Here is a 55,233-nt window from a genome sequence, read left to right on the forward strand (position 1 = left end):
CTCCAGAGCGAGCCCTCGCTCGTCCACGAGGGGACCGCGCAGTACACCGCCTACGCGGGGAGCGAGGTCGGCGCGACCCAGTCGCTCGTCGACGGCACCAAGGTCTCTCTCGTCTTCCTCGAAGGCGACATCGACACCGCGACGAGCGAGGCGACCACCTTCGGCGTCGTCCCCCTGAGCGCCGGCACCGACTACATCACGGTCACCGACGCGGGCACGCCCATCACCATCTCGGTCCCCACTCGGCTCTCCGAAGACACGTGGCGCGACCTGCTGGCCGACGAACCCAACGTCCGCTCTATCGCCTACGCGACCGGCACCGACTACAACACGCTGACGGTCGAACTCGCGCCCGGCAAGACCTACGACCTGCGTCTCTCGCGGGTCGGCATCGACACCCCCGGCGCGCTCCAAGCGCCCGCCTACATCGTCGACGTCGAGGGCGACAACGCCGTCGTCCCGCCCGGTTCGAGCCACCGCGCCGTCGTCGAGGTCCGCGACGCGCAGAACAACCCCGTCCCCAACGCGGTCGTCAAGGCCAGCCCCGGCCTGACCGCCGAAAGCGGGCGGGTCGTCGCGCGCGACACCGACACCGTCTCGACCGTCACCGATTCGGACGGCCGCGCGACGTTCGTCTACACCGCGACCGGGAGCATCGACGGCGTCGTCAACGACGAGTTCGACGTGGTCGTCGAGGACGCCGCGGGCGCGACCGTCGACCGCGTGACCTTCGACGTACAGCTCCGCGAGGGCGGCGTCACCGACCCGCTCCGCGGGCTCGTGGCCGCCGTCGACGACCCCGGCTTCGTCTACGCCGACGTGGACGGCAACGGCGAGTTCGACGGCGCGGACTACCGCGTCAACGACACCGGCACGGGCGGCGACGTGAAATACGACGCCGGTACCGACCGGCTCGTCGTCCCGCCGAGCACCGGGACCATCGTCTCCGACCGCGACATCACCCTCGCGGGCGACGGGGTCTCGCTCCACGTCGACGTCGTCGCCACCGGATCGAACAGCCGGGTCGACGTCGACGCCGGAAGCGGCTCGCTGGCCGCGGTCGGCGTCAGCGTCACCTCGGTGTCGGGGAAGGACATCACCGTGACCGCGGGCGACGAAATCGACCTCTCGGGCGCGTCGGTCACGCAGGGAAGCAAAGCCGGCCTCTCCATCGAGGCCGGCGGCGACGTCGACCTCGACAACGCCGGGGTGACGGTCGCACAGGACAGCAACAGCCTCCGCATCGTCTCGACGGACGGCTTCGTCAGCGCCCGGAGCGCCGACATCAGCGGGAAGGGCGACATCCGCATCGACGGCACGGACGGCGTCGACCTCGCCGGGGCCGGCCTCTCGGGGGTCAAGGACAACGGCGCGCTCGACGTCGTCTCCGCGCGCGGCGGAGTCAACCTCAACGGCGTGGTCATGCTCGGCGACGGCGACATCGTCGTCGACGCCGAGGGCAACGTCTTCGTCGTCGGCGCGAACATCGCCTCGACCAAGACGGACGTGGTGATAACCTCCGACGGCGGGATGGTCAGCGGCCGCGAGGCCGCCATCTCCGCCGAGGACGACGTGACGATCACCGCGGCGGTCCGCATCTACCTGCCCGACTCCTCTATCGAAGACGAGGACACGCCCGAACTGAACGCGCCCGAGAAGGAGGTCTGAGCCGTGTCTCGCCTCTCTCTCGACTCCCGCGGCGTCTCGGAAATCCTCGGGTTGGTCTTCGCGTTCGGGCTGGTCGTGTCGGTCATCGCGGTGGTCCAACTCGCGGGCACGCCCGTCTGGACCGCCGGCGACGAGGCCGACCACAGCGCCAGCGTCTCGACCGACCTCGCGTCGCTCGACTCGCAGGTCTTCCGCGCCTCCGGCGCCGAGTCCGGCAGTCGCGTCGCGGTCGACTCGGACGTGTCGTACCCCGAGCGGTACCTCGTGGTCTCGCCGCCCGACAGCGCCGGGACCTTCCGGGTCGACGGCGCGGACGCCGTGACGGTCACGGGCGTCTCCGCGGTCGGTCCCGAAGCGGTGTTCTGGGACGGCACGACCCGCACCTACGAGACCGGTGCCATCGTCTACGAGGCCAACTACGCCGAGCGCGACCAGGCGCGGATGGTTCTCGAAAGCGGCGTCTCGTACCTCGAAACCGACGGGAACCCCGTCGTCCACCGCCAGTCGCTCGTCCGCGGCACGACCGTCACGCTCGTGTTCTTCGAGGGCGACCTCGACGGCCACACGACCGCCGGCGACACCGTGGCGCTCGCGCCCATCTCCGTGCGCTCGGAGTCGCTCCCGGTGTACAACGCCACCGACCCGGTTCGCATCTCGGTGCCGACCTACCTCTCGGAGGACGCGTGGGTCGGCCTCATGGCCGAGGAACCCCACGCGCGGGTCGTCTCCCACGTCGCCAGCGGCGACCACGCGGTCGTCACTATCGAACTCGACGCGGGCGTCCGCTACGACTTCCGCGTCGCCCGCCTCGGCGTCGGCGAGGCCGTCGAACCCGACCCCGCCGCCTACGCCATCGCGGTCGAAGGCGAGGACGCCGCGGTCCCCTCGGGCGGCCGCGAGACGCTCACTGTCCGCGCGTTCGACCGCTACGGCGCGCCCGCCGCGGGCGCGACGCTGACCGTCAGCCCGTCGACCCCGCTCGGCGGCACCGTCGCCCCGACCGCCGGGGCGACCGCCGTCACCGACGAGTCCGGCCGCGCGAGCTTCACGTACACCGCGCCCGACGACGTGACCGATATCGAACACGACTCGGTCACCGTCACCCTCGACGGGGCGTCCGGCCCCGGCGCGACGGTCACCCTCCCGCTGGAAGTCCGCGGGACGGGCGAGACCTACGAGGTCAGAAACACCACCCCGTCGACGCCGGAGCCCGAAGACGACTTCAGCATCGACGACGGCGAGGTCGTCCCGTCGGACGACTTCACGGGGGAGTTCAAACTGCTCGGGAGCGCCATCTCGGACGGGTGGCACGATGTCCCCGTCTCCGTCACCTTCGTCGTCGACGGCGAGTCGCACCACTCCGCGGACTGGGACAACGTGAACGACCGCCGGTCCCACTCGTTCAGCGTGACTGGCGACTCCGGTGACACGCTCTCCATCGTCGCCGCCACCGACGGCTACGTCACGGCCGACTCGTCGGTCGACCACCGACAGGTCGCAGTCCTCCGCGACGGCGACCGGGTCCCGAGGATACGGGGCTACAACGGACAGGACGACGCCGCCGAGTTCGTCGCCCCCTACATCAGCGACGACGGGCGCACCATGGACCTCGCCGACAACCAGGCCATCTTCCTGTTCGAACTCGGAACGACCGACACGGACAGTCCGGCCTTCGACATGCAGGACGTGGTCATCCTCGTGACCCTCTGGGAAGACGGGGGTGAGCGCTGAGGACGCCGACCCGCCGCCGCGCTCGTCAGGAGCGCCGACCCATTCTTTCGGTCTTTTTTCCCGTCGCGTCCGCGCGACCGCCGTATCGTTAACACCCGCGCCGCCGTAGGGCCGCGTATGTCGTTCGACCCCGACCGCGTCTCGACGGTCACGTTCGACTCGTACAGCACCCTCGTCGACGTCGACGCCGCCGAGAAGGCGCTCGCCGAGCGCGTCGCCGACCCCGAACCCGTCTCGAAGCTGTGGCGGTCGCGGTCGCTCGAATACACGTTCGTCGGCAACCAAATCGACGAGTACGAGCCCTTCTACGAGGTCAACCGCGCGGCGCTCCAGTACGCGCTGGACGCCCACGACGTGTCGGTCCCGGCGAGCGAGCGCGACGAGATCCTCTCGGTCTATCACGAACTCGACGTGTTCGACGACGTGCGCGACGCGGTCGGCCGCCTCCGCGACGCCGGCTACGACTGCTACGTCGTCTCCAACGGGAACCCCGAGATGCTCGATTCGATGGTCGACCACGCCGACATCCGCGACCTCCTCGACGGCGTCGTCAGCGCCGACGAGGTCGGGGTGTTCAAACCCGACGCGGAGCTCTACCGCCACGCGGCCGCCCGAACCGGGACGCCCATCGACGAAATCGCCCACTCGACCGCCGGCTGGTTCGACGTGATGGGGGCGCAACACGCCGGAATGCAGGGCGTCTGGGTCGACCGCAAGGACTCGCCGTGGGAACCGTTCGGGCCGGAACCCGACCTCACCGTCCCCGACCTCACGACGCTCGTTGACACGCTCGTCGGCGACGGACGCGAGGCGACGGACTGACGCGCCCCGGCATGATTCCCAGCACGCGGTGTGTTATCTGCTCACAATACTGATGTTACTGGCCGTCCATCTAGTGGGATGGAACGGCGGCGCGTGAAAGGTGGGATTCTGGCCGCCATCGGGTTCATTCTGTCTCCGCTTTCGTGGTGGAACGACCTCGTGGTCAACCTCCCGCTGGCCTACGCGTTCGGCGTCGCGGTGAGCCTCATCTCCCGAAGCTGGTTTCTCCCGGGGGTCGTCGCGGGCTACTGGCTGACGAACGTGGTCGGGTTCGTGTTGCTCCACAAGGGCGCGGTCGACGCGGTATCGGCCGAATCACACCCGTACACCCGCCGGCGATTCGCCAAGGACTTCGCCATCTCCATCGGGTACACCGCGCTCGTGGTGCTTTTGATATGGTTCGGCTTCCTCAGCGTTCCCGACGGCCTGCTCGCGGCGCTCGGTCGCTGAGTTCGGTCGGCCGGTCGGGCCGGCGCTCGCCGTCAAAAATAGCTCCGAGCCGACCCGGTGGTGGGTCCGAGTCGGCCGGTAGTCGGCGGCTCAGTTCTCCGTTTCGTTGTGGATGGGCGTCTCCGTCGGTGGCGGAGTCTCACTCATCGGTTCGTCAGTAGTCGTTTCGTCGTCAGTGGTCGTTGTCTCGTCGTCAGTGGTCGTTGTCTCCGGTTCGTCAGTAGTCGTGGTCTCTGGTTCGTCAGTAGTCGTGGTCTCTGGCTCGTCGGTCGTCGTTGTCTCCGGTTCGTCAGTAGTCGGTTCCTCCGTCGTCGGTTCCTCACCGACAGTCACGACTGCGTCGTCGGTGACGGGCGTGCCGTTCATCGTGTACGGACCGTCTTCGGTTCCGTTAGACGTGAGGAAGTCGAGCGTCTGGTTGTCGTTGGTGTCGAGATGCGCCTGCGCGGTCAGGTTGGCGCTCTCGTTCAGCGGTTCGAGAAGCGGCACGGTGACGTTCTCCTGCGGACCGGATTCGAGGTAGTCGGTTGCGCCGATGACCGAGCCGTTCTCGTCGAGGATGGCGATGTAGCCACCTTCGGAGAGGTTCGCGCTCGCGACGGTCACGTTACTGCCGTCGGACTCCTGGTCGTCGAACTGGAGCGTCGCGTTCGGCTCCTCGGGTTCGGGCTGTTCGCCCACGGTGAGCGTCGTCAGCTCGCCGAAGTCGCGCGTCTCGATACCGTGGATGTACGTCCCGTCTTCGAGACCCGTCGTGTTGACGTCGAACGCGATGGTCTCCGTCTCGTTCGGGTTCAGCGCCCAGCCGGTTCGGACGACCACGTCGCCTTCGAGCCGGAACTCGACGCACTGAATCATCGGCACGTCGTTCGGGTTGGTGATGTCCGCCGACACCGTCACTTCCTCGCCGGGTTCGACGTCGGACGGGGCGGAGAGGTTGCTCACCCCGAACGACTCGTAGGTCCCGTTGCTCGGATACGTACAGTACTGCGTCTGTGTCTGCGTCTGCGTTTGTGTCTGTGTCTGGGTCGGTTGTTCTACCTGTGCCTGCTGTGTGTCGACCGCCGCCAGTCCGGTCCCCGTCGCCGCCGCCGCGACGAGAGCGACGACGACGAGGACGCCGGCGATACGTGTTCGTGTGCTCATGTATCTGCAATGACAATCTACCGACGCCGCCGGCAAAAGGTGACGAGATAGTTTCAATAGTTTCGCGCGCGGGCTGTCAGTTTACCTGACGGTGTAGACGGTTATTCTGTCTCTGATTCCGATACTGGTGGCCTCTTGACCGATTTTCTCGCAACAGTTCACGACACACGACATTTCACGCGAGACGCTATTCCTTAACTGTCAGAAAAGCGAGTAAGTCGCCGAAGCTAACGGGGTAGTCTCTCGTTTATTCGAACGTCTTGACAGTTTGAGTGACGGGAGCGACTGAGCGTTTCGAAACCGGGACGGTGTCCCGTCGGCGACGGTCTCGGGAACCGCCCCGAACCCCCATTCCAGACTTCCCACTCGGGTATCGATTAGCTCCTGACGTTGAGTAGTGCGAATCACAATCGGTATTGGCGTGACATTCGGGCCCGAATATGAGGAATCACACTCACAATATCCAAAACTTCTTGTACCCGTGTCGTATTTGGTCGTGTATGAGCGAATCCAACGAGAATTCGCGGATTGCACCGTACACGGAGTACTCGCGCACCCGTTCTCGGTGCCCTCGATGCGGGACCACGGTCCCGACGGAGGCGGTCGGCGACGCGCTGTGTGCGAGTTGCAAGACGGACGTCTCCATCTGATGAGTACGGCCGCACCCCACAGTTCCGGCGAACTGGCGGACGCACCCGTGTTCGACCTCGAATGCATCTACGACGACCCGGAGAACCCGACCGAACTGACGGTCTTCTCCCCGAAGTCGGAGGAGTTGACCACCTCGTGGATTACGGTCGACCGCGGGAGCGCCGTCTCGCTGGACGATATCGCGTAGGGGGTCGGGGCGGAGTTGTTGGTTTTTGATGTTTGTCGAGTAAGTCGTCTAATCAGGGTGCTTGAGAGTTTCGTACCACGCTTCAAACGTCATTAGGAAACACTTCGTTGAGAACCTGATTTCTATAGTTCTGATTGACTGCCGCTTGATAGACAAGTGGTTGATGAGAACTTTGATGGATAGAGCCAGAGGCTCTTTGAGCCTCACATATTGCGGCTTTCATCCACTCTCGGCGGAAAGTTGGGGTCAACATACGCTCAGGAGTTCCTTCGTATTCCACCCAATGGGGTGTCTTCTCTTCATCTTCTCCAGTGTTAGCTGAAAAATCAAGGTATCCATCTGCTTTTTCAATCAACTCATCGAGGTTCTCGGTCTCCTCTCCGATAATGAATCCAGTCTTGGCTTTCCCTGTAAAGAAGGCACCTAATACCATACGTCGGTTAATAGAGATACTGATTCGTTTCTTTTGAGGGATTGCTGTGACCAACTCCGAATCATCCTCAGTTAGTCCCGTAGCGGCTATCAAGTCGCTCAGAAGATCGAAGAAGGAATCAGCCCACTCCCGGCTTGGAGCCAATTGAACGCGATTCACTAGCGCTCTGTGTCCGTCGTCATCCACTTCTATGCTTCCCGCTATTGGTGGTTCAGTATCTTGTACGAAACTCGCGTTTACCCTTGGAGCATCAGAAGTAAGGGATGTAGGCCGTGAGTGGGTTGAAGAGCCAGACGGCGATGTATGGATAAGTTCATCAAGTTCTTCGAGGTCAACAGGGCTACTTTCAGACCAAAGCCGAGTGAACCATTCACGAAGCTCCTTGATTTTTGCTTCTTCGTTGAACTCAACACCCATCTCCGTTCGACCGACTACGCCTTTCTCCGTGAGGTTCGCTGAGCCAAGGACTGCCGAATCATCTGAGAGAACTACTTTCGCGTGAATATGACGGAAATGGTGAACCCGGTCTTGATGCTCTTCGATGAACTTGCATATCTCTTCCCGTGATTCTCCGTGAAACGCCCCAACCCACGCCACTACATCGGTGATGATTCGCCAATTATCTACGTCCCTGAGGATGCTTTTCACGTAAGTCGGGCTAATGTACGGACAGACAATTTTCGCCTCTTCAGAATCTGCCGTCTCCCTGATTGCCCTATCAAACGGCGATTCTCCCCGATTGTAACCCTCTTCTGTGTGATAGAGTAATCTACTCATTGATCAACGACAGATACTGAGCCCTCAAAAATCACAGAGACAGGAAGAGACCACTCAAGTCTCTAAATGAAGCTGAATTCATGCAACGCTCCTACTACCATCTATGACGCACCAACTGCAGTCTGATTATTAGGAACCATAATAGATTAGAATAGGGGTTGGAGCGGATTCGAACCGCGGTCGCTCACGCCGTTCGCTCCCTGCTTTGAATCCGCCGTCACCACTTTCGATTCCACGGACTCCTCGCTGTCGCTCGTCGTTGCGAGGAATCAGAAAATGGGTTGGGGCGGATTCGAACCGCCGGCCTGCTCCGTGTGAAGGAGCCGTCATAACCTGGCTAGACCACCAACCCGGCTACGACTCTGATTTCCCGCGCCGCCAATTAAGACTTACGTTGTGCCCCGATTCGGGGGGCGCGAACACGCCTACTCGGGTCGCCGCACGCGACGGCGAACCCGCCCGGCGGCCCGGCGACTCCGCGTCGCCGCCCGGCGCGCGCCGTACTCGACGCGCTCCCGTCGCGTCTGCGGCGTCGGCTCCGGTTCGTCCTCGACCTCGCGCCCGAGCGCCGCCATGAGGCGGCGACGGAGCGGTGCCGTCTCCTCGTCGAGTCCCGCGTACAGGTGCTCGAACCCCCGTCGGAAGTAGTACCGCGCGTCGGTGAAATGTCGGTTCATACCTCCGGATAGTCCCGCGGACGAGAAAACGGTTATGTCGCGCGGTACCGAGTGTCACATGTCTGAGAAAGAGCGATACACTTTAGTAATTCTTAGGCATACCTAAAACTGGGAACGCAGGCCACACTTGGTGGTCGGTCCCAGCGTCTGGCCCCATCCGGGACGGCGATACCGTGGGCACGATTCGTCCGTCCTGGTCCCACTATCCTCGCGAGCGACCGCGTCGACCCCGGCGGGCGCTCGGAGTCAGTACGTCGGCGACTCCTCGGGCACGCCGTCGCGTTTGTTGACCAGTCGCGCGAAGACGAAAAGCGCGTCCGAGAGGCGGTTGAGATACGCGACGACCTCCTCGTTGACGGGTTCTTCCGCCGCGAGCGAGACGACGCGGCGCTCGGCCCGCCGGGACACCGCGCGGGCGTGGTGGAGTTTGGCCCCCGTCTCGCTCCCGCCGGGGAGGATAAACGACGTGAGCGGGTCGAGTTCCTCGTCGGCCTCGTCAATCCACGCTTCGAGTTCGTCCACGTGGTCGGCGGCTATCTGGGGGTCGTCCTCGTCGGGGCCGGGGTTGGCGAGGTCGGCCTGCACGATGTGGAGATGGTTCTGGACGGCTTCGAGCACGTCGTCCACGTCGTCGTGGCCGGTCGGGCGAACGGTTCCGATGAGCGCGTTCACCTCGTCGACCGTCCCGTAGGCCTCGATGCGGTGGCTCGTCTTCGACACGCGGGTCATGTCCCGCAGGTCGGTCATTCCCTCGTCGCCGCGGCCGGTGTATATCTTCATGCCAGCGTCTGGTCGACGTACCGGAGGATGTTCTCGCTCTCGGCCATCGTCACGCCGCGGTCGCCGTCGACGAGGACCGGAACGCCGCGCTGGCCGCTCACGCGCTTGACCTCGTTTCGGTCCGAGTGGAGCGCGTCGACCCACTGCGTCTCGTAGTCGACACCCGCCTCCGAGAGCGCGTCGTGGACCTTCTCGCAGTACGGACAACCGTCGAGCGCGTAGAGTTCGATTCCCATGTCGGGCCGTTGGGCGCGCCGGCCCAAAGAGATTTGCACGCCGGTGGGTCCGAGCGCCGCGCACTCCTGTTCAGCGGCATCGTCGTCGGTGCCCCGTGAGCCGTTGCGGCTCGCCACTTGTTTTAGACTCGTCTAATTTAAAACTTAGAGCAACAAATCTATATAATGCGTTGTCTCTATCTAGAATAGTAATGAACGCGAATCCAGATTCGGCCGGTACCAAACTCTCTCGGCGGTCGGTCGTCGCGGCCGGTTCCGGTCTGTTGACGGCCGGGCTCGCCGGTTGTCTCGGCGGTGGCGGCGGAGCGGGAGGCGGAACCGACGGCTCGAACACCGGCTCGAACGACGCCTCCGGCGGGTCCGAGTCGGAAGGCGGCCCCGTCGTGGTCGCCTCGTTCTTCAGTTTCTACGACTTCGCGCGGGAGGTCGCGGCCGACACCCCGGTGACCCTGAAGAACCTCATCCCGACCGGGCTTCACGGTCACGGCTGGGAACCCGATGCGAGCGTCACGCGGGACATCATCGAGGCCGACGCGTTCGTCCACGTCGGAGAGGACTTCCAGCCGTGGGCCGACCGCGCCATCCAGACGCTGAAGGACGACGGCGTGGACACCCAACTCATCAACGTCCGCGAGGGCGTCGAACTCGTGGAACTCGCCGCGAGCCTCGACCGCGACGAGGAGGGCGTCGGCGAGGGCCGCGGGAAGGACCCCCACTTCTGGCTCGACCCGCGGCGCGCCAAGACCGCCGTGGACAACATCACGGAGGGGCTGGTCGAACTCGCCCCCGGGCACGAGGAGACGTTCCGCGACAACGCCGACGCGTACAAAACCGACGTGCTCGACCGCATCGACCGGGACTATCAGGACATCTTCGACCGGGCGTCGCGCAAGGTCGTCCAGTTGGCGGCCCACAACGCCTTCCAGTACATCGGCGTCCGCTACGGCGTCGAGATGCGCCCGCTCGTCGTCAACCTCGCCGCCAGCGGCGACGTGAAGCCCTCGGACATCACCGAGGCCAAGCGCGTCATCGAGGACAACGACATCAGGTACATCGGCGCGGGCGTCTTCGAGACGCGCCGCCCCGCGAAACAGCTCATCGCCGAGACGCCCGTCGAGGCGTACTTCCCCGTCACCCCGTACGCGGGCGTCCGCGAGGACTGGGTGGAAAACGACTGGGGCTACGAGGAAATCGCCGACAACATCAACATGCCGACGTTCGAGGTCGTCCTCGGCAACAAGTCGCCCGAGGAAGTCGGCTACGACGGCTGGGCCGACGAATGGAGGAACTTCGAATGAGCGTCTTCCGTAATGGCCAGTCCGCCGAGTCAGCTGAGTCCGCCGACACCGGCGTCGCCGCCGCCGCCGCCGATGACGGCCGCGGCTCGTCCGACCCCCTCGTCGAACTCGCGGACGTCGAGTTCGGCTACACCGCGACGCCCGTCGTGGAGGACATCTCGCTCCGCATCGACCCCGGCGAGTACGTCGCCATCGTCGGGCCGAACGGCTCCGGCAAGTCGACGCTGATGAAGCTCATCCTCGGCCTGCTCCGTCCCGACGAGGGGTCTGCACGGCTGTTCGGCGAGCCCTCCCACGCCTTCGACGACGGGGCGCGCATCGGATACGTCGCCCAGCACGCCAGCGCCTCCAAGGAGATGCCCATCACCGTCCGCGAGGTCGTGAAGATGGGTCGGTTCCCCCACGTCGGCTTCGGCCGACTCTCCGCCGAGGACCACCGCATCGTCGACGAGGCGCTCGCCACGGTCGGGATGTCCGAGTTCGCCGACCGCCGGGTGACGAAGCTCTCGGGCGGCCAGCGCCAGCGCGCCTTCATCGCCCGCGCGCTCGCCGGCGAGGCCGACCTGCTCGTCTTGGACGAGCCGACCGTCGGCGTCGACGCCGAGTCGGTCGACGCCTTCTACGACCTGCTCGAAGCGCTCAACGACGAGGGCATCACGGTTCTCCTCATCGAACACGACCTCGGCGCGGTCACCGACCACGCCCGGCGCGTCGTCTGTCTCAACCGCGAGGTCTACTTCGACGGCCCGACCGACGAGTTCGTCGAGAGCGACGCGCTCGCGCGGGCGTTCGGCACGGCGGCCTCCTTCGCGGGCGGTTCGGGCGGTGGTCGCGCGTGATTCCCCTCGAACTGTTGGTCGCGCTCCAAGCGGGGCCGTTAGACGCCGTCCTCGCGCCGTTCTACTGGGTCCTCGCGCTGTGGTCCGACCTGCTTTTCGCCGTCGGCGACGCGACCGGGCTCGGCTTCCTCGACTACCGGTTCATGCACCGCGCCATCCTCGTCGGCCTCTGCATCGGCGTGATGGCCCCGCTCATCGGGACGTTCCTCGTCCACCGCCAGCTCGCGCTCATCGGCGACGCGCTCGCCCACACCGCCTTCGCCGGGGTCGCCGTCGGCCTCTTTCTCAACGGCGTGTTCAGCCTCGGCGTCTCGCCGTATCTGACCGCCGTCGTCGTCGCCGTCATCGCGGCGCTCCTCATCGAACTCATCTCCGAGGCGACCGACGCCTACAACGACGTGTCGATGGCAATCGTGCTCTCGACCGGGTTCGCGCTGGGGACCGTCCTCATCAGCCTCAACGCGGGCGGCCTCGCGGTCGGAATCAACCAGTACCTCTTCGGCAACCTCTCGACCGTCTCGGCGGAGAACGCCGCCATCCTGCTCGTGCTGTTCGCCGTCATCGTCGGCACCGTCGCGCTCACGCGCAACCAACTGCTCTACGTGACGTTCGACGAGACGGCCGCCGCCGTCTCGGGCATCTCGGTCACGTGGTACAACCGCGTGATGGTCATGCTGACCGCGCTGGTCGTCGTCGGCGCGATGCAGATCATGGGCGTCATCCTCGTCGCCGCCATGCTCGTCGTCCCCGTCGCGGGCGCGGCGCAGGTCTCCCGAAGCTTCTCGGAGTCGCTTTTGGTCTCCGTCGTGCTCGCCGAACTCGCCGTCCTCCTCGGCATCGGCGCGTCCTACTACGGCGAGGCGACCGCCGGCGGCGTCATCGTTCTCGTCGCGGTCGGCATCTACGTGGTCTCCGTCGCTATCGGGAAAGTGCAGGCGCGCGCCGGAGAGGACGCGGCCGCAGAACTGGGGAGCATCGAGTCTTCCGACCCGTAACGTCCCTCGCGCGTTTCGCCCCGTGTGTCTTCCCGGCGGTCCCGATGCGTTTCACGGCTCGTATCGGCCGATTCGACCGAGTGCGTCTCGGAACGCGCACCAGCCCACGCCGAGTCCGAGGAGTGCCGTCGCGGCGACGGCGACCGTCACGGCCGTCGAGCGCGATATCGAGCCGGTTTCGACGGCGGCGGTCGCGGCAATAGCCGGCATTCCGACGAGCGCGACGACCACGGAGAACGCGGAGAGCGCGCCGAGCGGTGGGAGCGCGACGCCGCGCGAGCGAGTCGTCGAGTCCGTCGGCGAGAGCCGAAGACCGGCCGCGAGCGACACGACGGGCGCTGTCGCACCCAGAATAGACCCCACGAGCGCGACACCGACACAGACCACCGGGGAAGCGCCGACCCAGAGCGCGGCTCCCAGCCCGGCTCCCGCCGAAATCGCAGTCCCCGGAATGGCCGCCGACAGCACGTAGCCCGTCGCGATTCGCTCGCGCCCGTGGGGTGCCGTGAGCGTGAGCGGGAGCGCGGTTCCTTCGGTTCCGAGCGGGTCGAGCGTCACTCCCGCACCTGTCGCCACCGCGACGTAGGTCGCGACGACGGCCGGGAGCGCGGTCGGGAACGTCTCGACGACCACGAGTCCCACCCCCGCGGTGGCACCGACGACGATGCCGCTGAACAGGAGTGCGCGGGGCTCGCGCCACAGTCGGAGCCACACGACGCGAGCGACGGCGGCCGTCGGCCGCGAGGTGATGCGGGCGACGAGGCGGCCACCGGCGACCCGCAGTCGGGTTACGATTGCCGGTTCGTCCCGCGTCGACCCCGCTTTGCGACCGTCTGCCCGTTGGTATTCGGTTATCCGGCGGGCCGTCGCGATACCGAGCCACCACGCGACCGGCGTCCCGAGGAGAGCGGCGACCGCGCGACGCTCGGAGGCACCGACGCCCGCGCCGACGAGCGCGAGGTCGGCGTACCAACCGACAGGGAGCCGACCCAGGAGCGCGAAGGACGACCGGGTTCGAACGAACGTAAAGCCCACGAGCGTGACCACCACCGCGCCGAAGAGGAGCCGGTGTCGTCGCACTCGCGGATAGTGACGAAACACCGCTTGGACCCCCAGCGCGACCGGGAACGTCACTGCACCGACCGTCGTGACCAGCGCGACGACGGCGAGGAACGCACTCCCGGCCGTCGTCGGTGACGCCGCACCGATGGCGAACGCGACGCCGCCGGCGGCACCCACGACCCCGACGAATCGGCCGGCGAACGCGAACTGGTCGAGTAGTTCCGCGGTGAAAAACGCCGTCGGGGAGAGCGCGAGACGACGGTGGTCCGTCAGCTCGTCGTCTGTTCGCCGAGCCGTTCGCACGAGCACGCCGTAGCAGGTCGCGACTGTCAAGAGTCCGGACAGCCCCCGCGCGGTGCCGACCACGCCGGAACCGCCTCCGTCCGCAACGGCGACGCCGGCGGCGTACGCGCCCGGGTCGCTCCAGACCGCCTCGTAGCCGGGGACCGGGAGCCGGCCGACGACCGCGAGGAGCGCGAACGAGACGGCGGCGAGAGAGAGCACAGACACCATCGGTCGGTCGCGTGCTCGCCGGACCCCGCGGACCGCGCGGACGCGAACGACGTGTCCGACCTGTCGAGCTATCGCCACCACCAATCACTCGCTCCGGTCGTTCGTCATCTCTAAGAACGCGGATTCGAGCCCCCCTGACTCGCCGCCGCGCTGTGCTTCGCGTTTCACCGCGTCTAGCGGTCCCTCGGTGACGAGCCGTCCGTCCTGAATGACGCCGACTCGGTCCGCGAGCGCCTCGACGACGGTGAGCAGGTGCGACGAGAGGAACACGGTGGTCTCGTCGTCGGCCAGGTCTTCGATGACGCGGCGCATCGTCCGCGCGGACCGCGGGTCCAGCCCGGACGTCGGCTCGTCGAGAAACACGACGTCGGGGTCGTGCAACAGTATCTGAACGAGGCCGACGCGCTTTCGCATCCCGCGAGAGTACTCCCCGAGGCGGCGGTCGGCGTCGTCGGTCAGGTCGAACCGGTCCAGAAGCGCCGAAGCCCGCTCGCGTGTCGTCTCGGCCGGGAGGTCCCGGATGCCGCCCGCGTACTGCAACTGCTCGCGCGCGGTGAGCTCGTCGTACAGCGGCGGCACGTCCGGCAGAAACCCGATTCGACTCGTCACCGACGCCCTGTCTTCGATGGACGCCCCGGCGACGCGCGCGCGCGACCGCTCGTCGGCGCCGTCAGCGTCGTGAGCATCCGCATCGTCGTCGTCTTCCCCGCGCCGTTCGGACCGAGGAACCCGTAGACGCTCCCGGACTCCACTCGGAGCGAGAGCCCCGCGACTGCGACGGTGTCGCCGTACTCCTTCCGGAGCGACTCGGTCTCGATTGCTAGCGGCACATCATGTTCACCAAGTGTCACGATATTCAACCTGTCTCCTCGCCCGCGCTCAGTCCGACTGGCTCCCTTGGACGTTCCCGGTCGGGTCCCACAGGAGATCGACCGCTCCCCCGACGCCGAGAAGAACCAACAGCACCGGGAGGTCCGTCGGCGCGCCGACCGCGTAGGCGGTGACGCCGACGACGCCGAGCGGGACCACAACGAGACGCTCGACGTTCGGAATCCGGTGGAACAACAGCACCGTCAGCGCGGCCCCCGTCAACGAGGCGAGGAGCAACACTTGTACGGGGTCGTGACCGCGGACGGCGGCCCGGACGGTTAGCCCACCCCAGACGAGGGTGAGGAGGGAAAACACCAGTACGCGGGGGCGCTCGGTGATGCGGGAGGACACGGTCGATGACTGTGTCCGAAACTGTATAATACTTTGACAGACGGCCCGGCGACTCCGGTCCGTCGCGGCCTCGGAGTTCGACGGGGCGGACACGGCCTCCTGAGCGGACAGACGAGCGGGGTGCCGACGAAAAACCGAATTTCATATCGCGATATTTGATTTATTGAACCCGTCACAGCGCCCGCGAACCAATATCTTCAACAACGACTACCACGGATTCGACCCCATGAGCGACCTCGAAATCGAACGCGAGTGCCCGGCCTGCGGCAACGACACGTTCTACCTCGCCGCCAGCATGGAGATTCACCTCGGCAAGAAGACGAAGTGGCACTGCACGGAGTGCGACTACGGCTACATCCACATCACGGACGACATCGAGACGTACGCGAAGGCCGAAGCGTAACCGCGAAAAAGGATTTCTCTCGTTATTCGTCGTCGCCGAGCGCCCGCCACGAGAGCCGCGGGTTCCGCGCGGCGGACACCTGGTCGATGCGGCGGGCGCTGGTCTTCGAGGGCGCGGTTTCGAGCGCCTCGTCGGAGTCGGCGTACGCCGCGTTGAAGGCGTGCGCGAGGTCGTCGAGCGACGCCTTGTCCTCGACTTCCGTCGGTTCCGTGAGCATCGCCTGCGAGACGAGTTCGGGCCACTTCGTCGTCGGCGGGTGGACGCCGTAGTCGAGCATCCGCTTTGCCACGTCGGCGGCGTCGCGGTCGCCCGAGGTCGCCGCGAACTCGTGGTGGAACGGCCCGTAGGGGACTTCGAGGTCTATCTGCGAGGCGAGGTAGTTGGCGTTGAGGACGGCCTTCGCGCTGGCGTCCGCGAGGCCCGCGTCGCCGAGGCGGGCGATGTAGGCGTACGCCTTCACGAGCACGAGCCAGTTGCCGGCGAAGCCGTGGACCTTGCCGATGGACGACTCGGGTTCGTACTGCTCGTAGCCGGCGGCCGTCTCGCGGACCATCGGACTCGGGAGAAACTCGGCGAGCTCGTCGACCACGCCGACCGGGCCGGCACCGGGGCCGCCGCCGCCGTGGGGCGTGGCGAACGTCTTGTGGACGTTGTAGTGCATGATGTCGAAGCCCATGTCGCCGGGGCGGGCGCGGCCGAGCAACGCGTTGAGGTTCGCGCCGTCGTAGTACAGCAGACCGCCCGCGTCGTGGACCAACTCGGCGATATCGACGATGTCGCGTTCGAACAGCCCGAGCGTGTTGGGGTTCGTGAGCATGAGCGCGGCCGTCTCCTCGGAGACGGCGGCGTCCAGCGCCTCCATGTCGACGCGGCCGTCGTCGTCCGAGGGGAGTTCGACCACGTCGTAACCGGCCATCGCGGCCGACGCGAAGTTCGTCCCGTGGGCCGACGAGGGGATGATAATCTCCGAGCGGTCGTCGCCGCGGGACTTGTGGTAGGCCTTGGCGACGAGGATGCCCGTGAACTCGCCCGCGGCGCCCGCCGGGGGCTGGAGCGTCACGGCGTCCATGCCGCCGATGTCGGCGAGGTACTCCTGTAAGCCGTGCAGGAGGCCGAGCGTCCCCTGAATCGTCCGGTCGGAGCGGTCGGGGTGGACTCCCGCGTTGGGGTCCGCGGCCACGTCCTCCGTGAACGAGGGGTTGTACTTCATCGTACACGACCCGAGCGGGTACGGCCCGAGTTCGACGCTGTAGTTCATCTGCGACAGCCGCGTGTAGTGGCGCGCCAGTTGCGGCTCCGACAGCGCCGGGAGCGTCAGTTCGTCGCGGGTCAGGTCGTCGGGGAGGACGCCCTCGGAATCGACTTCGACGGTCGTGCTGTCCTTTTCGGATAAGAGCGGTTCGTACTCGTCGTCGCGGCTGAATCGGGCTTGGTCGAAGTTCATCAGATGACCTCCTCGAAGGCCGCGACCAGTCCGTCCGCGGCGTCGGCGTTCGCGTCGGTGATACAGACCTGCAGGTGGTGGTCGGTGAGGGCGTGGACCGCGAAGCCGCGGCCCGCGAGGTCGTTCGTGATGGCGGGCGCGGGCTGGTCCGTCCGGACGACGAACTCGCGGAAGTGGTGGCGGTCGTACAGCGGCGCTTTGACGCCCGAAAGCTCGTCCAGCCGGGCGGCGAGGTCGCGGGTGTCGGTGACGGCCCGCTCGGCGAGGTCGACGAGGCGGTCGGGGCCGAGCCACGCCATGTGCATGGCCGTTCGGAGCGCGACCCACGCCTGATTCGTACAGATGTTCGAGGTCGCGCGCTCCTTGCGGATGTGCTGTTCGCGGGTCTGGAGCGTCAGCGTGAACGCCCGCATGTCCGCGCTGTCCTCGGAGACGCCGACGAGGCGGCCGGGGACCTGCCGGAGGTACTCCTCGCGGGTGGCGAAGATGCCGAGTCCCATGCCGTAGGCCGTTCCGAGGCCGAGCGCGCCGGCCTCGCCGACGACCACGTCGGCACCGACGCTCGCGGGCTCTTCGAGGAGCGCGAGCGCGACGAGGTCGCTTCCGAGACAGAACAGCGCGTCGTTGTCGTGGGCGAGGTCGCCGATGTCGGCGAGTCGCTCCTCGATGACGCCGCGGACCGTCGGGGTCTCGGCGTACACCATCACGGTCTCGTCGTCGACGAGGTCAGCGAGGGCCTCGACGTCGACCGCGCCGTCGGCCATCGGGTACTCGCCGATTTCCATCTCCGCGCCGTCGAGGTAGTTTCGAGGACGCCGAGGCGACCCTCGTGGAGGTGTTCGGGGACGAGCACGCGGTGGCCGCTCGCGCCGCGACGGAGGCGGTTCGCGAGGAGCGCGGCCTCGGCGAGCGCCGTCGCGGCGTCGTACATCGAGCAGTTGGCGACCGGGAGCCCGGTCAGTTCGACCAGCATCGACTGGTACTCGAACAGCACCTGCAGGAAGCCCTGCGCGATTTCGGGCTGGTACTGCGTGTACGAGGTGAGGAACTCCGAGCGCCGCGAGAGGTCGTCGACCAAAGCCGGCACGTAGTGGGCGTGGTGGCCGCGGCCGAGGAACTCCGTCAGCTCCTCGTTTCGCGAAAACAGGTCGGCCATGGCGTTCCTGAGTTCCTGTTCGTCGGCGCTGTCGACGCCGAACTCGCCGTCGAAGCGGACCTCGTCGGGGATGTCGAAGAGGTCTTCCGCGCTGTCGACGCCGACGGCGTCCAGCATCGCTTCCTCGTCGGCGTCGGTGTGTGGGGCGTACGGGCTTCCGACCCGCCGTCCGTTTCCAGCCGTCATCTCACTCCGTCTGCTCGCGGTACTCCTCGGGGGAGAGGAGGTCGTCGAACTCGCTCGCGTCGGCCGGCTCGACTTCGAGCATCCAGCCGTCGCCGTAGGGGTCGTCGTTGAGGAGTTCCGGGGCGTCGAACAGCTCCTCGTTGACGGCCGTGACCGTGCCCGAGACGGGGGCGTACAGGTCCGAGACGGCCTTGATGCTCTCGACCACGCCGAACTCCTCGCCGGCGGCGAGTTCGTCGCCCTCGGCGGGGAGTTCGACGAAGACGACGTCGCCCAGTTCGTCCTGTGCGAAGTCGGAGATGCCGATGCGGACGGCGTCGCCCTCGGTGGTGGTCCATTCGTGCGATTCCAGGTACTTCCGGTCGTCGGGGATTTCGAACATTGTCAGTTGATGAAGGGGGGTGTCACGATTACTGCGCGCTTCTCGCGGCCGCGGACGAGCACCGAAATCTCGGTCTCGTCGTCGGCGTACTCGACGGGGACGTAGCCGAGGCCGATGGGCTCCGACAGGGTCGGGCTCATCGTCCCGCTCGTCACGACGCCGATGACCTCGCCGTCCGCGTCGGCGATGTCGTAGCCGTGTCGCGGGACGCCGCGGTCGAGGAGCGTGAAGCCGACGAACGTCTCCTCGACGCCGGCCTCGCGCTGTCGTTCGAGGGCGTCGCGGCCCACGAACTCGGTGTCGAGGTCGACGACGAACCCGATGCCGGCCTCGTAGGGGGTCCGGGGCTCCGTCTCGGGGTCGAAGTCCTGTCCCGAGAGCAGATAGCCCATCTCCATGCGGAGCGTGTCGCGGGAGCCGAGTCCGCAGGGGGTCGCGTCGAGCGCCGCCCAGACGGTCTCGGCGTCGTCCCACGGGCAGAGGACCTCGAAGCCGTCCTCGCCGGTGTAGCCCGTCCGAGCCACCCAGCACTCGACGCCCGCCACGTCGGCGAACGTCGCCTGGAACTTCGAGAGGTCGCCGAGGGCCGCGTCGGGCGCGGCGTCGGTGACCGAACCGAGGGCGTCGGGGCCCTGTACCGCGAACATCGCCCACTCCTCGGTCACGTCCTCGACGGTGGCGTCGAGGTCCCACTCGTCGCGGAACGAGGTCCACCGGTCGTACATCTCCTCGTCGTGGCCCGCGTTCGGGATGAAGAGATAGACCCGCTCGTCGCGGTCGGGGAGTCGGTAGACGACGGTGTCGTCGACGATGACGCCCTCGTCGTTCACGATGGCCGAGTACTGCGAGTCACCCGGTTCGAGGGCCGTCACGTCGTTCGTCGTCAGGCGTTGCATCAGCGCGGTCGCGTCCGGGCCGGACACCTCGAGTTCGCTCATGTGCGAAACGTCGAAGATGCCGGCCGACTCGCGGACGGCCGCGTGTTCGGCCTTGATGGAGTCGTACTCCACAGGCATGTCCCATCCGCCGAACTCGGTGAACGTCGCCCCGGCGTCCGCGTGGACGTCGTACAACGGCGGCTTGCGAAGGCCCATACACGCCCCTGCGAACTGCGATAAGTAATGCTTTGGTATCTGTTCGCTCGGTGTGGCCACAATCTTGCATTAATTTGGGTTCTGTCACGGGGTAAAACACCACGAACCCGCAACCTGTTGGCGAAATATGCCGTCTGAGTGTGGCACCGACCGGGGCGGCGGCGAGAGTGATAAACCGATTATTGCGATACCGAATTCGAATCTCTGCGCGTGCGTCGGGACACGGCTCGCTACCGCGTCTCGTCCAGCAGATGGGCTCGCGCGTCCGAGACGGTCAGCGGAACGTCGTCAGCGTCGAGTATCCCCTCGAACAACTGCACCGTCGCCGGCGGCCGGAGACCGTTCTCCCTCAGCAGGGTGGTGTCCGTCAGCACGTCTCGAACAGAACCGTCCGCGGCTATCGACCCCTCCTGCCCGACGACGAGTACTCGGTCGGCAATCTCGGGCACGACGTCCACAGACGGCGTGAACAGCACCACAGTCCCCTCGTGGCCGGTTACCAGATCCAGAATGCGTTCCCGGTAGCCGGCGTCGACAGCGCCGAACGGCTCGTCGAGGAGGAGCACCTCCGGCTCGAACGCGAGGACGCTCGCGACCGCCGCCCGCTGTTTCTCGCCCCCAGACAGACGGAACGGCGGGCGGTCCAGCAGGGACTCTAACCCGAGTTCGGCCGCGAGGTGCGCGACCCGCTGTGTCGCCGTCCGCCGTGACATCCCGAGCTGGGCCGGCCCGTATTCGATGTCCTCGCGGACGGTCGTATTGAACAGGTAGTCGTCGGGGTCCTGCAGGAGCACGCCGAGGCGGTCCCTGACGGCTTCGGCGTCCGCCGTCTCGCCGAAGTACTCGACCGCGCCGGCCGTCGGCTCGACGAGTCCGCCGAGCACGAGTTGTAGCGTGCTCTTTCCCGACCCGTTCGCACCGATGACGGCGACCCGCTCACCCGCCTCGATTGCGACCGTCGCGTCCCGGAGCGCCGTCGTTCCGTCCGGATACTCGTGTGTCAGGCCCCGCGCTTCGATCACAGGCCCCATCGGACCACCCCCGAGCCGACGACGGCGACGACCGCGAGCGCGACCAGCGCGTAGTCGCCCCCGTCGACGGCCCGCGACCGGCTGTACGGTGACGGCGGTCGGGAGCCGCCGCGGGCCCGCATCCCGCGGCCGACCCGTTCGCCGCGGTCGAGGGTCCGCAACAGGAACGTCCCGACGAGCCGTTTCGCGTCGCGCCACCCGTCGCGAAGACTCGACTGGCCGGTCGTGCGACTGTTCCGCGCGAGAACGAGTCGCTGTAACTCGTCGAAAAACAGGAACAGGTACCGGTAGGTGACGGCGACGACCCACACGAGCGCGACCGGGACGCGCAGTTCCCGCATGGCCGCGACCACCGACGAGAACGGCGTCGTCATCACGATGAGCGACAGAAGCGCGACGCCGACGCCGACGCGGAGCGTGAACAGCACGACGTACGCGACGCCGCCGTCAGTGACGGCGAACCCGAACGCCCGTACGAGCGCGTCCCCGGGGAGCAGTACGGCTTGCGGAACGACGATAACGGCGGAGACGAGCGGCACGACCGCCGAGCGTGCGAGCAACTGTCGGAGCGGAACGGCCGACAGCCTCGCCAGGAGGACGGTCACGACACCGAAACAGAGGGCGACCGCGACGGTTCGCGTGAGCATCACCGCCAGCGCGAGGCCAGCGACCGAACACAGGGAGACGCGAGGGTCCCGTCGCTGGAGAAAGCCGTCGGACGAGGCCACCTGTTCGGCCGTGAAGACGGCCCGAAGCGCCCCCGTGATAGATCCGACCGAGCGGCCGACGACGCCGGTCACTGTTCGAGGAGGCGACCGACCCCGACCCCGACCGCCAGCGTGGCCCCCGTCCCGACGACCGCCGAGACGAGCGTTCCGAGCGGCGAACTGAGCCCCGGCACGGAGTAGTCCGGGAGCAGTCCGGGGGAGATGGGTTCGGCCGCGTCGGCCGCCCCGGTCTCTTCGGCGGCGTTTTCGAGCGGTTCTGCGTACCCGACGACGCCGGACGCCCAGCCGAACACGGGAGCCAAGACGACGAGCACGAGCAGTCCGAAGAGCGCCCGCCGGCCCCACGAATCAGACACGAGCGCGTTCACAGCCCAACCTCCGGGGAAAGCGAGTCGTCGTCGAATCGCCCGAGGACGAGGTCCGGCCGAGCGTCCGCGACGTAGCCGTAGACCGCGGCCGTAATCGCGCCCTCGACGAGACCCAAAAGCGCGTGGCCGACGACCATGATTACCACGGTCGCGTTCAGTTCGTAGGCGAACGCCGACGAGAGGCCGACGCCGACGCCGACGACCAGCGCCGAGACGGTAATCGCCCCCCACCCGGCGACGAACGAACCGCCGGTTTCGTGAACCCCTCGGAGCGCTCGGAAGAGGGCGTAGCCGACGAGGACGTCGACGACGGCCATCGCAAAGAGGTTCGCACCGAGCGCGATGATGCCGCCGTCGCCGAACACGAGCGCCTGTATCGTCACGACGGCGGTCATTGCGAGGACGCCGAGATACGGTCCGAGGAGGATACCGGCGAACGCCCCGCCGACGAAATGAGCGCTCGTCCCGCCCGGAATCGGCCAGTTCAGCATCTGCGCGGCGAAGATGCCCGCCGCGACGACGCCGAGAAGCGGCGTTCGCTCGTCGCCGAGTTCGCCGCGGGCGCGTCTGACCGCGATACCGATTACGATGCCGGAGCCGAGCCAGAAGAGACCCGCCACCCAGGGGTCGAGAAAGCCGTCCGGAATGTGCATTCGTATCACACGTGTGATTCGGTCGAGCAATAATACTTCTCTTCCAAATCGTAATACTGGTCGGTGTGATGTCGATTCGGAACCGTCACTGCCAACGACTAAACGCTTGGTGCGAAAAGGCGAGAGTATGAGCCAGGACGTCGACCGGATGAGCGTCACGCTCCCGCCGAGTCTGCTTTCCGAACTCGACGACGTGGTCGCCGACGGCGAGTACGACAGCCGCTCGGAGGCGACCAGAGACGCGCTTCGCGCGTTCGTCACGGAGTTCAATCAACAGACGGGGCTCTCCGGGAGCCTCAGCGGAACCGTCGTCGTCCTCTACGAGCACGACCACAGCGGCGTGAGCGAGGAGCTGACCGAACTGCAACACGACTTCACCGAGACCATCATCGCGGTCCATCACGTCCACCTCGGCGACCACCTCTGTCTGGAGTCTATCGCCGTCGACGGGACGGGCGAGCGAATCGAGGAGTTGCTCTCTCGGATTCGACCGCTGAAGGGCGTCCATCAGGTCAAACTCACCGTCGTCGAAGCGGACCGGTAGCGGACGAGCCGAGCGATTTTGGCGACCTTCCGGGGAGCTTCGGGTGACGCGCTCACCAGCGCCCGACCGAGAGCGCGTTCGGGACGAGTGCGGAGCGCTTAGTCGTCCGCGGTGGCGGGCGCGGGCGGCGTCTCCGGTTCCGGGCGCGCTTCGACTTGCTCGGCCGCCGGCGACCACGTCAGTGCTTCCTCGTAGTGGAACGCGCGGTGGTCCTGCGTCGGGTCGACGACCGTCAGCGAGAGCCAGTCGTTGTCGAGCAGTTCGGTCAGCTCCTCGTGGTCGGCCAGCACGTCGGTGACGCGGTCGACCGGCGCGTGGATAATCGTCGAGAGGCGGAGCGGCTGGTGGTACGGCCTGTCGTCGGCGGCCATCAGCGACTGGAGGGGGAGGCCGGTCATCAGGTCGCCGCCGTTGCCCTGATAGACGCCGACGTTGCCGACGGGGTTCTGGGTCACCTTCGACCCGCTCCCGTAGACGGCGTTGTCGACCGTCGAGAAGTAGTACTGCATGTTAATCCACTGGGTGACGACCATCGGGCCCGTGAGAATCGCTTCGAGCGCGTCGCCGTCGGGGTCCGTCGAGTGGTCGTAGGAGTGGAGGAACGCGCGGCCGTCGAGGTCGAGGTCGCTCGTCAGTTCGCGCGGCCCGATGACGAAGCCGGCGTTGCCGGCCAGCCCCCACTCGGGGCGCGTCTCGGCCCAGTCGGCGGCGCGGCGCTCCGCCTCGCCGACGGCCGCGGCGCCGTCTGCGCCCGTCCGTTCTGCGGCCGCGTGCTCGCGGGCGACCGCGAGGTCCGCGCGCAACTGGTCGAGGTCGTCGGCGTGGCTCTCGGGCACGTCGCCGTCGTACAGTTCGATTTCGTCGGTCGTCGTGTTGTGCTGGCCGGCGACGAACACCGTGTCCTCGGGGATGTCGAACCCGCGGTCGCGGAGTTCGGCTTTGACCGTCTCGTCGTTGCAGATAGCCGCGAGGACGCGGGCGTTCGGGCCGCCGGGGTTACCGGCGCAGGCCCCGCAGTCCAGACTCGAATCGTAGGGGTTGTTCGCCGTCTCGCTGGCGTGGCCGGCGAACACGACGAGCCGGCCGAACTCCTCCCAGCCCATCAGCCCGAAGGCGTTCGCGGCGTACTCGACTTTCTCCTCGTCGGTCAGCCCCACCGGGAGGTCGCCGGCGTAGGAGTGCTGGTGGTGGACCACCTGGTCGCAGAACTCGTGGTTGTCGGGGACCGCGTCGTCGGCGCTCCCGAGCAGGTCGGCGACGCGGCCGGGGACGAGCGTGCGGGCCGCGAGGGCCACCCCGTAGCCGCTCCCCGCGCTCTCGACGAAGCCGAAAGCGGTCGCGGGGTTGGTCTTCAGCGCCTCGATGGCCTCGCCCGCCGCCTCGCGGAAGCGCGACCAGCGGTCGTGGGTCGCCTCCGCCTCGCCGCCGGTCGGCACCTCGGAGACGCGGTGTTGCGGGTCGACAATCGGGGGACAGGCGTCGACCGCCACCTCGGCGTCGTACCCGCGGTACTCCATCGGGACGCCGAAGAAGCCGGCGTAACCGTGGGTCTCGTAGTCGCCGGTGTCCTCGATGTGCCGGCGGATGACCTCCGAGCGCGTGTCGATACAGAAGACCAGTTGCGCGTCCGGGCGACCCGCGGTGTCTCCGTTTTCGAGCGCCTCGCTCTCGGCGGCGACGCGGTCGACGACCTCGTCGCGGTAGCTCGCCTCCCACGCGGTCAGGAACGCCTCGGCGAGTTCGTCGGTCGCCTCGGCCTCGTCGCTCTTCGATCCGGTCGACGGCGCGACGTCGACGCCGAACGCGTCGAGGAGCGCGAGGCGGGCCGCGAGGTAGCCGACGAGCGAAATCGGGTACGCGGACTGCCATTCGCCGCCGTCGGCGGCGCGTTGCTTGATGAAGCCGGTCCAGCCGGGGAGCGCGGCGAGTTGCTCTTCGAATATCGGCACCCACTGGCTCTCGGGGTACGGCGCTACCGCGGACTCGATGGCCTCGACCGGCGACTCGGGCAGGTCGGCGACGAGACCGTCGTCGGGAATCCGGCCGTCGTGAGGGGCCATCGACCGGAAGGCGCTGTAGAAGCCGTCCTCGCGGTCCGGCATCGGCCAATGTGCCTGCCCCTCGTCGAGGAACGCCGACAGCCACTTCGTCAGCACGCGGTCGACCCGCGCGGCATCGGCGTCGGTCCCGGCGTCTGGGTGGCCCGACTCGTCGGCGGCGGCCATGCGCTCCAGCAGGACCTCGGGTTCGCCCTCGTAGCCGCGCTCGGCCAGTTCCGCGTCGAGAACCGCGGGGTCGATTTGGCCCCCTTCGAGGGCGGCTTCGAACGTCTCGGGGGTCGGATAGCCGCGGCCGCCGATGAGGTCTGCGGCCTGCGTGACCGCCTCGCTGAACGGCATGTCCTCGAAGCCCGAAAGCGGGTTGGCCGTCACGAACGAGTGGACCGGCCAGACCGAGCCGACGGTGGTCGCGGCTTTGTCGATGCTGTCTTCGATGCTGTGTTCAGTACTCATTGTAGTCCTCCGTGGCGGTCAGAATGGTGCTGGACGCGGGTTGGCTCGCGTTCAACAGCGCGACGTAGAGGCGGCGACTCCGCTCGTGGACGCCGAGTTCTATCGCGACGTAGACGACGAGGAAGACGCCGGCGACGAGCGCGTGGAGCGCGCTCAGTTCGGCGGGTGCCTCGACGACCGGCAGTCCGGACAGCACGCTCGAAATTCCCCGATAGACGAGGGCGTACACGGTGATGGCAGGAAGGAAGACCAGCGGGACCGCGCCGTAGCGGACCGTCGAGGGGAGCGCGGCGCGCGCGACGACGTTGCGGGCCGCGTGTAGCGTGGTGAGCACGACGAACGCCACGAGCAGGAGCCCGCTGTCGAGGTGCGTCCCCTTCCCGGTGAGCGCCGCGAACAGCGCGCCGCCGGCCAGTCCGGTCGCCACGATGACCGCGGAACCAACGGCCCCGGTCCCGTGGTCCTCGTGGTCGCTCGGGGCCGTCCGCTCGACCGCGCCGCCCGCGCTGAGGAAGTGGTACGCCTTGTAGAAGCCGTGCAGGATGAGGTGGGTAATCGCGGCCCCGAAGAAGCCGAGGCCAGCCTGCATAATCATAAAGCCCATCTGCCCGATGGTCGAACAGCCGAGCTCGCTCTTGACGTCCGACTGGACGTTCTTGAGCAGTTTTCCGACGAGGGCGCTCGTCGCGCCGACCGCCACGATACCGAGCATGAGCGTGGCGTCGAGGGTCACGACCGGGGCGAACCGGAGCAGGAGGATGCCGCCGGCGTTGACGAACCCGGCGTGCATCAGCGCCGAGGCGGGCGTCGGCGCGGTCATCGACGAGAGGAGCCAGCCGTGGAACGGGACGAGCGCGGACTGAATCATCGCCGCGAGCACGAGCGCGACGACGGCGACGAGCCACGCCGGGCCGCCGAGTCCGTCGGCGTTCGCGGCGACCCCCGAGACCGTCGTCGCGCCGGTCGCCCACCACAGCGCCGCGAGCGCGACGCCGAGGAACGCGCTACTGGCGAGGAAGTACCTGCGGGCGACGCTCGCGGCGGCCTGCGCCTGCGGCCAGCCGTCGACGACGCCGATGAGGTTCGCCATCGCGAGTCCCATCGCGAGCCAGAATAGCCAGAACAGCGCGAGGTGGTCGGCCGCGACGAGGCCCATCACGGCCACCGTGAAGCCGAACACGGTCGCGAAGAACTCCGTCTCGCGGGCGGAACCGGCCATGTAGCGGCGCGAGTAGCTGTGGACGATGCCGCTGAAGAACGTCACGACAACCCACAGAAGCACGGTCAGGCCGTCGACGGCGACGACGCCGGGGACCTCCCACGCGCCCCCGAGTCGGACTCGGGCGAAGAGCACGGCGACGCTCGCGGCGAACAGCGTCCACACGAGCCGCGTTAGTGCAACGGGCGCGAGCGGCGAGTCCGCCGCCGCGTCCGGGAGTGCTCCGACCGTCGGGTTCGAGCTGTGTCCTGACATCGTTCGATTCGTCGTTGACCAGTTCGGTCACCGGGACGGCACCCCGGTCGGATACTGGTCGCCCTTACGCCCATCAGAGAACAGATTGTCTATTAAATCTATCTACATTCACAAACCGTTCGCAAATTAGCCATTATAGAACATTATAGTTTCGCGGCGTCGACTCTCGACTCTCAGAGTCGATTCCGCGTAGAACAGTTCGCTCGAGGCCTGATACCCGGTGAAGCGGCGCGAGCGAACGAATCGAGTGCGCCGGCCCGACGGCTGTCGCCCCGCCGCGGTGCCCGGCGACTGCGGTCGCTCGCCTGTCTCGGTGACCGATTCGTGAACGGCCCGTTCGTCGGTGGATGCCGCGCGCGCCCGGTCAGGAGTCGTTCTCGGCGTGCCGCTCGGAGTCGAACTCGCCGAACGGCGTCGTCTCGTGCGTGCGGACGAGGACTTCGTCGGCGACGGTGACGCCCATGTCGAGAAGCTCCTGCGCGATGGACGTGATGTCGTCGTCCGTCTCGCAGACGGCGGTCACGAGGAGGTTCTGCTCGCCGGTGACCAGTTCCTGGACCGCCACGACGCCGTCCATCTCCAGAATCTCGGGGACGAGTTCGCCCCGCTTGGGAATCGAGGCGGTGCAGTACAGCAACATCCGGAGCGGATAGCCCGACTTCTGATAGTCGACGCTCGCGCTGTAGCCTTTGACCACGCCTTCGGATTCGAGCCGCTGGATGCGCTTGCGGACGGTGCTGTCCGAGGTCCCCGTTCGCTTTGCGATGTCCCCAGACGACATGTTCCGGGCGTCCTCCTGGAGTGCGTATAGAATCGCCCTGTCCACGTCGTCGATGTCCTCGCGGGCCATACCACTACCTCCGCGAGGAGCACACTTTAGCCTTTGATATCGCGCGGACGCCCTCTCGCGTCTCGACCTCGGCGGTAGATTTATTACCCAAACGATAGAATTAGTTACTATGATTGTTGTAAAGGACAACGCCGATACGTCTCACGCTCACGAGCAGTCCGTTCGCCGCACGGCCACCTTCGCCGACATGGCCGCCGCGATGCGTCAGTTCTGAGCCGTCGGCTTCCGCTTCGATTCCCCGCTCGACTCTCGCTCGGTTCGCCCGACGGCGTCGCAACGTGACGGCGTTCCTGAGTTTTCGCGTTTCCTGATAACCCGTTTCCGCGACCCGTCTGAGCCGGCGCGAGACGCGCTTCGCCCCGGGAAAACGGATTTACCTTTGGGTGTCATATTTTACCAAACTGGGCGACACCGCCCTGATACCCATGGCAGACAAACCACACCAGAACCTGGCCATCATCGGACACGTCGACCACGGGAAGTCCACCCTCGTCGGCCGGCTTCTGTTCGAGACAGGTAGCGTCCCGGAACACATCATCGAACAGCACCGCGAGGAGGCGGCGTCCAAGGGGAAGTCGGGCTTCGAGTTCGCCTACGTCATGGACAACCTCGCCGAGGAGCGCGAGCGCGGCGTCACCATCGACATCGCCCACCAGCGCTTCGACACGGACAAGTACTACTTCACCATCGTCGACACGCCCGGTCACCGCGACTTCGTCAAGAACATGATTACGGGCGCGTCGCAGGCCGACCACGCGATTCTCGTCGTCGCCGCCGACGACGGCGTCGCGCCGCAGACCCGCGAGCACGTCTTCCTCGCCCGAACCCTCGGCATCGAGGAGCTCATCATCGCGGTCAACAAGATGGACGTCGTCGACTACAGCGAGGACTCCTACAAGCAGGTCAAAGAGGAGGTCCAACAGCTCCTGAACCAGGTGCGGTTCAACTCCGACGACGCCGGCTTCATTCCCATCTCGGCGTTCGAGGGCGACAACATCGCCGAGCCCTCGGAGAACATGCCGTGGTTCGACGGGCCGACCGTCCTAGAGGCCCTGAACAACCTCCCCGAGCCGTCGCCGCCGACCGACGCCCCGCTTCGCGTCCCGATTCAGGACGTGTACACCATCTCCGGCATCGGGACGGTCCCGGTCGGCCGCGTCGAGACGGGCATCCTCAAGACCGGCGACAACGTCCGGTTCATGCCCTCCGACGCCGGCGGCGAGGTGAAGACCATCGAGATGCACCACGAGGAGGTCCCGGAGGCCGGCCCCGGCGACAACGTCGGCTTCAACGTCCGCGGCGTCGGCAAAGACGACATCCGCCGCGGCGACGTCTGCGGCCCGGCCGACGACCCGCCGTCGGTCGCCAAGACGTTCAAGGCGCAGATCGTCGTGATGCAACACCCCTCGGTCATCACCGCCGGCTACACGCCGGTCATCCACGCGCACACGGCGCAGGTGGCCTGCACGTTCGAGTCCATAGACCAGAAGCTCGACCCCGCGTCGGGCGAGGTCGCAGAGGAGAACCCGGACTTCATCAAGGCCGGCGACGCCGCCGTCGTCACGCTCCGGCCGCAGAAGCCGCTCAGCATCGAACCGTCGTCAGAAATCGCCGAACTCGGGAGCTTCGCCATCCGCGACATGGGACAGACCATCGCGGCCGGCAAAGTGCTCGAAGTCAACGAGTAGCGCCCGGTCTCGACCTCGGTTTTTTCGCGTCACCGCCGCGACAGCGACCGCGTCGTCTCCGCTCTCACCCGGTTACGGGCGGCGCAGGAGCGGCGCGCGAGCGTTCGTCGCGTCCGGCGTCACTCGTCAGCGCCGGGGTAGAGCGCCGACACCTGCCAGACGTTCGCGCGGACGCCGGCCCTGACGATGTCCATCCGCACGCGGTCGCCGGCGTGGTGGTTCGCGAGGTAGTCGCGGAAGTTGCTGTTCTCGTAGGAGGTGACGTGGTACGTCGAGCCGTTGTCGCCGCGGAGCGTCGCCGCACCGTGGTCGTTTACCTCATTTACGATTGTAAATGTATTCGGGTCATTTCTGGACGCCGTCTCGGACATACACGACTATACGTTAATTAGACACATAAAACCCGCCACTGCGTTTAGTAAATCATTATAAACTATTCCGTGATTGTCTCTCGGGCGGGACTGTCCGCTCGCCGTCTGTCGGTTCTCCGAGAATGGCCCGCGTCCGGTGGTCGATTCGGCGGGCCGTGCTCCGGCTGTTGAGTCGTGACCGGAGTGGGACGTGACGCGACACGGCCGCGCTGTCGAGCGCGGGTGGGTCGTCGAAACGAACTGTGTCGCGTAAGTACGGCTTCTCGAATCGGGGACGGGGCGCAGTCAACCTAGGGAGTAGAGCTAGTTAACCGAATGGCTTGATATATCCGGTCTCATTAGTCACCCGCGTCGCCGCGGACCCCGCGACGAACGTCGACGTAGTAGTCGCGGAGCACGTTCCGACCGATTCGAAGCGGCGTCTCCGGTCCCATCTCCTCGTCGAGCACCGCGGTCACGGTCCGCCGCTCGCCCGCGAGTTCGACCACGATGTCCACCCGCGGGGGCGCGCCGTCTTCGACCGCGGCCGACGGTTCGGTGCCGAGGTCCGCCGCCAAGTCGGGAGCGATTCGAGTCATCGACGCCGCGGTGTCGATGCGGGCGAGCACCTCTTTCGACCCGCTGATTCCGGTGACGGTCACGCGCTCGGCGTGGCCGACGACCGGAACCCGCTCGTCGCGGACCCGCGAGGGAGCGTCCGCGGGCGGCGTTCCGTCGAGGTCGCGACCGAGGCGCTCGACGAGCGCCGAGTCGACGCGCCCGCCGGCCCGCTCGATTGCGAGACCGGCGATGGCCGCCGCGGGCGACCGCCCGGTGGCGCGGAACAGGCCGCGGAACCCCGCGGTCGGGTTGACTTCGAGGACGAGCCAGCCGCCGTCGCTCTCGATGAGGTCGACGCCGGCGTAATCGAGACCGAGCGTTCGCGTCGCTCGGAGCGCCGCCCCCGCGGCCCCCTGCGGGAGGTCCTCGGTCGCGTCCTCCACGTCGCCGCCGAGCGCGACGTTCGTCCGCCAGTCGCCCGCCGGGGCGTAGCGGTACATCGCGCCGACGACCTCGTCGTCGACGACGTAGATTCGGAGGTCGCGGTGGCGCTCGCTCGCGTCGACGTACTGCTGGACGAACGCCCGGCGGCCGTCGACGGTCGCCGAGACGGCCCGGTCGTGGTCGACCAGCCACGTCCCCCCGCCGTTGGTCCCGATTGCGGTCTTGTAGACGACCGGCGTCCCGAACCCGTCGCGCGCGGCGTTCAACTTGGCGTCCGCCGTCGCCATGTACGTGTGTGGCACCGGGATGCCCGCGGCGGCCAGCCTGCTCGACGTCGCGTGTTTGTGGACGGCGACGAGGACGCTCCGCGGGTCGTTAAGCACGGGCCGAACCGCGGCGTAGCAACTGGCGATAGAGAGGTCTTCGAGCGGGCTCGTCGATTTCGACAGCAGGAGTCGGTTGACCACCACGTCGACGTCGGGGTCCAGCGCGACGCCCGCCCGCGACACGTCGATGCCGACCGCCTCCTCGTGGAGCCAGACGGCCTCGTGACCGAGCGCCGTGACCGCGTTGCTGATGGCTTTCGTCTCCCTGCTGTCGTGGAACCCCAGAATCCCTACGGTGACCGTCTGTGCATCCCCACCCATGGGTGAGCTACGCGTCCCGGTCGTATCAGCGCATCGCGAGGTCTCGGGAAACGAGACTGTGCGGCCGCGCGACGCGTCGCGGGCGAGGGGACCCCGGTGAGACTCCCTCGAAATTTATAAACCCGAAACCGGGCGAGGAGATGTATGGACCTCCTGCGGCGGTTGGTCGGCCCCGACGGGCTTCCCTCGGGCCGAGTGGCGCTCTTCGTGGACGGGCCGAACGTCCTCCGCGACGAGTTCGACGTGGACTTAGACGACATCCGGGCGGCGGCGCGCTCCCTCGGCGACCAGTTGAGCGCGGCGCGGCTCTACCTCGACGAGCACGCCACGCCGGGGCTGATTCAGGCCGCGGAGGCGCGCGGGTTCGAGGTCGTCGTCACGAGCGGCGACGTGGACGTGAAGCTCGCGGTCGACCTCACGCGCTACGCCGTCGAGGACCGCGCCGACGTCATCGCGGTCGCCTCGCGGGACACCGACTTCAAGCCCGCCTTGGAGACGGCCAACGCCTACGGCCTGCGGACGGTCGCCATCGCGCCGGGGAGCTACGGCCGCTCGGACGCGCTCCAGAACGCGGCGACCCACGCGATGACGCTCGACGACCTCGACGACGGCGACGACTGAGCCGACACCGACGTCGAACCGCCCCGCCTCGCACCGCGCCGACCGCGAACGGTTCGCTTTTTCCTCCCCCGACCGACCACTCGCCCATGCAGGAGTTCGACACGCCGGTCGTGGACAACCACCTCCACCTCGACCCGGACCACGGGCGCGGACTGGAGGCGGTGAAGGATTTCGCCCGGAGCGGCGGCACGCACCTCCTCGTCGTCAACAAGCCCTCGTGGCTCCTCGGCCACGAGGTCGAAACCGGCGAGGACTTCCGCCCGGTCTTCGAGACGACCGTCGAGGTCGTCCGCGAGGCCTCCGAGATTCTTCCCGGGCGCGCGTGGCCGGTGCTCGGCGTCCACCCCGGCCTCGTCTCGAAGCTCGTCGACGACCGCGGCTACGACCCCGAGGCCGCCCGCGACCTGATGTGCGCGGGTCTCGACACCGCCGCCGAGTTCGTCCGCGAGGGCGACGCGCTCGCGCTCAAGTCCGGCCGCCCGCACTACGAGGTCACCGACGCGGTCTGGGAGGCCTCGAACGCCGTCCTCAGACACGGCCTCGACCTCGTCGCGGACTGCGACTGCGCGCTCCAACTCCACACGGAGTCGACGACCGACCTCTCGGACGTGGCCGAGTGGGCCGACGAACGCGGCGTCCCGGGCGAGCGCGTGATCAAACACTACGCGCAGGGCCACCTGACCGGCGGCACGCCGAGCGTCATGAGCGACAAGGACCGCCTCGAAGACGCCGCCGAGCGGGGCGAGCCCTTCCTCATGGAGACCGACTTCATCGACGACCCCGACCGCCCCGGCGCGGTGATGGGGCCGAAGACCGTCCCCCGGCGCGTCGACTGGCTCCTCGACGAGGGCCGCGACGCCGCCGTCCGAAACGCGCACGTCGAGACGCCCGCGTCGGTCTACGGCGTCGACACCGAGGCGACGCTCGACCGATAGCCGGCGACGCGACGCGGCCCCAGAGACCGGCGCACGAGCCGAATCGCGCCGTCTCCTCCCACGTCGTCGTCTCACACGGTCACAAGCAGGATAAGAAAGGCATTTGAGTCCGGCACGGGAGGTTGTAGGTATGACCGAGGCCGAGGAACGATACTACTCGCCGGAACGCTGGCAGAACTGGTTGACGCGCGTCGAAGAAGAGGACTTAGACCTCGAAAGCGAGGAGACCGGCCGTCTCCTGATGAACATCCAGAACGACGCGGCCATCGCCATCGCCAAGATTCTGACCGCCTACGACGACGACACGCTGGGCGAAGAGGAGGCGCTCGACGAGCTCTCGACCGTCCACGACATCGTCATGGCCGAACCCGAGTTCGAGACGGAGAACGAGGAGGCCGAAATCCTCGTCGGGAGCGTCCAGACGAGCCTCTCGTGTGCCTTCTTCGCCGCCGAGGAGTTCATCGTCGCCGGCCCCGCCGAACTCGAAGACGACATGGACGCCTACATCCGCGCCGCCGCCGACGCCGAGGCCGCAGACGACCTCGACAGCGCGCTCGGCTACATCGTCCAGGTCGGCACCCGCGTCATCGACGGCGAGGACCTCGACATCGAAGTTCTCGACGAACTCGAATTCGGACTCGTCACCGAGTGGGTCAACGGCCTCGACAGCCTCCAGAGCGGCCTCTCTGAGCCCGAGGTCGTCGAAGAAGAAGACTGAATCCGGCCTCTCGCGGTTTGACTGCTGTAGGAGTCTTTTTCCCGTTCGGATATCTTCACGTCATATGGACTTTCGGGGGGACGAGAGAGCGGTCACTGTCCAAATCGGCGCAGTGCTGCTGTTCGGTATCATCATCATCTCGATGTCGATGTACCAAGCGACCGTCGTCCCGAATCAGAACGAACAGGTCGAGTTCCTGCACAACCAAGAGGTTCAGAACCAGTTCGAGTCGCTTCGCGGTGCAATCATCGAGAGTTCGTCGGAGACGACCGCCCGCCCCTCGACGGTCTCGTTGGGGACGCGGTATCCGAGCCGGACGCTGTTCGTCAACCCCGGCCCCGTCTCGGGAACGTTGCAGACGCGGGAACTCGGAAGTCTCACCCTCACGAACGTCGAGACGGGGGAAGCCGAGACGAGCGACTACGTGAACGGCGGTCTCACGTACGAGACAAAGTCGCTCGAATACCGGCCGAACTACAACGTTCTGCAGTCGCCCCCGACGACGGTGTACGAAAACACCGTCGCGTACAACCGGTTCGAGACCGGCTACTCCGGGACGCTCAACGACAAGCAATCACTCATCAGCGGCCGGACGATTTCGCTCGTCGTCCTCCAAGGGAACTACTCGGAAAACGGCGTCGGCTCCGCGACCGTCGACGCGCAGGCGGTCAGCCCCGCCACGCGGACCGTCCCGGTGACCGGGAACGCGTCGGGGAATGTGACCATCAGCGTGCCGACGGAACTATCCGTGGACGAGTGGCGTGACCTTCTCGCAGAGGGGAACGACGACTACGTCTACGACGTGAGAAACGGCACCGGTGACAGCGTCGTAATCGAGATGCAAGGGGAGGAAGGTGGCGAGCCCGTGACGTACGACCTCCGCGTCGGAGCGGTCGGCGTCGGGTCGGGCGTCGACGACCCACCGGCGCATTACCTGACGGTCGTCGACGGAGCCTCGCCTCGAAGCATCGGGTCGGGAGACACCGAGACACTCATTTTCGAAGTCCGGGACCAATACAACAACCCCGTCTCCGGAGTCTCAGTGAACTTCTCTGTGAGCGGGAGTTCGGCCTCAATCGACCCGGAGAGGCCGACGACCGACTCGGAGGGGCGAATTCGAGTGACAGTGACGGGCGACTCGGCGGGGACCGCCGAGGTGCTCGGCAGTTTCGACGACGCGACGTTCAATCCGAGTACGCGGCAGGACGCGGGCGTCGAAATCACCGTTTCGAGCGGGGAGGCCACCGAGGGTGGCGTCGCCGGACTCCTCTATGAGAACGACGCAGTCGCCCGCGACGGCGACGACGACGACTTCTTCTCGACGCCCGGCGGCGTCGAGTTCTCGCTTCGGAACGTCGGCTCCGACTCCGTCGAACTCCTGAACGTCGTGATCAACCCGCACGACGACAGCATCGATGGACTCTCAGACCGGGTCGACGGCGGGAACGACGACCCCGGAGAGACAGAGCTGTACGTCGAGTCGCCGAGCGGCGACGCCCTCGTCGACTACCAGATTACCCAGAACGAGTACGTCGACGTGCCCGAAGACGGGCTCGCAATCGATATCGACGAGAGCGGTGACATCGGCGGATCGAACCCCGTCGTCGGCAGCGGCGAGTCCGCGCGGTTCTACGTGTACGAGTTCTACGACGGCGACACGAACGTCGACATGACCGGCGAGTGGCTCTCTGTTCGCGTGACCTACCGCCTCCCGTCGGGCCTCGTCGACGCCAAGACGTTCTCGTTCGAAGCTAACGCCTAGCCGGAAGGCGGCGTGAACGCTCCGCCGACTCCCCGGACGACGGGTCCGTACAGCGTCCCCGAAGGCGAGTCGATACAGCTCGATGGCTCGGGGAGTTCGGACAGCGACGGGTCGATTACCAGCTACAGTTGGTCCATCACCGACGACCCGACGGGACAGGCGAGTCTGTCGAATCCCAGTTCCGCACAACCGACGTTCAACGCGCCCGACAGCGTTTCGGGGGACACCGACGTGACCGTCGAGTTGACGGTCACCGACGACGACGGGGAGACGAGCACGAGAACGACGACTGTGACTGTCACGGATAGCACGCCGTCCCCGCAGCCGTCCATCTCGATGCGGGTCGACGACCTTACCGACATCCGCACGAACAACCCTGACTTCGTCGTCTCCTACGATATTGGAGAGACGAACGCCTCGTTCGAGCGGGTCGAAGTCGAGATGGATTCGACGCAGGGTTCCGCGTTCGATTCCGAACAGCAGACGGCGGCACGAGGGAGCGTTCGGCTGCAACCCGGATACGGAGCGGAACAGACGTTCGAAGTCACGGTTGACGTGATTTACGATGGACCGAACGGCGAGTACGTCGAGAGCTCCCAGACCGTGACCGACGTGGCCGACGCGCGGAACCGGAACGAAAACGCCGACCTGTCGCTCGGAAGTAGCGCATCCATCAACTCTCTCAACATCGAAGATCAGACAAACACTGGACAAAACGAAGTCAGGTACCGCGCAGACTACGCTGTCTCGACCGGTGACTTTAGTCGGGTCGAACTGGTGGCGCTCAACCTCAACGGCAACGGGGCGACGGACACGACCCAACGGACCGACCGGAACCGTAATAACGTGGAGATTATCAGGTCCGACGGCGCGCAGACTGACTACCGAGTCGGAATACTGGTGTACGACAACACGGGTGCCGTCGTCGACATCCAGACGGTCGACGACGTCGCGGACGGCACTGACCCCTAGTTCGACAACCGACGTAACTCCCCATCGACAAAACCTTATCCCTCGGTTCTGTAGCATCGACCATGACTTCCGTCGGCATCGACGCCATGGAGATTTGGACGGGCAAACTCGTGTTAGACCTCCCCAACACCTTCGCGCCGGTGAAGGGCGAAGACCCGGAGAAGTACACGAAGGGTCTGGGTCTCCACACGTCGTCGTTCCCGGACGTGTACGAGGACATCGTCACGATGGGGGCGAACGCCGCCAAGAAACTGATGGACCGAAAGGGTCTCACGCCCGCGGACATCGGCCGCATCGACGTGGCGACCGAGTCCGCGTTCGACAACTCCAAGCCGGTGTCGACGTACATCGCCGGCTGTCTCGAACAGGTGTACGACGGCGACTTCCGCCACGCCAACAAGGGCGAGCGCAAGTTCGCCTGCATCGCCGGCACCCAGAGCCTCGACGACGCCTACAACTGGATTAAGGCGGGTCGGAATCGCGGGCGCGCGGCGCTCGTCATCGCCACCGACACCGCCCTCTACGAGCGCGGCGACCCCGGCGAGGCGACGCAGGGCGCGGGCGCGGTCGCGATGCTCATCGACGAGGACCCGGACCTCGTCGAACTCTCGACCGAGCAGGGCTACGGCAGTATGGACGAGACGGACTTCCTCAAGCCGAACCAGCAGTTCCCCTCCGTGGACGGCAAGCGCTCCATGCAGGTGTATCTCGCTCGGATGCGCGAGGCGCTCGAAGACTACGAGAGCGTCGCGGGTCGCACCCACCCCGACCTGTTCGAGTACATCCCGTTCCACACGCCGTTCCCCGGCATGGTCCGGAAGGCGGCGCTTCTGGGCTTCCGTCACATGACCCGCGACACCGACATCGAAGACGACCTCGAAGCCGAGATCGGTCGCCAGCCCCGCGAGGCGGACTTCGAGACGTGGGACGACTACGAGGAGGCCATCCGCGGCTACATGGACGAGCTGAAGACGACCGAGCAGTACCGCGACTGGTACGGCCGCGTCATCGAGCCGACGCTCGACATCTCCAGCCGCGTCGGCAACTGGTACACCGGCTCGGTCCACATCGCCCGGCTGTCGGCGCTCATCGCCGCCGCGGACGAAGGAAAGGAGATGACCGGCAAGCAACTGCTCGTCGGCTCCTACGGCTCCGGCGCGCAGGCGGAAATCCACGCCGAGACGGTCCAAGAGACGTGGCTCGACGAAATCGAGGCCGTGGACGTCGACGACCAGCTCGCGGCCCGCACCGAGATTTCCTTCGACGACTACGAGCTCATCCACGACGTGCACAACCACGAAAAGGAAATCGAGGTCGAGGAGTTCACCCAACCCGAAGCCGAGTTCGTCTTCACGGGCTGGGGTCGGATGAACGAGCGCCGCTACGAATACGTCGAATAACAGACCGACTGCACGGCCGGGCGACGTGTGAGCGCCCGCGTTCGCGCCGGGTCGTCAGAACGAGCGGGCTTGGTCCGGCAGTATCGACCACGAATCCGCCGGGTCCGCCCCTCGGTCGTCGTAGAACTTTCTGCCGATGTAGTCGTCGCTCACGCTCCCGAGTATCGTGTTGTACAGGTCGGTGGCCGACTCGTAGGTCTCGGATCCGAGCGGGGCGAGGATGGTCTCGACGGTTTCGGCGTCGTCGACGCTCGGCGCGGCCACCTCGATGTCGCCGGCGCGTTCCAGCACGCGCTCGGTCGTGACCGGGTACTCGAACGCCGTTTCGAGGTGCGAGTGCAGGGCGCGAATGTCCATGGACGGACATCGTCGCGGCCGCCCTTCGGCTTTTTTCTCCTTCTGTCGGACACTCTGGACATTCGAACCGAACGAGCGGACCTGTCCGAATCGAGGGGTCCGAAAAAGCGGGAGACGGCGGCGAGCTCAGGGAAGCTTCCGCAGGTCTTCGAGCATCTCGTCTAAGTCGCGGTCGGTCACGGCGAGAGCGAAGCCGTCGATGGTGGCGAGCGCGGGCGCGTGCTCCCAGAGGTCGTCCTCCGTGAGACCGTGGAGGACGACGGCGTTCGGCGTCGGCGTGACGACGCGCATGGCGACGAGCGGCGACTCGCCGCGGGTGACGCCGGTGAAGACGAGCGCTCGACTGGTCGACTGGCCGTAGAGTCGGTAGAACTCCTCCGAAGAGAGCCGCGTGATGGCCTGAATGCTGTTGATGACGGTGTGGCCGCTGATGCGGTCTTGGTCGCCGTCGACGATGGGGGTCGCGCCGATGGCGTCGTAGAAGCTGTCCAGCGGAATCGACGTGGGGTACTCCCGGAGGTCCTGGACGATGTCGCTCTCGAAGCCGGCCGAGAGGACGCGGGCGTACTGCCGGATGCGACTGCCGCCGCGGGCCTCGTCGATGTCGAGGAGCGCTTCGACCATCCGGCGGATGACGCCGATACCGGGGCTCTCGCGGCGGCCGCTCTCGTAGTCGGAGACGACCGACGACGACACGTCCAACTGCTCGGCGAGCGCCGTCTGGGAGATGTCGAAGTCGGTCCGCCACTTGCGGAGCGTCGCGCCGGGGTCGTCCGAGAGGGTAATCTCGCCCGCGATGCGGCGGGCGAGGTCGTCGCGCGGTGCCGCGGTCATCGCGAACACCTCGGTCCGGCGGACGAGTGAGTCATGGGACAACCTGCGTGAGTATCCCGCAAAAGGATGTCGAAAGTGGTAGTCGTCGCGTGACGAACCCCGTGGGAACCCTGAAGGTCGTCGGCCGACCACTACGCGGTATGCCATCGACCCTCGTCCACGTCGCGGTCGGCGGACTCGTCGGTGCCGCCCTCCTCGGTCGCTGGTTCGACGCCCGGTCGGTCGGCGTCGCGCTCGTCGCCGCCGCGGTCCCCGACCTCGATTCGTTCACCAGCACGCTCCTGCCGGGGAGCCACCGCGCGCTCCTCCACACGCTGTTGCTCCCGCTCGCGCTCGCCGCGCTCGTGGTCTACGACACGCGGATTCGGGACCCCGAGCGCTCCGCGATTCGCGGTCGCTGGGGGGACCGTGGGGTCGCAGTCGCGTGGGTGGGCATCGCGGCGCTCCTCTGCGGCGGCGTCTTCCCCGACCTGTTCACCAACGGCGTCAACGCTTTCTACCCGCTTCACGACGCGTTCTACTCGATTAGCGGGCGCGCCGAGTGGTCGAGCACGCGCGGGTTCGTCCAGACGTTCGTCGAGCTACGGCCCGCGTCGCCGCCGCCGACGACGGAGACGCTCCACTACAGCACTGTAGTCGACCCGTCGCCGGGCGCGGAACCCGAGAACGTCGAGCGAATCGCCCCGCTCGCCTCGTCCGGACTGGAACTGATGCTCGTCGTCCTCGGGGCGGGTGTGGTCGGCGGGCGACTCCTGTCGGAGCGGCTTCGCGGCTCCTCGGAGTGAGCCGGGAACGCGGCCGCGACTCCGAGCGTTCATAACCGATGGCAACGCACCCGCGTGCATGAGCGAGACACCGGACGGCGTCGAGGTGCGGCCGTACGAACCGGGCGACGCGGCCGCGTTCTGGGAACTGAAACGCGGGTTCGAACTCGGCATCGGCGAGGGGACCGGCGGCGACGACAAGCTGTCGACGTACGAGGCGAAACTCACCGACGACTACCGCGAGCGATACCTCTCGTGGGTCGAGCGCTGTGCGACCGACGACCCCGGGTGCGTCGTCGTCGCGGAGGCGTCGTCGGACGGTGGCGAGGACGGCGAGGACGGCGAGGGTGGCGACGACGGCACCAGCGACGGTCGCGACGGCGCGGACACGACGCTCGTCGGCTACGCCTTCGCGCTCCCCGAGGAGATGACGTTCATCTGGGACGCCGCCGTGCTCAACGAGCTATTCCTCGACGCCGACTACCGCGGCACGGGCGTCGCAGACGAACTCATGGCGGCCGTGTTGGACCACGCGCGCTCGCAGGACCTCCCTCTGGACCGAATCGTCCTCGACGTGGACGAGGCGAACGGTCGGGCGCGGGCGTTCTACGAGCGCTACGGCTTCGACCACTGGGGCGAACTCGTCGCGCGCGACCTCTGAGGTCGGGAAACCGAGGAATCGGAGAACCGAGCGAGCGGGCGTCAGTGACTACCGGAGCGCCGTGGCCGCGACGCCGCCGACGGTGCCGAGAACGGCGGGGTAGGCGACGCCCGCGAGGAGCGCGGACGTGACCGGGTCGGGACTGATAGCCGCGTCGCCGACGCTGACGGTGAACAGTGCGATACCCGCGAGCGCGAAGACGAGGTAGCCGACGGTGGTTCCCACGCCGGCCAGCGCGCCTTCCTGCGGCGAGGACGCGCCGCTGACGACGGCCGCGAGCGCGCCCGCGGCGAGGAGCGCGACCACGGGCACGACGTAGAGCACCGGCGAGAACGCCTCGACGTTCTCGATGAGGTTCGCGCTGGAGGTCGTTCCGAACAGGCCGGGGAACCGCGTCGTCACGCCGTGGGCGCTCATGAACACCCAGCCGACGACCTTCCACGTCGAGATGTCGGAGCCGAGGGCTTCGAGCACCTGACTGGCCGTCGAGTTCTCGATGGTCGAGGAGGACAGCAGGTACGTCACGAGGTAGCCGAACAGGGCCGCTCCGAGACCGGCGACGCCGCCGCCGCCGACCGACCGAAGCGTCGATGGTGTGGAACCGGGCGTCGATTCAGGTGTCGTTGACATCGTGTCGGAAGCGATTGTCGCTCTCCCCTAAATGTCTCGTGGCCGCCGTGCGTGGGTGTCTCGCGGTACGATGTGGCAGATGAGGGGTCCACATCGCGACCCACGTCGACGGCGGTCTGAAGGGCGGCCGCGTCGTCGCCGGCGCGGTTCCCGGTGCGGTCCCGGGTGGCGAATACGGACGGCTCAGCGAACGTCGTCGGGGTCGGCGTCCCAACGGAACTCGGCGTCGTAGTCGCCGCCGGTCGTCGCCAGCCAGTCCTCGCGGGAGACGCTGTAGCGGAGTTCATCGGTCGGGTCGCCGTCGATGACGATGCTGTTTGGCTCGCGGCCGTCGAGGCCGCCGCCGAGCGCCGCCATGTACTTCTCTATCGCTCGCTTGGATTTCTCGTTCGACACGACGTGCGACACCGAGACGACTTCGAGGTCCAGCGCGTCGAACGCGAGCGCCACCAGCGCCGCGGCGCGCTCACCCGAGTACCCGCGGCCCCAGTAGCGCGGGCGGAGCCACAGCCCGAGTTCTCCGACGCGTCGGTCCCACTCGGTGTGGAGGCCACCGAACCCGGCAATCTCGCCTGCGCCCGCTTCGCCGTCGCGCGGGATAATCGCGTAGTCGGCGCTCTCGGCGTCGGTCCAACTCGACTCCCCGCGGTCGAGGAACTCCTTCGTCACTTTCGGCGTCTCGTGGCGCGACCACGGCATGTGCCGGGTCACGTCGTCCATCTCGGGGGCCGAACACAGGTCGTACGCCTCGTGGACGCCGACGTGCTTCGGGCGGCGGGCGACCAAGCGGAGCCGCGGCGTCTCGACGGCCGCGGGGTAGAGGTCGCTCACTCGCGGCCCTCCCAGCGGAACTCGGCGTCGTAGTCGCCGCCGGTGGCGTCTTCCCACTGTTCGCGGGTCACGGACCAACCGCGAACGTCGCGCGGCGTCCCGTCGGCGTCGACGGTCTCGTTGGGAAACAGACCGTCTTCCCGCCCGCCGAAGCGGTCGGTGTACTTCTCGATGGCGCGACACGACGCCTCGTTTTCGGGCATGGCGTACGCGAGCGCGACGTCGAGGTCGAGCACATCGAAGACGGCGGCGAAGAAGGCGGCCGCCCGCTCGCCGGAGTAGCCGCGGCCCCAGAACTCCGCGCGGAGCCATATGCCGAAGACGGCCCGGCGCTTGTCCCACTCGGGGTTGAAGCCGGCGGTGCCCGCGAACTCGCCCGCGCCGTCCTCACCGTCGCGGGGGAAGACGGCGTAGATGGCGTTTTCGGCCGACTCGTGGCCCTTTTCGGCCTGTTCGATGAACTCCAGCGTCTCCTTGGGCGTCTCGTGGGGGTTCCACGTGACGTACTCGGTCTCCTCTTCGATGGTGTCCGACCGCGAGGCCGCGAAGCGGTCGTAGGCGTCCAACGGGTCGACGACCGCCCGCGACAGGGCCCGGAGCCTGAGCCGCGAGGTCACGATTTCGTCGGGGAACATGGGACGGAGTCCACTCGGAGGGCGCTAATAAGTTTTCTGACTATTGACATATGTCAACGTGATGCACGACCTGACTGGCCACGGCTCTCGGATCGGTCGGATTCGAACACGTTCCGGGCGCACACACCTTCTCCCGCGCGAGAACCCGGAGATGCGTATTTGTGTCGGGAGCGCGTCTAGCGGGGACGGAACGGAGTGCAACGAGATGGACTGGGAGCGAACGGTGGGCGGCTACGCGCTCGTCATGGGAGCCGTGACGCTCGTCATCTGGGCGTTGACCGTCGACGGCGGCCCGGTGATGGAGCCGCGGACCGACCCGTTTTCGCTGTTCGCGTCGCTCGTGTTGGGCGGGCTGACCGGCGTGTCGCTTCTGGTGGCGGGTGCGGGACTCGTCCGACGGCAGTTGTGGGCGCGCCCGCTCAGTCTCGTGGCCTTCGGCCTGCTTTTCGCCGGCGTCATCGACAGCGCCGGCTACTACGCCGCAGTCGGACGAGTCGGCGTCGTCGTGGCGCTGTTCGTTGTCTGTCTCGCCACGCTCGCGGCGCTCGGGTGGTCCCTCGTCGACGCCCGGAACCGGGCGCGGCGGGCGGCGTGGTGAGTCGGCGTCTGCGTCGGTGAGTCGCCCCGGTAGTTCGGGCGCTTCCGGCGGAGCGTCCGGCCGGCGCGCGGCGCTCCGCAACCACTAAACGCGCCTCGGTCCTCCTTCCGGTAATGGTAGACTGGACGGAGAAGTACCGCCCATCGACGCTCTCCGAGGTCCGCGGCAACAACAAGGCCCGCGACGCCCTCGCGGAGTGGGCCGAGACGTGGGACGACCACCGGGAGGCGGTCGTCGTCCACGGGAGCCCGGGCATCGGAAAGACCTCCGCGGCCCACGCGCTCGCCGCCGACATGGGCTGGGAGACGGTCGAGTTGAACGCGTCGGACCAGCGGACCGGCGACGTCATCGAGCGCTTCGCCGGCCGCGCCGCGAAGAACGCGACGCTCGCCGGCTCGTCGACGGGCACGTCCACCCGGCAGTTGGTCATCCTCGACGAGGCCGACAACATCCACGGCAACTACGACCGCGGCGGGGCCAGCGCCGTCACCCGCCTCGTCAAGTCGTCGAGCCAGCCCATCGTCCTCATCGCCAACGAGTTCTACGACATGAGCCGCGGGCTCCGGAACGCCTGTCAGGAAATCGAGTTCCGCGACGTGTCCGCCCGCTCTATCGTCCCCGTCCTCCGCGACATCTGCCGCAAGGAGGGACTGGAGTTCGAGTCCGACGCGCTCGACCGCATCGCCGAGATGAACAGCGGCGACCTTCGCTCGGCCGTCAACGACCTGCAGGCCATCGCCGAGGGCCGCGAGAAAATCACCGAGGAGGACGTGGTCATGGGCGACCGCGACCGCTCTGTCGGCCTGTTCGAGTTCCTCGACGCCGTCCTCAAAGAGGAGTCCGCACAGGACGCGCTGTACACCGCCTACGACGTGGACGAGACGCCCGACGACCTCACGAAGTGGGTCGAGGACAAGGTGTCGCTCGTCTACGAACCCGACGAACTCGCCCGCGCCTACGACTTCCTCGCCAACGCCGACCGCTGGCTCGGCCGCGTGCGCGCCACGCAGAACTACTCCTACTGGCGCTACGCGACCGACAACCTCGCCGCCGGCGTCGCGGCCTCCCGCGACCGGACCCGCGGCGGGTGGACCCGCTACGGCGGCGCGCCCTACCGCTCGACCCGCGACAAGACCCGCGACACCGTCGTCCGGAAAATCGCGCAGAACGGCGGCTTCAGCATGGCGACCACCCGCCGCGAGGTCCTCCCGTACCTCTCGGCTATCACCCACCACTGCAAGCCCCGCGAACTGACCGTCGCCATGGCCGCCTACTACGAGTTCGACGAGTCGCACGTCTCCTTTGTCACCGGGAGCGGCGAGACGACGAACAAGGTCCAGTCCATCGTCGAGGACGCCGGCGAACTCCGCGAGGAACTGGTCGAGGAACACGCCGGCGGCGCGTTCGCCGGGATGGAAGACGTGTCCGTCGAGGGCGACGCGGCGGCCGCCGACGGCGACGAGGGCTCCGACGACGTGCTCGACCGCGACGCCGACGCCGACGACGCGGCCGAGAGCGACGAGGACGACGCCTCGACCGACGACGGGCAGTCCGGGCTCGACGACTTCTTCTGAGCGGGACCGTCCGCCGCGTTCCAGCCGCGTTCCCGCCGCGTTTCTGTCGCGCCGCCGCCCGAGAGTAACGCCACGCGGGGCTTTTTGGGGCCGCCCGACGAACCGCGCGTATGAGAGCCGCAGTCCTCCGCGAACACGGTGAACCGCTCGACGTGACCGAAGTCCCCGACCCGACGTGCGACCCCGACGGCGTCGTCGTCGAAGTCGAGGCCTGCGGCATCTGCCGGAGCGACTGGCACTCGTGGATGGGTCACGGCGAGTGGGCCGACGACGCGGTCCCCGCCGGCCAGATTCTCGGCCACGAGCCCGCCGGCCGCGTCGTCGAGGTCGGCGACCGCGTCGAGACGATTCGGGAGGGCGACCGCGTCGCCCTGCCGTTCAACCTCGCCTGCGGCTCGTGCGGCTACTGCCAGACCGGCCACGGCAACGTCTGCACGGGCGACCACCCGCACGCCCTCGGCTTCGAACCGTCCGCGCAGGGCGCGTTCGCGGAGTTGGTCCATCTCCCGTCCGCCGATTACAACGCGATTCAGCTCCCCGAGGATGTTTCCCCGACCGACGTGGCCGCGCTCGGCTGTCGGTTCATGACGGCCTACAACGCCCTCGACGCCCGCGCCGGCCTCCGCGCGGGCCAGTGGGTCGCCGTCCACGGCTGTGGCGGTGTCGGCCTGTCGGCGATTCAGGTGGCGACCGTCCTCGGCGCGCGCGTCGTCGCGGTCGACGTGCGCGAGTCCGCGCTCGACGCCGCGGCCGACCTCGGCGCTGACGCCGTCGTCGACGGCTCCGCGGAGGACCCGGTGGACGCCATCCGGGGGCTGACCGACGGCGGGGCGCACGTCTCGCTCGACGCGCTTGGCGTCGCCGAGACCTGCCGGAACTCGGTTCGGTCGGTCCGGCCTCGGGGCGCACACGTCCAGGTCGGCCTGACGACCGAGGCCGAACAGGGGAACGTGTCGCTTCCGACCGACTGGATGACGAGACACGAGGTGTCGTTCCTCGGCGCGCGCGGGATGCCGCCGACGAACGCGGACGACCTGCTCTCGCTGCTCGCGTCGGACGCGGTCGACCCCGGCTCGCTCGTGACGAAGACCGTCTCGCTCGACGAGGTACCCGAGCGACTAGCCGCGATGACCGACTACGACACCGTCGGCGTCGAAGTGATGGTTCCGTAAAAGCGGAGTCGGCGGTTCGGACGCTCGTTGGCTCGTTGCCGGCTCAGGGCGTCGGCGTCGGCGTTCGACGCTCCTCGGACGGCTCGTCGTCCGCGAGGCCGCGCCAGACGACCTCGCCGCAGTCGGGACAGTCGAGTCGGACCGTCCGGCCGTCGCGCGTCCGCTCGGACCACGCGTCGATGCCGGCGGCGCGGCCGCAGGTCTGACAGAAGAGGACGGCCTTGGTGCGTTCGCTATCGGGCGGTTCGTGACTGAATTCGCGGGGAGCGTAGTTCATGCCGCAGGAAGCGGCGTTTCGGGGGATAAGCTTGTTGGAAGATTCCGGGTGTGTGCCCGGCTACCCCGTCTCAGAGGAGCTTCGAGAGGAACTGCTTGCCGCGGTCGGTCTTCGGGTTCTCGAAGAACACCTCGGGCGGCGAGTCCTCGACGACGCGGCCGTCGGCCATGAGGACGATTCGGTCGCCGACCTCGCGGGCGAACCCCATCTCGTGGGTGACGACGAGCATCGTCATGCCCTCGTCGGCGAGGTCGTGCATCACGTCGAGCACCTCCCCGACGAGTTCGGGGTCGAGCGCGCTCGTGACCTCGTCGAACAGCATCACGTGGGGGTCCATGGCGAGCGCGCGGGCGATGGCGACGCGCTGTTGCTGGCCGCCAGACAGTTGGTTCGGATAGGAGTTCGACTGCGCGCCGAGGCCGACCCGGTCGAGCAGTTCGTCGGCGCGCCGCGTGGCGTCTCCCTCTTTGAGGCCCTTGACCTTCGTCGGCGCGAGCGTCACGTTCTCCCGCGCCGTCTTGTGCGGAAAGAGGTTAAAGCTCTGGAACACCATGCCGATGCGCTGTCGCAGGCGATTGATGTCCGCGTCCTCCGCAGAGATGGACTGGCCTTCGAGTCGAATCTCGCCGTCTTGAATCTCTTCGAGGCGGTTCGCACAGCGGAGGAGCGTCGATTTCCCGGACCCCGAGGGGCCGATGACGACGCACACTTCGCCCTCTTCGACGTCGAGGTCGACGTCCTTCAGGACGTGCGTCTCGCCGAAGTACTTGTCCACCTCGTCGAATTCGAGGAGGCTCATCGGCGGTCACCTCCCCAGTCGGAGCGGGCTTCGAGGTAACTGACGATTTTACCGAGCGGAATCGTAATCATGAGGTAGGCGATGGCGACGAGGAGGATGGGCGTCCACGGGTCGAACGTGGTCGAGTTGACGTTGCGGAACGCGCTGATGAGCTCCGGGATGGCGATGACCGTCAGGAGCGAGGTGTCCTTCACGAGGATGACCTGGTCGTTGCCGATTGCGGCGAGCGCGTTGCGCCACGCCTGCGGGAGGACGACCTCGCGCATGCCCTGCACGTAAGACATCCCGAGCGAGCGGGCGGCCTCCATCTGGCCCTCCGGGACGGCGTCGATACCGCCGCGGACGGCCTCGCCGACGTAGGCGGCGTGGTTGAGCGTCAGTCCGATAATCGCGGTCGGAATCGCCCAGTTGGAGATGGGGAACTGCCCCGGCGGCCAGAACGCCGGAATCCCGACGTAGATGACGAGCAACTGGAACAGAAGCGGCGTCCCGCGGAAGAACTCGACGTAGGCGGTCGCGACGGTGTTCGTGAACCTCGTGTTCGACACCCGACCGAGTCCGACGAAGACGCCCGCGGTGACGGAAAACAGACTCCCGACGAGGACGATACCGAGCACTCGCAGGAACGCGTTGACGAACTGCGGGTGGATAATCTCGACGAGGAGTTCGAAATCGACCTGGGTGAAGATAATCGCCGCGATGAACCCGCCGACTCCGAGCGTGAATAGTCCCGCGATGGCCGCGCCCAGTCGCCTGAGCGTTTTGTCGTTCAAGAACTGCTCTTGGTACTCACCGTCACCGGTTCGTCCCTCGGAGTAGGATTCAGCCATTGGTAGTGTTTCTCACAGTGGTGGGATAAAAAACGCGTCCTGGTTCGGCTTATCCGGAGAAGTACTCCGAGTAAATCTCGTCGTACGTGCCGTTGTCGCGGATGGTCTGGAGCGCGCCGTTGACCTCCTCGCGCAGGTCGTCGTCGTCCTGCCGGAAGCCGATGCCGTACTCCTCGACGGTGAGGGTGAGGTACGGCGGGGCGTTCTCCTTGCCCTGTTCCTCGGCGGCACCGGGACCTTCGAGGAACCGGACGTTGTCGCTCTGGTCGACGAAGGCGGCGTTGACGGTGTTGTCGTTGACGACCGCGCTGACCTGGTTGTTCCGGAGCGCGTCGAACGCGCCGGTCACCTGGTCGTAGCTCTGAATCGTCAGGTCGCCGTCGAACTCCTCTTTGAGGCTGGTCGCGGCGCTCTCGCCGGTCGTCCCCTTCTGGACGCCCACCGTGACACCCTGGAGGTCCTCCTTCGAGGAGATATCACTGCTGTTGAGGACGATGACCGTCTGGTAGGCGGTGAAGTACGGGTCCGAGAAGTCGATCTGCTCCGCGCGGTCCTCGGTGATGGTCATCGCGGACATGATGACGCGGAAGTTCCCGTTGTTGAGCGAGGGGATGATGCTGTCGAAGCTCGTCTTCTGGAACTCGTGTTCGTAGCCGAGTTCGCCGAAGACCGCCTCGGCGATGTCGACGTCGAAGCCGACGAGTTCGCCCTCGGTCGTCTCGTACTCGAACGGCCGGTACGGGATGTCCGAGCCGATGGTAATCGTCTCGCTACTACTGCCGCCGCCGCCGAGACAGCCGGCCAGCGTGAACGCGGCCGCGGCCCCGGCGGAGCCCTTCAGAAAGGTGCGACGTTCCATAACAGCCATCAGGTAGCACAGCCCCGTATAACACTTCTTCGGTCCGTTCGTCAATTCGTTCCGATATTGACGAAAAATATCCGGGAATTGTGTGGATGGGTGGGATATATCTCTAACCGTGAAACGGATTCGCCATATCGTCGTTTTATCGGAGTAGTATGCAACTCGAATCGCGAAAGTTGTTGATATTGCCGATAGTTATCCCATTTCTTGTATTTTAGTTGTTAAACGGAGTTCCTCCCCAACCCGAGGTCACGCTCCGCCGTCAGTCGGCGTCGTTCGTCGCGCCGGCCTGCGGTATCGGGAGGCCGCCGCGGACGAGGACCGCCGCGCCGACGACGAGGACGAGCGCGAGGACCGTCCCGCCGAGGTGGGCGAGTTCGAGCGCCGGCCCGTACACCTGCCGGCCGGCGATGAGGAGCGCGACGACCACGACGCTCGCGGGCGCGGTGACGAATCTGAGCCGGTCGTAGGCGTCCGCCCGCGGGCCGTGAGCGGCGTTCGCCCAGAGGGTGACCGCGACGAGCGCGGCGTAGGTCGTGAGGCCGACGACGTAGTAGACGGCCTGCGTCGTCGGGCCGAAGGAGACGAACGCGTGGGGCGCGAGGACGAGCATGACGGGCGCGCCGACGAGCGCCAGTCTGACCGCGTCGGCGATGCGGGGGATGCCGCGGTCGGCGAGCCCCCACGCGGCGGCGGCGACGACGGCGGTGAAGATGGAGGTCGCGACCACGTAGTGGGCGGTGAGGATGACCCACTCGTACTCGGTGACGGTGAGCGCCCCGAGGACGATTTGGAACGGGAGGATGACCGTGGCGACGACGAGCGCGTAGCGGACGCCTTTTGCGACGCCCTCGCGCCACGCCTGCACGGTCGTCCCGAGGATGAGGAAGCCGGTGAGCATGGCGACGAGGCGGTGGAACCATTCGAGGAAACTGCCCCAGTTGGCCGGGAACAGCCCGAGGAAGCCGTCGCAGAACGGCCAGCGGCCGGCGCAGGTGAGCCCAGCGCCCGCGGCGGCGGTGTACACGCCGAGGACCATCAGGACGCCGGTCATCGCGGCGGCCCCCGCGAGGAGGCGGCGAAGCCGAGGTGTCATACGCGTGGGTCAGAACCGCGCGAACTTATATCTCGTCGGTATGGTCCTCGAAGGCGTTACCGTGCGACCGCCTCGCACGATAGGTCCGACCGCTCGGCTCGTGTCGGACCAGTTCGCCTCGGTCGCGTTGGACCGGTCCGCCCGGGTCGTTCGAGCCGTCCCATTCAAGTCGATTCGGTTGGACGCGCGAACATGGACGAGCGACTCGACTCCCGAGCGGACCGACTCGACGCATATCTCGCGGACCGCGACCTCGAAGCGGTCTGGTTCGCCCGCCCGAACTCCTTCGCGTGGCTCCTCGGCGGCGACAACGTCGTCGACCGCGACTCGCCTTTGGGCGTCGCCGCCGCCGGCTACGACGGCGACGAGTTCCACGTCGTGACGGACAACATCGAAGCGACCCGCCTGCTCCACGAAGAAGTCCCTCACGAGGACGTTCGCGTCCACCGCTTCCAGTGGTACGAGGGCTCGCTGGCGTCCGGCGTCGAGGCGGTCTCGCCGACTCCCGCCGCCGCCGACTTCGACGTGCCCGGCTTCGCGGACGTCGACGCCGCGGCCGTCCGCCAGCCGCTTTCGGACGCCGACATCGAGGCCTACCGCGAACTCGGCCGCGACGCGGCGAGCGCGGTCGAGCGGGTCTGCCGCGAACTCGCGCCGGGCGACACCGAACACGAGGTCGCCTCCGGCCTGAAGGTCACGCTCAGCGCGATGGGCATCGAAGCGCCGGTGGTACTCGTCGGCGGCGGGCGGCGCGCCCAGAAGTACCGCCACTACACGCCCAAGCAGGAGGAACTCGGCGATTACGCCCTCGTCTCGGTGACGGCCCAGCGCGGCGGCCTCTACGCGAGTTGCACGCGGACCGTCGCGTTCGACGCGCCCGAGTGGCTCGAAACCCGCCACGAGGGCGCGATGCGGGTCGAGACCGAGGCGCTGGCGGCGACCCGGAAGGCGGCCGCAGAGGGCGGCACCGCCGGCGACGTGTTCGACGCCATCCGCGACGCCTACGACGCGGTCGGCGAGTCCGAGGAGTGGCTGAACCACCATCAGGGCGGCGCGGCCGGGTTCGCCGGCCGGGAGTGGTTCGCCGCGCCCGACGCCGACGACGAGGTCCGCGCGCCGATGGGCTACGCCTACAACCCGACCATTCAGGGCGCAAAGAGCGAGGACACCGCGCTCGTCACCGACGAGGGCGTCGAGCCGCTGACCGCGACCGGCCGCTGGCCGACCCGGACCGTGACCGACGCCGACGAGACGGTCGAACTCGAACGGCCGGAAATTCTTCACATCGAAACGGAGTAATTTTTCGAGCGGAGCGGCGTCGGTTCGCCGTTCCGACCTCGCCGCCGTCCGCCGAAGGTTCGACCATTGTCGAAGTCAAAATTCGACGTTGTTGAATAGCTTTTTGCCCCCTGCGCGAGGAGGTGTGGTTCATGGGACTGGACGACGACTCACGGGAATATCACAGACAGGATCCGCCCGGAAAAATCGAAATCGCGACGACGAAGCCGACGAACACCCAACGCGACCTGAGTCTGGCGTACTCGCCGGGCGTGGCCGCGCCGTGTCTCGACATCGCGGAGGACGAAGACGCCGCCTACGAGTACACCGCGAAGGGTAACCTCGTCGGCGTCGTCTCCAACGGCTCGGCGGTGCTCGGGCTGGGGAACATCGGCGCGCAGGCGTCGAAGCCGGTGATGGAGGGCAAGGGCGTGCTGTTCAAGCGCTTCGCCGACATCGACGTGTTCGACGTCGAACTCGACATCACGAACGTGGACGACTTCGTGGCGGCGACGAAGGCGATGGAGCCGACGTTCGGCGGCATCAACTTGGAGGACATCAAGGCCCCCGAGTGCTTCGAAATCGAACGACAGCTCCGCGAACAGATGGACATCCCCGTGTTCCACGACGACCAGCACGGCACGGCCATCATCTCCGGCGCGGCGCTTCTGAACGCCGCCGACGTCACCGATAAAGACCTCGACGACCTCGATATCGTCTTCTCCGGGGCGGGCGCGTCCGCGCTCGCGACGGCGCGGTTCTACGTCTCTCTCGGCGCAAAAAAGGAGAACATCACGATGTGCGACTCCTCGGGCATCATCACCGAGTCGCGCGTCGAGGCGGGCGACGTCAACAAGTACAAAGCCGAGTTCGCACAGCCGGTCGACGAGGGGTCGCTGTCGGACGCGATGGAGGGCGCGGACGTGTTCGCCGGCCTCTCGGTCGGCGGCATCGTCAGTCAGGAGATGGTGCGGTCGATGGCCGACGACCCAATCATCTTCGCCATGGCGAACCCCGACCCCGAAATCACCTACGAGGACGCGAAAGCGGCCCGCGAGGACACGGTCATCATGGCCACGGGGCGCTCGGACTACCCGAACCAGGTGAACAACGTCCTCGGCTTTCCGTTCATCTTCCGCGGCGCGCTCGACGTGCGCGCGACCGAAATCAACGAGGCGATGAAGCGCGCGGCCGCCGAGGCGCTCGCCGAACTCGCCCGGCAGGACGTGCCCGACGCGGTCGTCAAGGCCTACGGCGACCACCCGCTTCAGTTCGGCCCCGACTACGTCATCCCCAAGCCGCTGGACCCCCGCGTGCTGTTCGAGGTCGCCCCCGCGGTCGCGCAGGCGGCGATGACCTCCGGCGCGGCCCGCGAGCGCCTCGACATGAACGCCTACCGCGAGCGCCTCGAAGCCCGCCTCGGAAAGTCCCGCGAGATGATGCGTGTCGTCCTCAACAAGGCGAAGTCGAACCCCAAGCGGGTCGCCCTCGCGGAGGGCGAAGACGAGAAGATGATTCGCGCCGCCTACCAGATGCAGGAGGAGGGCATCGCCGAGCCCATCCTCGTCGGGAAGACGACGACGATACTGCGGAAGGCCGAGGAGTTGGGCCTCGACTTCGACCCGACCATCGCCAACCCCCGCGACGGCGAGTGGGACCACTACGTCGACCGCCTCTACGAACTTCGACAGCGCAAGGGCGTCACGAAGTCCGAGGCCGAGGAACTCGTCCGCCGCGACTCGAACTACTTCGCCAGCGTGATGGTCGAAGTCGGCGACGCCGACGCGATGCTGACGGGGCTGACCCACCACTACCCGTCGGCGCTCCGCCCGCCGCTCCAGATTATCGGCACCGCCGCCGACGCCAACTACGCGGCCGGCGTCTACATGATGACGTTCAAGAACCGCGTCGTCTTCTGCGCCGACACCACGGTCAACCTCGACCCCGACGAGGAGATTCTCGCGGAGATTACGAAGCACACCGCGGACCTCGCCCGCCAGTTCAACGTCGAACCCCGCGCGGCGTTGCTCTCGTACTCCAACTTCGGGAGCGTCACGAACGAGGGGACGCGCAAGCCCCGCGACGCCGCGGCGCTCCTGCAGGACGACCCCGACGTGGACTTCCCGGTCGACGGCGAGATGCAGGCCGACACCGCCCTCGTCGAGGACATCCTCGAAGGCACCTACGACTTCGCTGAACTCGACGAGCCGGCGAACCTGCTCGTGTTCCCGAACCTCGAAGCGGGCAACATCGGCTACAAGCTCCTCCAGCGCCTCGGCGGCGCGGAGGCCATCGGCCCGATGCTCGTCGGCATGGACAAACCGGTTCACGTCCTCCAGCGCGGCGACGAGGTCAAAGACATCGTGAATCTGGCGGCGACGGCGGTCGTGGACGCACAGGAAGAGTAACGGACCCGAGCGAAGCGAGGGCTTTTTGGTCCAGCTTTTTCCGGAGAGGGTGAGCGGAGCGAACCCGAACCGGAAAAAAGGTGGTCGTGCGACCTGGCGGCGACGGCGGTCGTGGACGCGCAGGAAGAAGAGTAACTCACAGTCCGTCTCGGTTTTTCTTCGAGTCCTCTACCCGAACTCGACCCACGCGACGGCGACGCCCAGTCCGACCGCCGGCGGGGCCGCGTAGAGCGCGAACGTCGTCGAATCCGGCGGCGAGAAGCACGCGGCGAAGGCGACGAGACAGAGGAGCGACAGCCCTCTCGTCCGCCCGGCGAGGCGCCGCGAGAGCGCGCCGGCGCGGCGTAATCCGAGCAGGAGCGGGGCGACGGCCGCGCCGCCGCCGACCGCGACCGGGAAGAACAGTTCGAGTTCGAGCGCCGACTGGCGGGAGTCGGCCGCGACGCGGCCCCATTCGACCAGCAGGTCGGCGAGGGCCGGCGCGAACTGCCGCGCGGCGACCGTTCCGACGAGGAAGCCCGCGGCGGCGAGCGCGAGCCACCCCGAGGCGGCGCGGAGGTCGACCGCGGGGTCGCGGCCGGCGAGGGCGACGAGCGAGACGCCGGCGGCGAGAGTGCCGGCGAGCACGCCCAGTTCGAGACGGACGAGGAAGGTCGGGTCGCCGACTCCGACGACAGCTGTCGAAACACCGGAGGTCGGAGAGACGCCGGCAGTCGGCGAAACACCGGCAGTCGGCGCGAGGAGTCCGGGGTCGCGGACGGCGGCGAAGACGAAGACGGCCGTCAAGAGGGCGGTGACGACGAGTCGGCGCGTATGGCGGCGCGCGGTCGCACCGAGCGGCGAGAGTCCGCGTCGCCGCGGGTCGAACGCGTCGGCGGTCTCCGTGGGGTCCATACGTCCGGCGTCGCCGCTCCGCGTTGTCAACTTTTTGACGGTGGAGTGACCGGCCGGAGACGGGACGGCCGCCCGATGGTTGCGGCCCGGGAACGACGCCTCGGTGGGACTGCTCGCGCTCGGCGGCCCGCGCGATGGGCGGGGCAAACGGGTACGGGTCTCAGACGCCTCGCGCTCAGTCGCTCGCGCGCCCTTCGAACCGCGAGGGCGGGAGGTAGCTCACGTCCGTGCCGGAGTCGGCTTCGAACTCCGGGGGGTCGGGGAGCACACAGCGGTCGGCGCGCCGGTTGACGTGTTCGTACTCGCTCGGCGCGTTCGCCAGC

General features: G+C 67.2%; 56 protein-coding genes, 1 tRNA gene and 2 pseudogenes (2 of these 59 running past the window's edge). 25 read left to right on the forward strand and 34 right to left on the reverse strand.

The annotated features are described in order from the left end of the window. The 4 genes from C441_RS07305 to C441_RS07320 all read left to right on the forward strand — a co-directional run. Positions 1 to 1,668, forward strand: partial view of a hypothetical protein gene (locus C441_RS07305; RefSeq protein ID WP_007274538.1) — the 3' portion only. Its footprint begins 510 nt before the window's first position; only the last 1,668 of its 2,178 coding nucleotides appear in the window; its start codon lies beyond the left edge, outside the window; it ends in the stop codon at positions 1,666 to 1,668. 3 nt (positions 1,669 to 1,671) lie between these two features. After that, a complete protein-coding gene (locus C441_RS07310) occupies positions 1,672 to 3,399 on the forward strand; it encodes an Ig-like domain-containing protein (protein WP_007274539.1) in 1,728 nt (575 codons plus the stop codon). A gap of 117 nt (positions 3,400 to 3,516) precedes the next feature. Continuing rightward, positions 3,517 to 4,221, forward strand: a complete 705-nt coding sequence (locus C441_RS07315; RefSeq protein WP_007274540.1) for a haloacid dehalogenase type II — start codon at positions 3,517 to 3,519, stop codon at positions 4,219 to 4,221. A 78-nt stretch (positions 4,222 to 4,299) separates the two neighbouring features. After that, on the forward strand, positions 4,300 to 4,671 hold the full coding sequence (locus tag C441_RS07320; RefSeq protein ID WP_004969715.1) for a hypothetical protein: 372 nt from the start codon (positions 4,300 to 4,302) through the stop codon (positions 4,669 to 4,671). Between the two features lie 90 nt (positions 4,672 to 4,761). On the opposite strand, the gene C441_RS07325 is transcribed toward C441_RS07320, so the two are convergent. Next, complete coding sequence (locus C441_RS07325; RefSeq protein WP_007274541.1) at positions 4,762 to 5,817, reverse strand: DUF7282 domain-containing protein; 1,056 nt, start codon at positions 5,815 to 5,817, stop codon at positions 4,762 to 4,764. A gap of 500 nt (positions 5,818 to 6,317) precedes the next feature. On the opposite strand from C441_RS07325, the gene C441_RS20115 reads away from it, so the two are divergent. Both C441_RS20115 and C441_RS07335 read left to right on the forward strand, forming a co-directional pair. Continuing rightward, a complete protein-coding gene (locus C441_RS20115) occupies positions 6,318 to 6,467 on the forward strand; it encodes a zinc finger domain-containing protein (protein WP_188423066.1) in 150 nt (49 codons plus the stop codon). Beyond that, on the forward strand, positions 6,467 to 6,655 hold the full coding sequence (locus C441_RS07335) for a DUF7511 domain-containing protein (protein ID WP_004969718.1): 189 nt from the start codon (positions 6,467 to 6,469) through the stop codon (positions 6,653 to 6,655). The genes C441_RS20115 and C441_RS07335 overlap by 1 nt, the downstream gene beginning before the upstream one ends. Before the next feature lie 82 nt (positions 6,656 to 6,737). On the opposite strand, the gene C441_RS18995 is transcribed toward C441_RS07335, so the two are convergent. The 5 genes from C441_RS18995 to C441_RS07355 form a co-directional block, all read right to left on the reverse strand. Further along, positions 6,738 to 7,865: a phospholipase D-like domain-containing protein gene (locus tag C441_RS18995; protein ID WP_007274542.1), complete on the reverse strand. Its 1,128-nt coding sequence runs from the start codon at positions 7,863 to 7,865 to the stop codon at positions 6,738 to 6,740. Positions 7,866 to 8,142: 277 nt separating this feature from the next. Then, a tRNA-Val gene (locus C441_RS07340) sits at positions 8,143 to 8,217 on the reverse strand. Between the two features lie 73 nt (positions 8,218 to 8,290). Beyond that, positions 8,291 to 8,542, reverse strand: a complete 252-nt coding sequence (locus C441_RS07345; protein ID WP_004969719.1) for a hypothetical protein — start codon at positions 8,540 to 8,542, stop codon at positions 8,291 to 8,293. A 246-nt stretch (positions 8,543 to 8,788) separates the two neighbouring features. Next, a complete protein-coding gene (locus C441_RS07350) occupies positions 8,789 to 9,322 on the reverse strand; it encodes a cob(I)yrinic acid a,c-diamide adenosyltransferase (RefSeq protein WP_007274543.1) in 534 nt (177 codons plus the stop codon). Next, on the reverse strand, positions 9,319 to 9,558 hold the full coding sequence (locus C441_RS07355) for a glutaredoxin family protein (RefSeq protein WP_007274544.1): 240 nt from the start codon (positions 9,556 to 9,558) through the stop codon (positions 9,319 to 9,321). The genes C441_RS07350 and C441_RS07355 overlap by 4 nt, the downstream gene beginning before the upstream one ends. A gap of 191 nt (positions 9,559 to 9,749) precedes the next feature. On the opposite strand from C441_RS07355, the gene C441_RS07360 reads away from it, so the two are divergent. From C441_RS07360 to C441_RS07370, 3 genes are read left to right on the forward strand one after another with little or no spacing between them, the layout of a single operon-like run. Continuing rightward, complete coding sequence (locus C441_RS07360) at positions 9,750 to 10,856, forward strand: metal ABC transporter substrate-binding protein (protein ID WP_007274545.1); 1,107 nt, start codon at positions 9,750 to 9,752, stop codon at positions 10,854 to 10,856. Continuing rightward, positions 10,853 to 11,695, forward strand: coding sequence for a metal ABC transporter ATP-binding protein (locus tag C441_RS07365; protein ID WP_083874905.1), 843 nt, complete (start codon positions 10,853 to 10,855; stop codon positions 11,693 to 11,695). Before C441_RS07360 ends, C441_RS07365 begins: the two co-directional genes overlap by 4 nt. Then, on the forward strand, positions 11,692 to 12,690 hold the full coding sequence (locus C441_RS07370; protein ID WP_007274547.1) for a metal ABC transporter permease: 999 nt from the start codon (positions 11,692 to 11,694) through the stop codon (positions 12,688 to 12,690). Before C441_RS07365 ends, C441_RS07370 begins: the two co-directional genes overlap by 4 nt. 51 nt (positions 12,691 to 12,741) lie before the next feature. On the opposite strand, the gene C441_RS07375 is transcribed toward C441_RS07370, so the two are convergent. From C441_RS07375 to C441_RS07385, 3 genes and pseudogenes are all read right to left on the reverse strand, one after another. Beyond that, entirely contained in the window at positions 12,742 to 14,265 is a 1,524-nt protein-coding gene (locus tag C441_RS07375) for a hypothetical protein (protein ID WP_007274548.1), read from the reverse strand. 84 nt (positions 14,266 to 14,349) lie between these two features. Next, positions 14,350 to 15,116, reverse strand: a pseudogene (locus tag C441_RS07380) (ABC transporter ATP-binding protein). Positions 15,117 to 15,144: 28 nt separating this feature from the next. Then, positions 15,145 to 15,486: a hypothetical protein gene (locus tag C441_RS07385; RefSeq protein WP_049920499.1), complete on the reverse strand. Its 342-nt coding sequence runs from the start codon at positions 15,484 to 15,486 to the stop codon at positions 15,145 to 15,147. Positions 15,487 to 15,712: 226 nt separating this feature from the next. Between C441_RS07385 and C441_RS19875 the strand changes: the two genes are divergently transcribed. Beyond that, a complete protein-coding gene (locus C441_RS19875; RefSeq protein WP_007274552.1) occupies positions 15,713 to 15,889 on the forward strand; it encodes a DUF7838 family putative zinc beta-ribbon protein in 177 nt (58 codons plus the stop codon). A gap of 22 nt (positions 15,890 to 15,911) precedes the next feature. Here C441_RS19875 and gcvPB read toward each other — a convergent pair whose 3' ends face one another. The 8 genes and pseudogenes from gcvPB to C441_RS07425 form a co-directional block, all read right to left on the reverse strand. Then, positions 15,912 to 17,333, reverse strand: a complete 1,422-nt coding sequence (gcvPB, locus tag C441_RS07390) for an aminomethyl-transferring glycine dehydrogenase subunit GcvPB (RefSeq protein ID WP_007274553.1) — start codon at positions 17,331 to 17,333, stop codon at positions 15,912 to 15,914. Further along, positions 17,333 to 18,606, reverse strand: a pseudogene (gcvPA, locus tag C441_RS07395) (aminomethyl-transferring glycine dehydrogenase subunit GcvPA). The gene gcvPB and the pseudogene gcvPA overlap by 1 nt, the downstream one beginning before the upstream one ends. A 70-nt stretch (positions 18,607 to 18,676) precedes the next feature. Beyond that, entirely contained in the window at positions 18,677 to 19,057 is a 381-nt protein-coding gene (gene gcvH / locus C441_RS07400; protein ID WP_007274554.1) for a glycine cleavage system protein GcvH, read from the reverse strand. 2 nt (positions 19,058 to 19,059) lie between these two features. Further along, positions 19,060 to 20,151, reverse strand: coding sequence for a glycine cleavage system aminomethyltransferase GcvT (gene gcvT, locus C441_RS07405; protein ID WP_007274555.1), 1,092 nt, complete (start codon positions 20,149 to 20,151; stop codon positions 19,060 to 19,062). A 230-nt stretch (positions 20,152 to 20,381) separates the two neighbouring features. Next, on the reverse strand, positions 20,382 to 21,182 hold the full coding sequence (locus C441_RS07410; protein WP_049920500.1) for an energy-coupling factor ABC transporter ATP-binding protein: 801 nt from the start codon (positions 21,180 to 21,182) through the stop codon (positions 20,382 to 20,384). After that, positions 21,170 to 21,982, reverse strand: a complete 813-nt coding sequence (cbiQ, locus tag C441_RS07415) for a cobalt ECF transporter T component CbiQ (RefSeq protein ID WP_007274557.1) — start codon at positions 21,980 to 21,982, stop codon at positions 21,170 to 21,172. The genes C441_RS07410 and cbiQ overlap by 13 nt, the downstream gene beginning before the upstream one ends. Then, the gene (locus C441_RS07420) at positions 21,979 to 22,278 is read right to left on the reverse strand and encodes a PDGLE domain-containing protein (RefSeq protein WP_007274558.1); all 300 of its coding nucleotides are present in this window, start codon (positions 22,276 to 22,278) and stop codon (positions 21,979 to 21,981) included. Before C441_RS07420 ends, cbiQ begins: the two co-directional genes overlap by 4 nt. Further along, positions 22,275 to 22,931, reverse strand: coding sequence for an energy-coupling factor ABC transporter permease (locus C441_RS07425; protein ID WP_007274559.1), 657 nt, complete (start codon positions 22,929 to 22,931; stop codon positions 22,275 to 22,277). Before C441_RS07425 ends, C441_RS07420 begins: the two co-directional genes overlap by 4 nt. A gap of 127 nt (positions 22,932 to 23,058) precedes the next feature. Here C441_RS07425 and C441_RS07430 point away from each other — a divergent pair, with 127 nt between their 5' ends. Further along, positions 23,059 to 23,475, forward strand: a complete 417-nt coding sequence (locus C441_RS07430) for a CopG family ribbon-helix-helix protein (protein ID WP_007274560.1) — start codon at positions 23,059 to 23,061, stop codon at positions 23,473 to 23,475. A gap of 98 nt (positions 23,476 to 23,573) precedes the next feature. On the opposite strand, the gene C441_RS07435 is transcribed toward C441_RS07430, so the two are convergent. The 3 genes from C441_RS07435 to C441_RS07445 all read right to left on the reverse strand — a co-directional run bounded on the left by C441_RS07435 (position 23,574) and on the right by C441_RS07445 (position 28,312). Then, a complete protein-coding gene (locus tag C441_RS07435) occupies positions 23,574 to 25,988 on the reverse strand; it encodes a DUF2309 domain-containing protein (RefSeq protein WP_007274561.1) in 2,415 nt (804 codons plus the stop codon). Next, positions 25,978 to 27,462, reverse strand: a complete 1,485-nt coding sequence (locus C441_RS07440; RefSeq protein ID WP_007274562.1) for a proton-conducting transporter transmembrane domain-containing protein — start codon at positions 27,460 to 27,462, stop codon at positions 25,978 to 25,980. Before C441_RS07440 ends, C441_RS07435 begins: the two co-directional genes overlap by 11 nt. Positions 27,463 to 27,826: 364 nt before the next feature. Further along, a complete protein-coding gene (locus tag C441_RS07445) occupies positions 27,827 to 28,312 on the reverse strand; it encodes an Lrp/AsnC family transcriptional regulator (protein WP_007274563.1) in 486 nt (161 codons plus the stop codon). Between the two features lie 425 nt (positions 28,313 to 28,737). Between C441_RS07445 and tuf the strand changes: the two genes are divergently transcribed. Further along, positions 28,738 to 30,000 (forward strand): translation elongation factor EF-1 subunit alpha, encoded by a 1,263-nt coding sequence (tuf, locus tag C441_RS07450; protein ID WP_004969741.1) that lies wholly within the window; start codon positions 28,738 to 28,740, stop codon positions 29,998 to 30,000. A 119-nt stretch (positions 30,001 to 30,119) separates the two neighbouring features. On the opposite strand, the gene C441_RS07455 is transcribed toward tuf, so the two are convergent. Both C441_RS07455 and C441_RS07460 read right to left on the reverse strand, forming a co-directional pair. Next, positions 30,120 to 30,371 carry a hypothetical protein gene (locus tag C441_RS07455; protein ID WP_007274564.1) on the reverse strand — a complete coding sequence of 84 codons (252 nt, stop codon included), beginning with the start codon at positions 30,369 to 30,371 and terminating at the stop codon, positions 30,120 to 30,122. Positions 30,372 to 30,709: 338 nt separating this feature from the next. Continuing rightward, positions 30,710 to 32,002 (reverse strand): ATP-grasp domain-containing protein, encoded by a 1,293-nt coding sequence (locus C441_RS07460; RefSeq protein ID WP_007274565.1) that lies wholly within the window; start codon positions 32,000 to 32,002, stop codon positions 30,710 to 30,712. Between the two features lie 144 nt (positions 32,003 to 32,146). Between C441_RS07460 and C441_RS07465 the strand changes: the two genes are divergently transcribed. From C441_RS07465 to hmgB, 6 genes are all read left to right on the forward strand, one after another. Continuing rightward, entirely contained in the window at positions 32,147 to 32,623 is a 477-nt protein-coding gene (locus tag C441_RS07465; RefSeq protein WP_004969747.1) for an NYN domain-containing protein, read from the forward strand. A gap of 86 nt (positions 32,624 to 32,709) precedes the next feature. Then, positions 32,710 to 33,558 carry a TatD family hydrolase gene (locus C441_RS07470; protein WP_007274566.1) on the forward strand — a complete coding sequence of 283 codons (849 nt, stop codon included), beginning with the start codon at positions 32,710 to 32,712 and terminating at the stop codon, positions 33,556 to 33,558. A 130-nt stretch (positions 33,559 to 33,688) separates the two neighbouring features. Further along, positions 33,689 to 34,276, forward strand: coding sequence for a DUF2150 family protein (locus C441_RS07475; protein ID WP_004042306.1), 588 nt, complete (start codon positions 33,689 to 33,691; stop codon positions 34,274 to 34,276). A gap of 64 nt (positions 34,277 to 34,340) precedes the next feature. Then, complete coding sequence (locus C441_RS20260; RefSeq protein WP_007274567.1) at positions 34,341 to 36,038, forward strand: Ig-like domain-containing protein; 1,698 nt, start codon at positions 34,341 to 34,343, stop codon at positions 36,036 to 36,038. A 12-nt stretch (positions 36,039 to 36,050) separates the two neighbouring features. Then, positions 36,051 to 37,010 (forward strand): PKD domain-containing protein, encoded by a 960-nt coding sequence (locus tag C441_RS20265; protein WP_239640819.1) that lies wholly within the window; start codon positions 36,051 to 36,053, stop codon positions 37,008 to 37,010. 62 nt (positions 37,011 to 37,072) lie between these two features. Continuing rightward, positions 37,073 to 38,410: a hydroxymethylglutaryl-CoA synthase gene (gene hmgB, locus C441_RS07485; protein ID WP_007274570.1), complete on the forward strand. Its 1,338-nt coding sequence runs from the start codon at positions 37,073 to 37,075 to the stop codon at positions 38,408 to 38,410. A gap of 54 nt (positions 38,411 to 38,464) precedes the next feature. Here hmgB and C441_RS07490 read toward each other — a convergent pair whose 3' ends face one another. Next, the gene (locus C441_RS07490) at positions 38,465 to 38,767 is read right to left on the reverse strand and encodes a DUF5789 family protein (protein ID WP_007274571.1); all 303 of its coding nucleotides are present in this window, start codon (positions 38,765 to 38,767) and stop codon (positions 38,465 to 38,467) included. A 126-nt stretch (positions 38,768 to 38,893) separates the two neighbouring features. Next, entirely contained in the window at positions 38,894 to 39,601 is a 708-nt protein-coding gene (locus C441_RS07495; RefSeq protein WP_004969763.1) for a helix-turn-helix domain-containing protein, read from the reverse strand. 140 nt (positions 39,602 to 39,741) lie between these two features. On the opposite strand from C441_RS07495, the gene C441_RS07500 reads away from it, so the two are divergent. Then, positions 39,742 to 40,386 carry a metal-dependent hydrolase gene (locus C441_RS07500; RefSeq protein ID WP_007274572.1) on the forward strand — a complete coding sequence of 215 codons (645 nt, stop codon included), beginning with the start codon at positions 39,742 to 39,744 and terminating at the stop codon, positions 40,384 to 40,386. A 58-nt stretch (positions 40,387 to 40,444) separates the two neighbouring features. After that, positions 40,445 to 41,026, forward strand: coding sequence for a GNAT family N-acetyltransferase (locus C441_RS07505; RefSeq protein ID WP_007274573.1), 582 nt, complete (start codon positions 40,445 to 40,447; stop codon positions 41,024 to 41,026). Between the two features lie 48 nt (positions 41,027 to 41,074). Here the strand turns inward: C441_RS07505 and C441_RS07510 are convergent, their stop codons facing one another. From C441_RS07510 to C441_RS07520, 3 genes are all read right to left on the reverse strand, one after another. Then, complete coding sequence (locus C441_RS07510; protein ID WP_007274574.1) at positions 41,075 to 41,656, reverse strand: hypothetical protein; 582 nt, start codon at positions 41,654 to 41,656, stop codon at positions 41,075 to 41,077. A gap of 183 nt (positions 41,657 to 41,839) precedes the next feature. Further along, the gene (locus tag C441_RS07515) at positions 41,840 to 42,487 is read right to left on the reverse strand and encodes a GNAT family N-acetyltransferase (RefSeq protein ID WP_007274575.1); all 648 of its coding nucleotides are present in this window, start codon (positions 42,485 to 42,487) and stop codon (positions 41,840 to 41,842) included. Continuing rightward, on the reverse strand, positions 42,484 to 43,122 hold the full coding sequence (locus C441_RS07520; RefSeq protein WP_007274576.1) for a GNAT family N-acetyltransferase: 639 nt from the start codon (positions 43,120 to 43,122) through the stop codon (positions 42,484 to 42,486). Before C441_RS07520 ends, C441_RS07515 begins: the two co-directional genes overlap by 4 nt. Positions 43,123 to 43,327: 205 nt before the next feature. Here C441_RS07520 and C441_RS07525 point away from each other — a divergent pair, with 205 nt between their 5' ends. From C441_RS07525 to C441_RS07535, 3 genes are all read left to right on the forward strand, one after another. Beyond that, the gene (locus C441_RS07525; RefSeq protein WP_007274577.1) at positions 43,328 to 43,720 is read left to right on the forward strand and encodes a hypothetical protein; all 393 of its coding nucleotides are present in this window, start codon (positions 43,328 to 43,330) and stop codon (positions 43,718 to 43,720) included. A 113-nt stretch (positions 43,721 to 43,833) separates the two neighbouring features. Continuing rightward, entirely contained in the window at positions 43,834 to 45,294 is a 1,461-nt protein-coding gene (locus tag C441_RS07530) for a replication factor C large subunit (protein ID WP_007274578.1), read from the forward strand. Positions 45,295 to 45,404: 110 nt separating this feature from the next. Further along, positions 45,405 to 46,466, forward strand: a complete 1,062-nt coding sequence (locus tag C441_RS07535) for a zinc-binding dehydrogenase (protein ID WP_007274579.1) — start codon at positions 45,405 to 45,407, stop codon at positions 46,464 to 46,466. Positions 46,467 to 46,509: 43 nt separating this feature from the next. Here C441_RS07535 and C441_RS07540 read toward each other — a convergent pair whose 3' ends face one another. From C441_RS07540 to C441_RS07560, 5 genes are all read right to left on the reverse strand, one after another. Continuing rightward, positions 46,510 to 46,743: a hypothetical protein gene (locus tag C441_RS07540; RefSeq protein WP_007274580.1), complete on the reverse strand. Its 234-nt coding sequence runs from the start codon at positions 46,741 to 46,743 to the stop codon at positions 46,510 to 46,512. 70 nt (positions 46,744 to 46,813) lie between these two features. Then, positions 46,814 to 47,542, reverse strand: a complete 729-nt coding sequence (locus C441_RS07545) for an amino acid ABC transporter ATP-binding protein (protein ID WP_007274581.1) — start codon at positions 47,540 to 47,542, stop codon at positions 46,814 to 46,816. Next, a complete protein-coding gene (locus C441_RS07550; protein ID WP_004969786.1) occupies positions 47,539 to 48,372 on the reverse strand; it encodes an amino acid ABC transporter permease in 834 nt (277 codons plus the stop codon). The genes C441_RS07545 and C441_RS07550 overlap by 4 nt, the downstream gene beginning before the upstream one ends. A 49-nt stretch (positions 48,373 to 48,421) precedes the next feature. After that, entirely contained in the window at positions 48,422 to 49,231 is an 810-nt protein-coding gene (locus tag C441_RS07555) for a basic amino acid ABC transporter substrate-binding protein (protein WP_007274582.1), read from the reverse strand. Positions 49,232 to 49,496: 265 nt separating this feature from the next. Then, a complete protein-coding gene (locus C441_RS07560; protein ID WP_004969790.1) occupies positions 49,497 to 50,288 on the reverse strand; it encodes a COX15/CtaA family protein in 792 nt (263 codons plus the stop codon). Between the two features lie 234 nt (positions 50,289 to 50,522). Between C441_RS07560 and C441_RS07565 the strand changes: the two genes are divergently transcribed. Together C441_RS07565 and C441_RS07570 are read left to right on the forward strand one after the other, a co-directional pair. After that, on the forward strand, positions 50,523 to 51,629 hold the full coding sequence (locus C441_RS07565; protein ID WP_007274583.1) for a M24 family metallopeptidase: 1,107 nt from the start codon (positions 50,523 to 50,525) through the stop codon (positions 51,627 to 51,629). 131 nt (positions 51,630 to 51,760) lie between these two features. Next, the gene (locus C441_RS07570) at positions 51,761 to 54,016 is read left to right on the forward strand and encodes an NADP-dependent malic enzyme (protein ID WP_007274584.1); all 2,256 of its coding nucleotides are present in this window, start codon (positions 51,761 to 51,763) and stop codon (positions 54,014 to 54,016) included. A gap of 168 nt (positions 54,017 to 54,184) precedes the next feature. Here the strand turns inward: C441_RS07570 and C441_RS07575 are convergent, their stop codons facing one another. Continuing rightward, on the reverse strand, positions 54,185 to 54,910 hold the full coding sequence (locus tag C441_RS07575; protein WP_007274585.1) for a hypothetical protein: 726 nt from the start codon (positions 54,908 to 54,910) through the stop codon (positions 54,185 to 54,187). A gap of 175 nt (positions 54,911 to 55,085) precedes the next feature. Further along, positions 55,086 to 55,233, reverse strand: partial view of a hypothetical protein gene (locus C441_RS07580; protein ID WP_004969798.1) — the 3' end only. It continues 491 nt past the right edge of the window; 148 of the gene's 639 nt are visible here — the last part of the coding sequence; its start codon lies beyond the right edge, outside the window — the gene reads right to left on this strand; the stop codon is at positions 55,086 to 55,088.

The organism is Haloferax sulfurifontis ATCC BAA-897 (assembly GCF_000337835.1).
Classification (GTDB): Archaea; Halobacteriota; Halobacteria; order Halobacteriales; family Haloferacaceae; genus Haloferax; species Haloferax denitrificans.

What these genes read in the sequence shown, in the direction of transcription:
- C441_RS07315 (WP_007274540.1), top strand. Translation starts at nt 3,517, where the DNA reads ATGTCGTTCGACCCCGACCGCGTCTCGACGGTCACGTTCGACTCGTAC.
- C441_RS07320 (WP_004969715.1), top strand. Translation starts at nt 4,300, where the DNA reads ATGGAACGGCGGCGCGTGAAAGGTGGGATTCTGGCCGCCATCGGGTTC.
- C441_RS07325 (WP_007274541.1), bottom strand. Translation starts at nt 5,817, where the DNA reads ATGAGCACACGAACACGTATCGCCGGCGTCCTCGTCGTCGTCGCTCTC.
- C441_RS20115 (WP_188423066.1), top strand. Translation starts at nt 6,318, where the DNA reads ATGAGCGAATCCAACGAGAATTCGCGGATTGCACCGTACACGGAGTAC.
- C441_RS07335 (WP_004969718.1), top strand. Translation starts at nt 6,467, where the DNA reads ATGAGTACGGCCGCACCCCACAGTTCCGGCGAACTGGCGGACGCACCC.
- C441_RS18995 (WP_007274542.1), bottom strand. Translation starts at nt 7,865, where the DNA reads ATGAGTAGATTACTCTATCACACAGAAGAGGGTTACAATCGGGGAGAA.
- C441_RS07345 (WP_004969719.1), bottom strand. Translation starts at nt 8,542, where the DNA reads ATGAACCGACATTTCACCGACGCGCGGTACTACTTCCGACGGGGGTTC.
- C441_RS07350 (WP_007274543.1), bottom strand. Translation starts at nt 9,322, where the DNA reads ATGAAGATATACACCGGCCGCGGCGACGAGGGAATGACCGACCTGCGG.
- C441_RS07355 (WP_007274544.1), bottom strand. Translation starts at nt 9,558, where the DNA reads ATGGGAATCGAACTCTACGCGCTCGACGGTTGTCCGTACTGCGAGAAG.
- C441_RS07360 (WP_007274545.1), top strand. Translation starts at nt 9,750, where the DNA reads ATGAACGCGAATCCAGATTCGGCCGGTACCAAACTCTCTCGGCGGTCG.
- C441_RS07365 (WP_083874905.1), top strand. Translation starts at nt 10,853, where the DNA reads ATGAGCGTCTTCCGTAATGGCCAGTCCGCCGAGTCAGCTGAGTCCGCC.
- C441_RS07375 (WP_007274548.1), bottom strand. Translation starts at nt 14,265, where the DNA reads ATGGTGTCTGTGCTCTCTCTCGCCGCCGTCTCGTTCGCGCTCCTCGCG.
- C441_RS19875 (WP_007274552.1), top strand. Translation starts at nt 15,713, where the DNA reads ATGAGCGACCTCGAAATCGAACGCGAGTGCCCGGCCTGCGGCAACGAC.
- gcvPB (WP_007274553.1), bottom strand. Translation starts at nt 17,333, where the DNA reads ATGAACTTCGACCAAGCCCGATTCAGCCGCGACGACGAGTACGAACCG.
- gcvH (WP_007274554.1), bottom strand. Translation starts at nt 19,057, where the DNA reads ATGTTCGAAATCCCCGACGACCGGAAGTACCTGGAATCGCACGAATGG.
- gcvT (WP_007274555.1), bottom strand. Translation starts at nt 20,151, where the DNA reads ATGGGCCTTCGCAAGCCGCCGTTGTACGACGTCCACGCGGACGCCGGG.
- C441_RS07410 (WP_049920500.1), bottom strand. Translation starts at nt 21,182, where the DNA reads ATGGGGCCTGTGATCGAAGCGCGGGGCCTGACACACGAGTATCCGGAC.
- C441_RS07425 (WP_007274559.1), bottom strand. Translation starts at nt 22,931, where the DNA reads ATGCACATTCCGGACGGCTTTCTCGACCCCTGGGTGGCGGGTCTCTTC.
- C441_RS07430 (WP_007274560.1), top strand. Translation starts at nt 23,059, where the DNA reads ATGAGCCAGGACGTCGACCGGATGAGCGTCACGCTCCCGCCGAGTCTG.
- C441_RS07435 (WP_007274561.1), bottom strand. Translation starts at nt 25,988, where the DNA reads ATGAGTACTGAACACAGCATCGAAGACAGCATCGACAAAGCCGCGACC.
- C441_RS07440 (WP_007274562.1), bottom strand. Translation starts at nt 27,462, where the DNA reads ATGTCAGGACACAGCTCGAACCCGACGGTCGGAGCACTCCCGGACGCG.
- C441_RS07445 (WP_007274563.1), bottom strand. Translation starts at nt 28,312, where the DNA reads ATGGCCCGCGAGGACATCGACGACGTGGACAGGGCGATTCTATACGCA.
- tuf (WP_004969741.1), top strand. Translation starts at nt 28,738, where the DNA reads ATGGCAGACAAACCACACCAGAACCTGGCCATCATCGGACACGTCGAC.
- C441_RS07455 (WP_007274564.1), bottom strand. Translation starts at nt 30,371, where the DNA reads ATGTCCGAGACGGCGTCCAGAAATGACCCGAATACATTTACAATCGTA.
- C441_RS07460 (WP_007274565.1), bottom strand. Translation starts at nt 32,002, where the DNA reads ATGGGTGGGGATGCACAGACGGTCACCGTAGGGATTCTGGGGTTCCAC.
- C441_RS07465 (WP_004969747.1), top strand. Translation starts at nt 32,147, where the DNA reads ATGGACCTCCTGCGGCGGTTGGTCGGCCCCGACGGGCTTCCCTCGGGC.
- C441_RS07470 (WP_007274566.1), top strand. Translation starts at nt 32,710, where the DNA reads ATGCAGGAGTTCGACACGCCGGTCGTGGACAACCACCTCCACCTCGAC.
- C441_RS07475 (WP_004042306.1), top strand. Translation starts at nt 33,689, where the DNA reads ATGACCGAGGCCGAGGAACGATACTACTCGCCGGAACGCTGGCAGAAC.
- C441_RS20260 (WP_007274567.1), top strand. Translation starts at nt 34,341, where the DNA reads ATGGACTTTCGGGGGGACGAGAGAGCGGTCACTGTCCAAATCGGCGCA.
- hmgB (WP_007274570.1), top strand. Translation starts at nt 37,073, where the DNA reads ATGACTTCCGTCGGCATCGACGCCATGGAGATTTGGACGGGCAAACTC.
- C441_RS07490 (WP_007274571.1), bottom strand. Translation starts at nt 38,767, where the DNA reads ATGGACATTCGCGCCCTGCACTCGCACCTCGAAACGGCGTTCGAGTAC.
- C441_RS07495 (WP_004969763.1), bottom strand. Translation starts at nt 39,601, where the DNA reads ATGACCGCGGCACCGCGCGACGACCTCGCCCGCCGCATCGCGGGCGAG.
- C441_RS07500 (WP_007274572.1), top strand. Translation starts at nt 39,742, where the DNA reads ATGCCATCGACCCTCGTCCACGTCGCGGTCGGCGGACTCGTCGGTGCC.
- C441_RS07505 (WP_007274573.1), top strand. Translation starts at nt 40,445, where the DNA reads ATGAGCGAGACACCGGACGGCGTCGAGGTGCGGCCGTACGAACCGGGC.
- C441_RS07510 (WP_007274574.1), bottom strand. Translation starts at nt 41,656, where the DNA reads ATGTCAACGACACCTGAATCGACGCCCGGTTCCACACCATCGACGCTT.
- C441_RS07520 (WP_007274576.1), bottom strand. Translation starts at nt 43,122, where the DNA reads ATGTTCCCCGACGAAATCGTGACCTCGCGGCTCAGGCTCCGGGCCCTG.
- C441_RS07525 (WP_007274577.1), top strand. Translation starts at nt 43,328, where the DNA reads ATGGACTGGGAGCGAACGGTGGGCGGCTACGCGCTCGTCATGGGAGCC.
- C441_RS07530 (WP_007274578.1), top strand. Translation starts at nt 43,834, where the DNA reads ATGGTAGACTGGACGGAGAAGTACCGCCCATCGACGCTCTCCGAGGTC.
- C441_RS07535 (WP_007274579.1), top strand. Translation starts at nt 45,405, where the DNA reads ATGAGAGCCGCAGTCCTCCGCGAACACGGTGAACCGCTCGACGTGACC.
- C441_RS07540 (WP_007274580.1), bottom strand. Translation starts at nt 46,743, where the DNA reads ATGAACTACGCTCCCCGCGAATTCAGTCACGAACCGCCCGATAGCGAA.
- C441_RS07545 (WP_007274581.1), bottom strand. Translation starts at nt 47,542, where the DNA reads ATGAGCCTCCTCGAATTCGACGAGGTGGACAAGTACTTCGGCGAGACG.
- C441_RS07550 (WP_004969786.1), bottom strand. Translation starts at nt 48,372, where the DNA reads ATGGCTGAATCCTACTCCGAGGGACGAACCGGTGACGGTGAGTACCAA.
- C441_RS07555 (WP_007274582.1), bottom strand. Translation starts at nt 49,231, where the DNA reads ATGGAACGTCGCACCTTTCTGAAGGGCTCCGCCGGGGCCGCGGCCGCG.
- C441_RS07560 (WP_004969790.1), bottom strand. Translation starts at nt 50,288, where the DNA reads ATGACCGGCGTCCTGATGGTCCTCGGCGTGTACACCGCCGCCGCGGGC.
- C441_RS07565 (WP_007274583.1), top strand. Translation starts at nt 50,523, where the DNA reads ATGGACGAGCGACTCGACTCCCGAGCGGACCGACTCGACGCATATCTC.
- C441_RS07570 (WP_007274584.1), top strand. Translation starts at nt 51,761, where the DNA reads ATGGGACTGGACGACGACTCACGGGAATATCACAGACAGGATCCGCCC.
- C441_RS07575 (WP_007274585.1), bottom strand. Translation starts at nt 54,910, where the DNA reads ATGGACCCCACGGAGACCGCCGACGCGTTCGACCCGCGGCGACGCGGA.